Source organism: Aquabacter sp. DMC10, assembly GCF_056314145.1.
On sequence record NZ_JBQUYX010000001.1, the window covers coordinates 972694 to 1028079 of the forward strand.

At 69.6% G+C, this 55386-nt stretch carries 53 protein-coding genes (1 of these 53 only partly in view); 30 read left to right on the forward strand and 23 right to left on the reverse strand.

Going from position 1 to position 55386, the window contains the following annotated elements; all coding sequences use genetic code 11:
* On the reverse strand, positions 1–396 hold the 5' portion of the coding sequence (locus ACT54L_RS04445) for an invasion associated locus B family protein (protein ID WP_476084319.1). Its footprint begins 285 nt before the window's first position; 396 of the gene's 681 nt are visible here — the first part of the coding sequence; it begins with the start codon at positions 394–396; the stop codon falls past the left edge of the window.
* A gap of 150 nt (positions 397–546) precedes the next feature.
* On the opposite strand from ACT54L_RS04445, the gene ACT54L_RS04450 reads away from it, so the two are divergent.
* Positions 547–1500 carry an NUDIX hydrolase gene (locus ACT54L_RS04450; RefSeq protein ID WP_476084320.1) on the forward strand — a complete coding sequence of 318 codons (954 nt, stop codon included), beginning with the start codon at positions 547–549 and terminating at the stop codon, positions 1498–1500.
* Positions 1501–1592: 92 nt separating this feature from the next.
* Here the strand turns inward: ACT54L_RS04450 and ACT54L_RS04455 are convergent, their stop codons facing one another.
* From ACT54L_RS04455 to ACT54L_RS04490, 8 genes are all read right to left on the reverse strand, one after another.
* The gene (locus tag ACT54L_RS04455) at positions 1593–2996 is read right to left on the reverse strand and encodes a thioesterase domain-containing protein (RefSeq protein WP_476084321.1); all 1404 of its coding nucleotides are present in this window, start codon (positions 2994–2996) and stop codon (positions 1593–1595) included.
* Positions 2997–3229: 233 nt separating this feature from the next.
* The gene (locus ACT54L_RS04460; protein ID WP_476084322.1) at positions 3230–3928 is read right to left on the reverse strand and encodes an alpha/beta hydrolase family protein; all 699 of its coding nucleotides are present in this window, start codon (positions 3926–3928) and stop codon (positions 3230–3232) included.
* Positions 3929–4140: 212 nt separating this feature from the next.
* Positions 4141–4818, reverse strand: a complete 678-nt coding sequence (locus tag ACT54L_RS04465; RefSeq protein WP_476084323.1) for a LutC/YkgG family protein — start codon at positions 4816–4818, stop codon at positions 4141–4143.
* Positions 4815–6248 (reverse strand): lactate utilization protein B, encoded by a 1434-nt coding sequence (locus ACT54L_RS04470; protein ID WP_476084324.1) that lies wholly within the window; start codon positions 6246–6248, stop codon positions 4815–4817. Before ACT54L_RS04470 ends, ACT54L_RS04465 begins: the two co-directional genes overlap by 4 nt.
* A 10-nt stretch (positions 6249–6258) precedes the next feature.
* Entirely contained in the window at positions 6259–7053 is a 795-nt protein-coding gene (locus tag ACT54L_RS04475; RefSeq protein ID WP_476084325.1) for a (Fe-S)-binding protein, read from the reverse strand.
* 157 nt (positions 7054–7210) lie between these two features.
* A complete protein-coding gene (locus tag ACT54L_RS04480) occupies positions 7211–7819 on the reverse strand; it encodes a hypothetical protein (RefSeq protein ID WP_476084326.1) in 609 nt (202 codons plus the stop codon).
* Positions 7816–7995: a hypothetical protein gene (locus ACT54L_RS04485; protein WP_476084327.1), complete on the reverse strand. Its 180-nt coding sequence runs from the start codon at positions 7993–7995 to the stop codon at positions 7816–7818. Before ACT54L_RS04485 ends, ACT54L_RS04480 begins: the two co-directional genes overlap by 4 nt.
* Before the next feature lie 127 nt (positions 7996–8122).
* Positions 8123–8659 carry a L,D-transpeptidase family protein gene (locus ACT54L_RS04490; protein ID WP_476084328.1) on the reverse strand — a complete coding sequence of 179 codons (537 nt, stop codon included), beginning with the start codon at positions 8657–8659 and terminating at the stop codon, positions 8123–8125.
* Positions 8660–8773: 114 nt separating this feature from the next.
* Between ACT54L_RS04490 and ACT54L_RS04495 the strand changes: the two genes are divergently transcribed.
* Together ACT54L_RS04495 and ACT54L_RS04500 are read left to right on the forward strand one after the other, a co-directional pair.
* Positions 8774–9460, forward strand: coding sequence for a response regulator transcription factor (locus ACT54L_RS04495; protein WP_476084329.1), 687 nt, complete (start codon positions 8774–8776; stop codon positions 9458–9460).
* Positions 9461–9486: 26 nt separating this feature from the next.
* Positions 9487–9972 carry a Crp/Fnr family transcriptional regulator gene (locus tag ACT54L_RS04500; protein ID WP_476084330.1) on the forward strand — a complete coding sequence of 162 codons (486 nt, stop codon included), beginning with the start codon at positions 9487–9489 and terminating at the stop codon, positions 9970–9972.
* Between the two features lie 15 nt (positions 9973–9987).
* Here the strand turns inward: ACT54L_RS04500 and ACT54L_RS04505 are convergent, their stop codons facing one another.
* From ACT54L_RS04505 to ACT54L_RS04515, 3 genes are all read right to left on the reverse strand, one after another.
* Positions 9988–10299, reverse strand: a complete 312-nt coding sequence (locus ACT54L_RS04505) for an AzlD family protein (RefSeq protein ID WP_476084331.1) — start codon at positions 10297–10299, stop codon at positions 9988–9990.
* Positions 10292–10996, reverse strand: coding sequence for an AzlC family ABC transporter permease (locus tag ACT54L_RS04510; protein ID WP_476084332.1), 705 nt, complete (start codon positions 10994–10996; stop codon positions 10292–10294). Before ACT54L_RS04510 ends, ACT54L_RS04505 begins: the two co-directional genes overlap by 8 nt.
* Positions 10997–11155: 159 nt before the next feature.
* On the reverse strand, positions 11156–12154 hold the full coding sequence (locus ACT54L_RS04515) for a LysR family transcriptional regulator (protein ID WP_476084333.1): 999 nt from the start codon (positions 12152–12154) through the stop codon (positions 11156–11158).
* Between the two features lie 109 nt (positions 12155–12263).
* On the opposite strand from ACT54L_RS04515, the gene ACT54L_RS04520 reads away from it, so the two are divergent.
* From ACT54L_RS04520 to ACT54L_RS04540, 5 genes are all read left to right on the forward strand, one after another.
* Positions 12264–13757, forward strand: a complete 1494-nt coding sequence (locus tag ACT54L_RS04520) for an FAD-linked oxidase C-terminal domain-containing protein (RefSeq protein WP_476084334.1) — start codon at positions 12264–12266, stop codon at positions 13755–13757.
* Between the two features lie 28 nt (positions 13758–13785).
* Positions 13786–15006 carry a glycolate oxidase subunit GlcE gene (gene glcE / locus ACT54L_RS04525; protein ID WP_476084335.1) on the forward strand — a complete coding sequence of 407 codons (1221 nt, stop codon included), beginning with the start codon at positions 13786–13788 and terminating at the stop codon, positions 15004–15006.
* Positions 15007–15084: 78 nt separating this feature from the next.
* Positions 15085–16401 (forward strand): glycolate oxidase subunit GlcF, encoded by a 1317-nt coding sequence (glcF, locus tag ACT54L_RS04530; RefSeq protein WP_476084336.1) that lies wholly within the window; start codon positions 15085–15087, stop codon positions 16399–16401.
* A gap of 56 nt (positions 16402–16457) precedes the next feature.
* Positions 16458–17096 carry a thiamine phosphate synthase gene (gene thiE / locus ACT54L_RS04535; RefSeq protein ID WP_476084337.1) on the forward strand — a complete coding sequence of 213 codons (639 nt, stop codon included), beginning with the start codon at positions 16458–16460 and terminating at the stop codon, positions 17094–17096.
* A gap of 199 nt (positions 17097–17295) precedes the next feature.
* Complete coding sequence (locus ACT54L_RS04540) at positions 17296–18075, forward strand: DUF2076 domain-containing protein (RefSeq protein WP_476084338.1); 780 nt, start codon at positions 17296–17298, stop codon at positions 18073–18075.
* Between the two features lie 115 nt (positions 18076–18190).
* Here the strand turns inward: ACT54L_RS04540 and pdeM are convergent, their stop codons facing one another.
* Positions 18191–18892, reverse strand: a complete 702-nt coding sequence (gene pdeM / locus ACT54L_RS04545; protein ID WP_476084339.1) for a ligase-associated DNA damage response endonuclease PdeM — start codon at positions 18890–18892, stop codon at positions 18191–18193.
* A 70-nt stretch (positions 18893–18962) separates the two neighbouring features.
* Positions 18963–20054: an NADH:flavin oxidoreductase/NADH oxidase gene (locus tag ACT54L_RS04550; RefSeq protein WP_476084340.1), complete on the reverse strand. Its 1092-nt coding sequence runs from the start codon at positions 20052–20054 to the stop codon at positions 18963–18965.
* A 220-nt stretch (positions 20055–20274) separates the two neighbouring features.
* On the opposite strand from ACT54L_RS04550, the gene ACT54L_RS04555 reads away from it, so the two are divergent.
* The 3 genes from ACT54L_RS04555 to ACT54L_RS04565 are packed head-to-tail and all read left to right on the forward strand — an operon-like array spanning position 20275 to position 23464.
* On the forward strand, positions 20275–22359 hold the full coding sequence (locus ACT54L_RS04555) for an FUSC family protein (protein ID WP_476084341.1): 2085 nt from the start codon (positions 20275–20277) through the stop codon (positions 22357–22359).
* Positions 22359–22571 carry a DUF1656 domain-containing protein gene (locus tag ACT54L_RS04560; RefSeq protein ID WP_476084342.1) on the forward strand — a complete coding sequence of 71 codons (213 nt, stop codon included), beginning with the start codon at positions 22359–22361 and terminating at the stop codon, positions 22569–22571. The genes ACT54L_RS04555 and ACT54L_RS04560 overlap by 1 nt, the downstream gene beginning before the upstream one ends.
* A complete protein-coding gene (locus ACT54L_RS04565; protein ID WP_476084343.1) occupies positions 22568–23464 on the forward strand; it encodes an efflux RND transporter periplasmic adaptor subunit in 897 nt (298 codons plus the stop codon). Before ACT54L_RS04560 ends, ACT54L_RS04565 begins: the two co-directional genes overlap by 4 nt.
* 3 nt (positions 23465–23467) lie before the next feature.
* On the opposite strand, the gene ACT54L_RS04570 is transcribed toward ACT54L_RS04565, so the two are convergent.
* From ACT54L_RS04570 to ACT54L_RS04585, 4 genes are all read right to left on the reverse strand, one after another.
* Positions 23468–24400 carry a diguanylate cyclase gene (locus ACT54L_RS04570; protein ID WP_476084344.1) on the reverse strand — a complete coding sequence of 311 codons (933 nt, stop codon included), beginning with the start codon at positions 24398–24400 and terminating at the stop codon, positions 23468–23470.
* A 165-nt stretch (positions 24401–24565) separates the two neighbouring features.
* Positions 24566–27121, reverse strand: coding sequence for a ligase-associated DNA damage response DEXH box helicase (locus tag ACT54L_RS04575; protein WP_476084345.1), 2556 nt, complete (start codon positions 27119–27121; stop codon positions 24566–24568).
* A 49-nt stretch (positions 27122–27170) separates the two neighbouring features.
* A complete protein-coding gene (locus tag ACT54L_RS04580; protein ID WP_476084346.1) occupies positions 27171–28160 on the reverse strand; it encodes an SRPBCC domain-containing protein in 990 nt (329 codons plus the stop codon).
* A complete protein-coding gene (locus ACT54L_RS04585) occupies positions 28157–28549 on the reverse strand; it encodes an ArsR/SmtB family transcription factor (RefSeq protein WP_476084347.1) in 393 nt (130 codons plus the stop codon). Before ACT54L_RS04585 ends, ACT54L_RS04580 begins: the two co-directional genes overlap by 4 nt.
* 118 nt (positions 28550–28667) lie before the next feature.
* Here ACT54L_RS04585 and ftsW point away from each other — a divergent pair, with 118 nt between their 5' ends.
* The 3 genes from ftsW (at position 28668) to murC (ending at position 32455) form a co-directional block, all read left to right on the forward strand.
* Positions 28668–29852 carry a putative lipid II flippase FtsW gene (ftsW, locus tag ACT54L_RS04590; RefSeq protein ID WP_476084348.1) on the forward strand — a complete coding sequence of 395 codons (1185 nt, stop codon included), beginning with the start codon at positions 28668–28670 and terminating at the stop codon, positions 29850–29852.
* Complete coding sequence (gene murG / locus ACT54L_RS04595; protein ID WP_476084349.1) at positions 29849–30967, forward strand: undecaprenyldiphospho-muramoylpentapeptide beta-N-acetylglucosaminyltransferase; 1119 nt, start codon at positions 29849–29851, stop codon at positions 30965–30967. The genes ftsW and murG overlap by 4 nt, the downstream gene beginning before the upstream one ends.
* Before the next feature lie 78 nt (positions 30968–31045).
* Positions 31046–32455 (forward strand): UDP-N-acetylmuramate--L-alanine ligase, encoded by a 1410-nt coding sequence (gene murC, locus ACT54L_RS04600; protein ID WP_476084350.1) that lies wholly within the window; start codon positions 31046–31048, stop codon positions 32453–32455.
* Here the strand turns inward: murC and ACT54L_RS04605 are convergent.
* Complete coding sequence (locus tag ACT54L_RS04605) at positions 32413–32874, reverse strand: DUF2267 domain-containing protein (RefSeq protein WP_476084351.1); 462 nt, start codon at positions 32872–32874, stop codon at positions 32413–32415. The two genes, murC and ACT54L_RS04605, sit on opposite strands and share 43 nt — an antisense overlap.
* A 266-nt stretch (positions 32875–33140) precedes the next feature.
* Between ACT54L_RS04605 and ACT54L_RS04610 the strand changes: the two genes are divergently transcribed.
* The 10 genes from ACT54L_RS04610 (at position 33141) to recN (ending at position 44936) form a co-directional block, all read left to right on the forward strand.
* The gene (locus ACT54L_RS04610) at positions 33141–34028 is read left to right on the forward strand and encodes a cation diffusion facilitator family transporter (protein ID WP_476084352.1); all 888 of its coding nucleotides are present in this window, start codon (positions 33141–33143) and stop codon (positions 34026–34028) included.
* Positions 34029–34135: 107 nt separating this feature from the next.
* On the forward strand, positions 34136–34450 hold the full coding sequence (locus tag ACT54L_RS04615; protein WP_476084353.1) for a hypothetical protein: 315 nt from the start codon (positions 34136–34138) through the stop codon (positions 34448–34450).
* Positions 34451–34593: 143 nt separating this feature from the next.
* Complete coding sequence (murB, locus tag ACT54L_RS04620; protein ID WP_476084354.1) at positions 34594–35538, forward strand: UDP-N-acetylmuramate dehydrogenase; 945 nt, start codon at positions 34594–34596, stop codon at positions 35536–35538.
* 157 nt (positions 35539–35695) lie between these two features.
* A complete protein-coding gene (locus tag ACT54L_RS04625; RefSeq protein WP_476084355.1) occupies positions 35696–36616 on the forward strand; it encodes a D-alanine--D-alanine ligase in 921 nt (306 codons plus the stop codon).
* Positions 36613–37548: a cell division protein FtsQ/DivIB gene (locus tag ACT54L_RS04630; RefSeq protein WP_476084356.1), complete on the forward strand. Its 936-nt coding sequence runs from the start codon at positions 36613–36615 to the stop codon at positions 37546–37548. Before ACT54L_RS04625 ends, ACT54L_RS04630 begins: the two co-directional genes overlap by 4 nt.
* A gap of 32 nt (positions 37549–37580) precedes the next feature.
* Positions 37581–38870, forward strand: coding sequence for a cell division protein FtsA (gene ftsA, locus ACT54L_RS04635; RefSeq protein WP_476084415.1), 1290 nt, complete (start codon positions 37581–37583; stop codon positions 38868–38870).
* An 87-nt stretch (positions 38871–38957) separates the two neighbouring features.
* Positions 38958–40679, forward strand: a complete 1722-nt coding sequence (gene ftsZ, locus ACT54L_RS04640; RefSeq protein ID WP_476084357.1) for a cell division protein FtsZ — start codon at positions 38958–38960, stop codon at positions 40677–40679.
* Between the two features lie 300 nt (positions 40680–40979).
* Complete coding sequence (lpxC, locus tag ACT54L_RS04645; protein WP_476084358.1) at positions 40980–41921, forward strand: UDP-3-O-acyl-N-acetylglucosamine deacetylase; 942 nt, start codon at positions 40980–40982, stop codon at positions 41919–41921.
* A 441-nt stretch (positions 41922–42362) separates the two neighbouring features.
* Entirely contained in the window at positions 42363–43235 is an 873-nt protein-coding gene (locus ACT54L_RS04650; RefSeq protein ID WP_476084416.1) for an outer membrane protein assembly factor BamD, read from the forward strand.
* Positions 43236–43241: 6 nt separating this feature from the next.
* Positions 43242–44936 carry a DNA repair protein RecN gene (gene recN, locus ACT54L_RS04655; protein WP_476084359.1) on the forward strand — a complete coding sequence of 565 codons (1695 nt, stop codon included), beginning with the start codon at positions 43242–43244 and terminating at the stop codon, positions 44934–44936.
* A 74-nt stretch (positions 44937–45010) separates the two neighbouring features.
* On the opposite strand, the gene ACT54L_RS04660 is transcribed toward recN, so the two are convergent.
* Positions 45011–45913, reverse strand: coding sequence for an MBL fold metallo-hydrolase (locus tag ACT54L_RS04660; RefSeq protein ID WP_476084360.1), 903 nt, complete (start codon positions 45911–45913; stop codon positions 45011–45013).
* A gap of 223 nt (positions 45914–46136) precedes the next feature.
* Between ACT54L_RS04660 and ACT54L_RS04665 the strand changes: the two genes are divergently transcribed.
* Both ACT54L_RS04665 and ACT54L_RS04670 read left to right on the forward strand, forming a co-directional pair.
* Positions 46137–46913, forward strand: a complete 777-nt coding sequence (locus ACT54L_RS04665; protein ID WP_476084361.1) for a sulfite exporter TauE/SafE family protein — start codon at positions 46137–46139, stop codon at positions 46911–46913.
* Between the two features lie 98 nt (positions 46914–47011).
* A complete protein-coding gene (locus ACT54L_RS04670; RefSeq protein WP_476084362.1) occupies positions 47012–48256 on the forward strand; it encodes a penicillin-binding protein activator in 1245 nt (414 codons plus the stop codon).
* A 5-nt stretch (positions 48257–48261) separates the two neighbouring features.
* Here ACT54L_RS04670 and hemW read toward each other — a convergent pair whose 3' ends face one another.
* From hemW to rph, 3 genes are read right to left on the reverse strand one after another with little or no spacing between them, the layout of a single operon-like run.
* Positions 48262–49437 carry a radical SAM family heme chaperone HemW gene (gene hemW, locus ACT54L_RS04675; protein WP_476084363.1) on the reverse strand — a complete coding sequence of 392 codons (1176 nt, stop codon included), beginning with the start codon at positions 49435–49437 and terminating at the stop codon, positions 48262–48264.
* Positions 49434–50069, reverse strand: a complete 636-nt coding sequence (rdgB, locus tag ACT54L_RS04680; protein ID WP_476084364.1) for an RdgB/HAM1 family non-canonical purine NTP pyrophosphatase — start codon at positions 50067–50069, stop codon at positions 49434–49436. The genes hemW and rdgB overlap by 4 nt, the downstream gene beginning before the upstream one ends.
* Complete coding sequence (gene rph, locus ACT54L_RS04685) at positions 50069–50782, reverse strand: ribonuclease PH (protein ID WP_476084365.1); 714 nt, start codon at positions 50780–50782, stop codon at positions 50069–50071. The genes rdgB and rph overlap by 1 nt, the downstream gene beginning before the upstream one ends.
* A gap of 302 nt (positions 50783–51084) precedes the next feature.
* Here rph and hrcA point away from each other — a divergent pair, with 302 nt between their 5' ends.
* From hrcA to ACT54L_RS04705, 4 genes are all read left to right on the forward strand, one after another.
* Positions 51085–52194: a heat-inducible transcriptional repressor HrcA gene (gene hrcA / locus ACT54L_RS04690; protein ID WP_476084366.1), complete on the forward strand. Its 1110-nt coding sequence runs from the start codon at positions 51085–51087 to the stop codon at positions 52192–52194.
* 83 nt (positions 52195–52277) lie between these two features.
* Positions 52278–52919 carry a nucleotide exchange factor GrpE gene (grpE, locus tag ACT54L_RS04695; RefSeq protein ID WP_476084367.1) on the forward strand — a complete coding sequence of 214 codons (642 nt, stop codon included), beginning with the start codon at positions 52278–52280 and terminating at the stop codon, positions 52917–52919.
* 1045 nt (positions 52920–53964) lie between these two features.
* Positions 53965–54885, forward strand: a complete 921-nt coding sequence (gene rsmI, locus ACT54L_RS04700) for a 16S rRNA (cytidine(1402)-2'-O)-methyltransferase (RefSeq protein ID WP_476084368.1) — start codon at positions 53965–53967, stop codon at positions 54883–54885.
* Positions 54878–55309: a YraN family protein gene (locus ACT54L_RS04705; RefSeq protein ID WP_476084369.1), complete on the forward strand. Its 432-nt coding sequence runs from the start codon at positions 54878–54880 to the stop codon at positions 55307–55309. The genes rsmI and ACT54L_RS04705 overlap by 8 nt, the downstream gene beginning before the upstream one ends.
* The last annotated feature ends 77 nt before the right edge of the window (positions 55310–55386 follow it).

Consider the following 55386-nt stretch of genomic DNA (forward strand, 5'->3'; position numbering starts at 1 on the left):
GGACTTGATCTTGCCGAACACCACCTGGGCCACGAGCCCCTGCTGCTGGTTGCCGATCTGCAGCGTCTGCGCCGCCTCGCACACCTTGCTGCCACCAGCCAGTTCCGTGCGCTCGCACCGCACCACCCAGTCGTCATAGGTGGCGGTGGTGCGGGAGGGGCCGTCATCCTGGGCGCCAAGCGCGGGCTTGGGCGCCGCGGGCTGCGCGGGCTTGGCGTCCGGCTTCTTGGGCGCGGTGGACTGCGCGGGGGCCTGGGCGGGGGCTTGCGCCTGGGCCAGAGCCGGGCCGGCGGCGAGCATCAGCCCGGCGGCGAGAAGGCCGGCGCGGGCCGCAGCCCGAACGAAGCGCGCACGCGACGGGGTGGCCGGCGTGGAGAGGGTCAGAGTGTCCAACATGAATTTCCCCCACATGAGTCCCATCTCCATAGCGAGCCTCCACCGGTAAGCCAACTGGCGACCACTGGCCGCGTCGCCCCCATCGCCCCATTGCCGCCCGGTCCGCTTCGGGCCATAGCTTGCGGTCAGGTCCCCTCCCGCCCGGCAGCCATGGACGAACCCTTCTCCCACGCCCCGCAGACCGCCCCCTCCGGCGTCAGCATCGACCTGTCGGCGGTGGTGCTGGCGGTGACGGCGGAGGAGCCGCGCGTGCTGGCCCTGCAATCGGGCGAGCGGCCCGCCTTGCCCTCCGGTCCCCTGGAGGCGGCCCATCGCACGCTGGAGGCGGGCCTGCGCTCCTGGGTGGAGCGCCAGACCGACCAGCGGCTCAATTATGTGGAGCAGCTCTACACCTTCGGCGATCTCGACCGGCATGATGCCGGCGCCCGCGCCTTGTCGGTGGCCTATCTGGCCCTGGTGCGCGAGGCCCGTACCGCCGGCGAGGCGGAAGCCGCCTGGCTCGACTGGTACGGCTTCTTCCCCTGGGAGGACTGGCGGAGCGGGCGCCCGCCCGTGCTGGACCACATCGCGACGGCGCTGGAAGCCTGGGCGGAAAGCGCGCCCGACGGACGCACCGCAGATGTGCGCCGCATGCGCCGCCGCCTCGCCTTTCCCGACGGCGGCGGCAGTTGGAACGACGAGCGCGTGCTGGAACGCTACGAACTGCTCTATGAGGCGGGCCTTGTTACGGAATCGCGGCTGGAAGAGACGGAGCGCCCCCTCCCCCTGGCGCTCGGCCGGCCCATGGCCTTCGACCATCGCCGCATCCTCGCCACCGCCATCGGCCGGCTGCGGGGCAAGATCAAGTATCGCCCCGTGGTGTTCGAGCTGATGCCGCCGGCCTTCACCTTGCTGCAATTGCAGCGGGCGGTGGAGGCGCTGTCGGGCATGCTCCTGCACAAGCAGAATTTCCGCCGCCTGGTGGAAAGCCAGGGGCTGGTGGAGGAGACCGGCGAGACGGTCTCGGCCACCGGCGGCCGGCCGGCGCGGCTGGTGCGGTTCCGGCGGGAGGTGCTGGTGGAGCGCCCGGCGCCCGGCGTGCGCACCCAGGCGGCACGGCGGTAGGGCGCCCGCCGGCCCCGGGGCGCGTTAGGGAATGCGCCAAACGACGAGACAGAGAGCGATCGGCAGAATGCCGTCGCACCCCGGCGGGAGGCTTACCGTGCGGACGAGGCCGGGTCGGCCAGCGGCTCCATGATGGCGGTGCCGGAGCCGGCGCCCGGCGCGGTGACCACCATGGGCTCCTGCCGTGCCGCAACCGAGCCGGTGGCGGCGGGCACCACCACGGTCGCGGTGATCTCGTCGGCCTGTGTCGCCTCCCGCACCAGGGCTTCGAGCGCCAGTTCATCGAAAGACGGCTCGGCCGCCGGCTGCGGCAGGTCGGGAAGGGCGGCGGCTGTGACGGCGGGTTCGCCGCGCAGCGGCTGAATCTCCAGCGGCGCGTTGGCGGCCGGCGCGGCATCGACCCGCGCATGGCTGGGAATGAGCACCGGCGCGGAGGGCGGCGCCGCGGTCTGGATGGGCGCAAGCGGCGCCCGCTCCAGGGGCGCGGTCGTCACCGGCGCGGGCGCCGGGGCGGAGGGAAGGACGGCGACCTCGGCGGCGGCAGGCGGCGCGGCCGAAACCGCCGCCGGCGTGTCGGCGGCGGGGGCGCTCTGCGGCGGGGCCGGCTCGGGTGCGGGCTGGACCGCCGCCGACACCGGCGGGGGCAGAGGCTCCGGCGCCGACACCAAGTCCCTGGAGATCACCGGCTTCAACGCGGCATCCTTCAACGCGGCATCCTTGGACCCCACATCCTTGGACCCCACATCCTTGGCCGCCAGATCCTTACCCGCCGTCTCCTTCCGCTCCGGCTGGGTGGCCGGCGCGGGGCCGGCCGTGGGCTGGGACCCGGCGGGGGCGCGCACCATGGGGGCATCGTCCGGCACGTCCCGGGGAGCGGGCGTCTTGGGACGGGGCGCCACATAGGTCAGGGCGGCCACCGCTTTCACCACCTCCGCATGGAGCGCGTCGGACTTGTCGATGTTGAAGTGATCAAGCCCGGGCACTCCGGCCAGATTGCGGTTGTCCAGCTTGCCCTTGAACCCCGCGGTGGGCGTCAGCGCCTTTCCGAAGCCATTGTTTTCCTGGTAGAAATTGATGAAGCGCCCGCGCGCGGCGCCGATGGTGGTGACCCCCACCGGATCGAAGGTGAAGACCAGGCGCGGCGGCACTCCCTCGGCGGTCATGCGCTCGGCCATGTTGATGGCGGCGTCCGCCCCAAGCGAATGGCCGGCGATCACCACCGGCGCGCGGCGATTGGCCTTGGACCAGGCCACCGCATCATCGGCCAGGGATTGCCAGGCGCCATATTCATAGACCTGGGCCTCGATGCCCTTCTCGTTCAGCTTCTTCGCCAGGTCGTCCATGCCGTAGGAGAAGACATTGGCGAGGCCCCGCATCAGATAGACGCGCCCCACATAATCGGCCCGTGCGGGCGCGGCGGCCGCGCACAGGACCAGGACCAGCGCCGCGCAGAGGGCGAAGAGGCGGGAGCGGACGAGAAAGGGGAGAGGAAGCATGCGAGGCACCGGGCGGATCAGGCTAAGCTGTGGTTCACCCGTGACAACGACCGGAAGCGCAACAGGTTTCATCCCGTCATCGCCTGCGATCGCGCCCCCCGCGCCGCATGGTTAACCTCACGGGGAGTCTAGCCGAAAACACGCGCCCGTCAGCCCTATTCGGGTAGGACGGTAAAAATCACCAGCCGCAGGGCAGGACCTCACGCGGTCCAAGGCCCAAGGCGGTGCAAAAGTCAGCTGGGGCGCGCGCTGGTCTGGGGCGCGCGGGCCGGCGCATCGGCCGGCGGCTTGGGCGCGCCCGAGGTGCGCGCCGGCTCGGGGGTCGGCGCCTTCACCTTGCGGGTCATCACCGATTTCAGCAGCTGGACCACCTGCTCGTGCAGGACCGGCGACTTTTCCAGGTTGAAATGATTAATGCCGGGCATGTTCTTCATGTCCCGGTTGTCGATGGAGCCGGTGAAGCCCGGCCCGTCCACCAGTTCCTGCCCGAAGCCGTTGTTGGACTGGTAGTAATTGATGAACCGCCCGCCCGTCTCCTGGACCATGTTGAGGCCCACCGGATCGAAGGTGATGACCAAAGTGGGGGACAGGCCGAGACTGGTCATGCGCTGCGCCATATGCACCGCGGCGTCGGCGCCCAGCGAATGGCCGATGATGACGATGGGCTCGCGATTATGGGAGAGCGACCAGCTCACCGCCTTCTGCGCCAGGTCCTGCCATTCGTCGAACTGATAGACGGTGGCATCGATGCCCTGCGCCCGCAGCTTGGTGGCCAGGTCATCCAGGCCATAGGAGAACATGTTGGCGATGCCGCGCATCAGATAGACCTGCCCCATGGTGCGCGCCTGCGCATGGGCCGGTTGTGGGGCGGCGACAATCAGGACCATCAGGCTCGCCAGGACGGCGAAAAGCGCGCGAACTGCGGACGTCATTGGATCCCCGCTGGCAGGATCTCGTTACTGCACCACATGGTGCGACGCGGCAACCTCGCCCCCCGGACCGCGCCGCCAAATTCGGTATCCGGCAACGTTTTTGCCCTCAAGCGTGACCGTGGCGCCGCACTGACCCGAAGGGAGCCCGTGGGCGCGCCGCCCTGCGGGGCCCATGGTGGCGCCCATGGCGGCGAAGTCCGGCTGCGGAACGCTCAGGCTTCCCCCACCAGGAGAATGTGCAGGGAGCGCGGCCCATGGGCCCCCAGCAGCAGGGTCTGCTCGATGTCGGCGGAACGGGAGGGGCCGGTGATCCAGTTCACCGTGCGGGGCATGATGCCGGCGCCGAACTTGGCCCGCAGCTGCGACCACACGGTCTCATAATCGCCGGCCACATCCTCCGCCCGCACCACCACCAGATGATGATCCGGCAGGAGGTTCACGGTGCTGGGATTGTCGGGGCCGGAGAGCATCACGACCGTGCCGGATTCCGCCACCCCGGCAAAGGCATGGGAGAGGCCCGCCAACTGCCGGCCATCGGAGGGGCCGATCCACACGTCGAGGGAGGGGGCAGTCTCCCACGGCAGGTTCGCGAGGCGCGCATCGGCGCCGCGCAATATGGTGGGCGGCAGACTGCGGGCGCGCAGATAATCCGCGATGGCGGCGGGCACCGCCGCTGCGCTCGGCAGGTGATCCAGAGTGGCGGCCGCCGCCAGCACCATGGACTTGAACAGCGCCAGCCGCTCGGCCGGGGGAAGCTGGCCGCGCGCGGGGATCACGCCGACCGGATGACCGGCAATGCGATCATCCACCGCCTGCCGGCGGGGCGCCTCGGTGCCGGTGACGCCCAGCGAGCGGCGGATGGAGGCGAGCACGGTGTCGCGGGAGCTCATCGGGCCGATCCCTTGCGGCGGGCGGCCCACTGGGCCTGGAAGGTGTCGCCCTGCGGGGCGGGAAAGTCGCGCACCTTGGTCCATCCCCCCGCCAGCGGCAGGCTGGAAAAGCGCCCCTTGTCCCGGCCGAGGCGGGCGAGCAGCCCCATGGCAAGGCGCGTCGCCGGCCGGTAGAGCCAGCCGCGCCGGGCAAAGAAGGACCAGACTGCCAGCCCTGTGCGCTGGGGCGCGGGGGTCAAGTGCCGCTCGAATTCCTTCTCGCGCCAATGCCGCATGAGCTTGGGCAAGGGAATGCGCACCGGGCACACCTCCTCGCACCGGCCGCAGAAGGTGGAGGCATTGGGCAGGTTGGCGCCCTTCTCGATGCCGATGAGCGAGGGGGTCAGCACCGCCCCCATGGGGCCGGGATAGACCCAGCCATACGCATGCCCGCCAATGGCATGATAGACCGGGCAATGGTTCATGCAGGCGCCGCAGCGGATGCAGCGCAGCATCTCCTTCAACTGCCCGGCCAGCATGCCCGAGCGGCCGTTGTCGAGAATGACCACGTGATATTCGCCCGGCCCGTCCGGGTCCTCCGGCCGGCGCGGGCCAGTGGAGAAGGTGGTGTAGACCGACATGTCCTGCCCCGTCGCCGAACGGGCGAGCACGCGCAGGATCTGGCTCACATCCTCCAGCGTCGGCACCAGCTTTTCCAGCGAGGCCAGCACGATGTGGGCCTTGGGCAAGGTCTGGGTGAGGTCGCCATTGCCCTCATTGGTGACGATGATGGAGGTGCCGGTCTCGGCCACCAGGAAATTGGCGCCGGTAATGCCCACATCCGCCATCAAAAAGCGCTGGCGCAGTTCGCCCCGCGCCTCGGCGAGCAAGGTGGTGGGCTCGGACAGGTCGCGCTCGGGCGGCAAATGGGCGTGGACGCGGCGGAAATCCGCCTCCACCTGCTCCTTGTTGAGGTGGATGGCGGGGGCGATGATGTGGGAGGGCGCCTCGCCGCGGATCTGGATGAGATATTCGCCGAGATCCGTCTCCACCGGCTCGATGCCGTTGGCGGCGAGATGATCATTCAGGGCGATCTCCTCGGAGATCATGGACTTGCCCTTGGTGACCGTCTTGGCGTCCAGCGTCTTGCAGATGGCGGTGACGATGTCCCGCGCCTCGGCGGCATCCACCGCATAATGCACATGGCCGCCGGCCGCGCGCACCTTGGCCTCGAAGCGCTCCAGATAGAGGTCGAGATGGGCCAGCGTGTGGTTCTTGATGTCCCGCGCGCTGTCGCGCAGGGCCTCGAATTCCGGCAGGGCGGCAGCCGCCACCGCGCGGCGGCCGATGAAGCCGGGGCCGACCTTGGCCAAAGCCTTCTGCAAGGGCGCGTCCTGGAGCGCCTCGCGCACATTGCCCTTGAAGGCGGGGGTTGTGATGTGAACGCTCATGCCCGCCCCCTCACCCTTGCCGCGCCGGCGCGCCGATGGCGGCGTCCGTGCCCTGCCCGGCCAGCACCTCGGCCACATGGCGCACCTGCACCTCGTAACCGAGCCGCTGCAGCTTGCCGGCCATGTTCATGAGGCAGCCGAGGTCGCCAGCCAGCAGCGTGTCGGCGCCGCTCGCCACGATGTTCGCCACCTTCTTCTCCACGATGGCGTTGGAGACGTCGGGATATTTCACGCAGAAGGTGCCGCCGAAGCCGCAGCAGGTGTCGGCATCGGCCATTTCCTTCACTTCAAGGCCCGCCACCGTGCCCAGCAAGCGGCGCGGCTGGTCGTGGACGCCCAGTTCCCGCAGGCCCGAGCAGCTGTCGTGATAGGTGACAGTGCCTGCATAGGCGGCGTCCACACCGGTCACGCCGCACACATCCACCAGGAAGGAGGTCAGCTCATGGACGCGGGCGCAGAAGCGCTCCACGCGGGGCATCCAGTCCGGCTCGCCGGCGAACAATTCGGGATAATGGGTGCGGATCATGCCGGCGCAGGAGCCGGAGGGCACCACCACATAGTCGAAGGTCTCGAAGGCGCGGATGAGCGCCTCGGCCAGCGCCCGGGCGGTCACCCGGTCGCCGGAATTGAAGGCCGGCTGGCCGCAGCAGGTCTGGGCGGGCACATCCACCTCGCAGCCCGCGCGCTCCACCAGATGGGCGGCGGCAAAGCCCACCGAGGGGCGCAGCGTGTCGACGAGGCAGGTGACGAACAGGCCGACCCGCGGGGGACGCCCATTGGAGGGCGTGGCGGTGGACAAAGGCATGAGGCGCGCTTTCAAAAGCTCGATCCCGTCCCCGATGGACCGGCACCGGCCGAGACCGGATCACCTCCGGCGGCACCGGCCGGCCATGGGCGCCCTCTATAACATTGGATCGGTTCCAGGGAAACGCGCGGGGCTGACGCGGCCGGCCGACGGCGCCTCAAGGAGCTGCGGGATAGGGGCGCGGCCTGAAAATGCCCTTGATGCACTGCGGGTTGCGAACCGCGATCTGGACGTGGCTTTTCTCGCGAAACCCGCTGCCAGGATAGACTTCGCCCCCCTCCGTGAACATGCCGCGCACCGTGTCGAACGGCTCGGGCCTTGGCTCCGGCGCGTCCTCGATGATGCTGTGCAAATGACGCAGGACCGCGCAGTCCAGAAAGCGCAAAACCCGATCGGCGTTGGGGTCCCCGGGAACACTCCTGTTCTCCAGCATGGGAAGGCCGGAGGCCTGGCGGATGCGCACGAAGCTGTCATAGGCCGCCCGCAGCAAGGCGAGATCCTCCCTGCAAACCAGATCCAGGCAGTTTCTCAGATCGATGACCGCCCCTACCACTGCGGGTGCGCCATACTCACCGCGCGAGGCCTTCCACTGCGCCCATTCAAGGGCGCGCTGGGGGTCGGATTCCCAGAAATAGGCGCCAGGGCCGAGCCAATCGAAGTCCCGATTGCTCTGCAGCAGGTCCGCGTCGCCCCCAATGGCCCGCTCCGCCACGGACTGGTCGCAGCCGTGATAGCCGAGCACAAAGGCGGTGGCCTGACGGCTCACGCGGCGTCTTTGTTTTTCTTAACCGGACCACCGAACTCTTCGGAGATTTGACCGTCCTCGGTGTAAATCCCCTCCTTGATGAGGGTCTTGCGGGCGATGGCCTTGCTCTTTGTCGCCTTGCGCGTGTGCTTCTCGATCAGCTTGGCGATCGCATCCAGTCGCTGCGTATCCGACATGTCTTGTCCCCTCGGGGAGCCCCCAAAGCCGCAAACGCCCCAGCTCGGCGCCCGTTTCAGGCGCCGTCAAGAAAAGGACCCTGAAGCGCACGTGTCAATGTGACAGGCGGCCCTTGCGCGAGGCCCCTCACCGCACCACCACCCGCGCCCCCCGTTTCAGGCGGGCGGCGAGGCGGCGGAGTTCCGCGCGGGGGAGCGCGACGCAGCCCTCGGTGGGGGTGAGGCCGGGGCGGGCGGCGTGGATGAAGACGGCGGAGCCCCGCCCCTTCACGCGCGGGCGCTGGTTGTGGTCGAGCACCAGGACGAGGTCATAGAGGGTGTCGTCGCGTCGCATCACCTCGTGGGAGGCGGCGATGGGCAGGTGCACGGGGCGGTTATAGCGCCGGTCGGCGGGATCGTCGCACCAGCCGTCCCCGGCGCGGATGGGCCGGGCCGGCAAGGCGGTCACCGGGCGCGGCCCCCGGTCGGGCCGATAGAGCAGGCGCTCCACCCGCCAGGTGCCGGCCGGGGTGCGCCCATCACCCTCGCGCTTGTCCGGGAAGATGCCGCCGCGCCCCAGCGCCACCGGAAAGGCCCGTCCGGCGATGCGCAAAAGACCCCGATGGGGGGCGCCCGGGAGACGGCGGACGTGGATTTGCGAGATCCCCACAGAAGATTGCGTCATCAGACAATACCCAAATACCAGAAAGGTGTGAAAAGTCTTGAGGAAAATTGCACAATTGCTGCCAGTTGCTGTAGGTGGGCGATTCGCGTTCCCGCAAGGGTAACGGAGGATTCGATGGGCAATGCGTGGAAAATCCTCGTGGTCGAGGACGACCCGGAGCTGCGCGAGGCTCTGGTGGAGCAGCTCGCCCTCCAGGATGAGTTCGAGCCCATGCCGGTGGGCACCGGCGCCGAGGCCGTGGAAAGCGCCCGCAATGGCGCGGTGGACCTCGTCATCATGGACGTGGGACTGCCCGACATCGACGGGCGAGACGCCGTGCGCCAGATCCGCGCCAATGGCTTCAAGGCGCCCATCCTGATGCTCACCGGGCACGACACGGACAGCGACACCATTCTCGGCCTGGAAGCCGGCGCCAACGACTATGTGGCCAAGCCCTTCCGCTTCGCCGTGCTGCTGGCGCGCCTGAAGGCGCAGATGCGCAGCCACGAGGCGAGCGAGGACGCGGTATTCGCCATCGGCCCCTACAGCTTCCGCCCCGGCGCCAAGCTGCTGGTCACCGACCGCGGCGCCAAGATCCGCCTCACGGAAAAAGAGACCGCGATCCTGCGCTACCTCTACCGGGCCGGCAAGACGCCGGTGCCGCGGGAAACCCTTTTGCAGGAAGTGTGGGGCTACAATTCCGGCGTCACCACCCACACGCTGGAAACCCACATCTACCGCCTGCGCCAGAAGATAGAGCCCGACCCCTCCGCCCCAACCCTCCTTGCCACCCAGGCCGGCGGTTACAAGCTGGTCCCGTAACACAAAAACAAAGGGAGCCCGCCGCCTTGACCCTCGAACAGGACGTCGCACTGCTACAGGGCGTCCCGGCCTTTGAGGTGCTCACACCCGAGGCGGTGCGCATCCTTGCCATCAGCGCCGACCAGCAGCGGCTGGCGCGCGGCGACACGCTCTTCAAGGTGGGCGACCCCGCCGAGTGCGGCTATGTGCTCCTGTCCGGCCGGCTGGAACTGAGCACGGACGGTCCCGGCCGGCGGCGGCGTCTGTCCGAAGTGCTGCCCGGCGCGCTGGTGGGGGAGACGGCGCTTATCGTCGAGGTGCCCCGGCCGGTGAATGCCCGCGCGTTGGAGCCCAGCGTGCTCATGCGCATTCCCCGCGCCACCTTCCTGCGCATGCTGGAGGGATTTCCAGAGGCTGCCGCCCAGCTGCGCGAGCGCATCGCCCATCGCCTGGAAGCCACCATCGCGGACCTGGAAGCGCTGCGCCGCGCGCGGCTCGAAGCCCCCGTGCGGCCCCCGCTCCACCGGCGCTGAGGACGGGTGCGGCGGTCAGACGCCGATCCAGCGCAGGCCTGCCGCCACCGCCACCGCCGCCAGCACCGCCACGAAATCATTCTTGGTGAGCTTGGCGGCCACCAAGGCGGTGAGAAGGCCCGCGGCCATGGCCTTGTCGCCATGCACCGCGGTGGGCGCGACAATGGCCACCAGCACGGCGCCCGGCAGGCAATCCAGGATCTTGCGCACGCGCGGGGTGAGCGGCACCAGCCGCATCACCAGGAAGCCCATGGTGCGGTTGAAGATGGTGGTAATGGCCATCACCAGGATGGCGATGAGGGGCCCGGCCTCGAAACCGCTAGTCATCGGCAAACCCCCCGGCCATGGCGCCGGAGAGCGCGCCGATGACGATGAACCACCAGCCCGGCAGCACATAGGACACGGCGACCGACACCGCCGCCGCCACGCCCCAGCCCACGACTTCCCGCCGGCCGCGCCAATTGGGCACCAGCATGGCGATGAAGAAGGCCGGCACCACCAGGTCGAGCGCGACAGCCTTGGGGTCCGGCAGGCCGCCGCCGATGATCTGCCCGGCGGCGGTGGCGACGAGCCAGAGGATCCAGGTGATGACGCCCGAACCGATGAAATAGCCGGCGTCATTGCCCCCCTGCGCGTGATAGCGCATGGAGGCCGCCCAATTGTTGTCCGCCATCAGCAGGAGGGACGGGTAGGACTGCCAGGCCGGCAGCGCACCGAGCCAGGGCCGCATGGCGGCCGCCATCAGCAGATGGCGCATGTTCACCGTGAAGGTCAGGAGCCCGAGCGCCAGCAGGCCCGCCGGCGTCCAGGTCTGCGTCCAGCCCTCCAAGGCCACCATCTGGGCGAGGCCGGCAAACACCAGCGCGGAGGACAGGGACGCCTCGAACAGGGAGAAGCCCTTCTGCGCGGCGGCAGCGCCGAAGGCCATGCCGAAGACCGTGAGGCCCGGCAGCAAGGGCAACATCTCCCGCATCCCCTGGAGGAAGCCGGCGCGGGTGATCGTGACGGAACGGCTCTTGGACATGGCAGACGGGAGGCCGGCAAGGAGGGGGCCCGCCGCTTATGCAACAGGCGCCCACACCCACCAACCCGATTTGCGCATGACGTTGCGGACAGGTATGCGCCCCGACCCGGGCCCGGCTGGAGCTTGGCGGAAGCGCGGCGCAAGCGGGCGAAAAGCCCGTCACGCCGCCGGCACGCGCACTCGTCGCAAGATATCCTGGAGGCCGGCATCCCAGGGCGGCACGGAGCCATAGAGGGCGGCGAGGTGGTCGATGAACACCCGCACCTTGGCCGGCAGGAAGCGCCGGCTGGGATAGACGGCGAACACGCCGACGCGGCTCGAAGCGTGGAAATCCGGCAGCACCACCTTCAGCGCGCCGCTGCGCAATTCCGGCCCCACGTCCCAGGTGGAGCGCAGCGCGATGCCCACGCCCGCCAGCACCGCCTCGCGCACCACCTCGTTGGAATTGGTGCGCAGCGCGCTGGCGACCCGCTGGGTGACCGGCCCCTCCGGCCCTTCCAGGCGCCAGGGGTCCTGGCTGTGGGTGGCCAGCAGCACATGGCCGGCAAGGTCCGCGAAGCGCGCCGGCTCCCCCGCCTGCGCCAGATAGGAGGGGGCGGCGCACAGCACCCGGTGGACGGGGGCGAGGCGGCGCGCGACCAGGCTGGAATCATTGAGATCGGCGATGCGGATGGCAAGATCGAAGCCGTCGCCCACAATGTCCACGAAGGCATCCGACAATTCGAGATCCACGGACAGTTCCGGGTTCGCCGCCAGCAGCGGGCCGATGTGGGGGGCGATGTGCAGCCGGCCGAAGGAGGTGGGGGCGGACACCCGCAAGAGCCCGCGCGCCTCGGTGAGCCGGCGCGAAAGCTGGCCCTCCGCCTCCTCGATGGAGGCCAGGATCGCCACCACCTTGTCATAGAAGCCTTGCCCGGCCTCGGTAAGCGTGACCTTGCGGGTGGTGCGCTGGAACAGGCGCGTGCCGAGCCGCTCCTCCAGCCGCTGGATGCGCTTGGAGACCACCGGCGGGGAGAGGCCCAGTTCCCGTCCCGCCGCCGAGAGGCTGCCGGCGGTAACGATGCGGGCGAAGATTTCCAGGTCCCCCAGATTGCCCAGGAGCGGGCGCCCCTCGGCCACCGAGCGGCGGGGCGGGGTGCGGGGAGGGTCGGCGCGCATTCTTTCCATGACCCGCAGGATTTTGTCAGAAACGGAAATAATCAACGGGATTTTTCCGCTCTGGAACGATTATAGTCGGTTCCGAAGAGGAAACGGTCAAGGACGCGCCATGAGCCTCAGGCTTCCGGAAGCGGACGAAAAAACACTCGCCAACCGCGCCCAGATCATCGCTGATTTGCGGACCTTCGTCCCCGGAGAAGGGGTGATCTCGCACGAGCGGGAGATGCGCCCCTATGAGTCCGACGGCGTCACCGCCTACAAGCAACTGCCCCTCGTGGTGGTGCTGCCGGAGACCACCGAGCAGGTCCGCCAAGTCCTGAAATACTGCCACGACAATGGGATACGGGTGGTTCCCCGGGGTGGGGGAACCTCGCTTTCGGGCGGCGCGCTGCCGCTGGGCGATGCCGTCCTGCTCGCCATGGGCAAGTTCAACCGGATACTTGAGGTCGACTTGCCCAACCGCTGCGCCGTGGTCCAGCCGGGCGTGACGAACCTTGGAATTACCAAGGCTGTGGAGCATGAGGGCTTCTATTATGCTCCCGACCCGTCCTCGCAGATTGCCTGCACCATCGGCGGCAATGTGGGCGAGAATTCGGGCGGGGTGCACTGCCTGAAATATGGCCTGACCACCAATAATGTCCTTGGCGTTCAACTGGTTCTGATGACCGGCGAGGTGGTGCGCCTGGGCGGCAAGCACCTGGACGCCGGTGGGCTCGACCTGCTCAGCCTCGTCATTGGCTCGGAGGGACTGCTGGGGGTGGTGACCGAAGTCACGGTCCGCCTTCTGAAGAAGCCCGACGTGGCCCGCGCCGTGCTGGTCGGCTTCCCCACCTCCGAGGATGCGGGGGATTGCGTCGCCCGCATCATCGCCGCCGGCATCATTCCCGCCGGCATCGAGATGATGGACAGGGACGCCATCGCCGCCGCCGAGGCCTTTGTGAAGGTGGGCTATCCCCTTGATGTGGAAGCCCTTCTCATCATCGAGCTGGACGGGCCGGAGGCCGAGTGCGCGCACCTTCTGGAGGAGGTCACCGCCATCGCCTCAGCCTGCCGGGCCGCCACCTTGCGGGTGTCCAAGACCGAGGAGGAGCGGCTCGGCTTCTGGGCCGGCCGCAAGGCCGCCTTCCCGGCGGTGGGGCGGCTCTCGCCCGATTATCTGTGCATGGACGGCACCATTCCGCGCAAGCAATTGCCGCTGGTCCTCACCCGCATGCGGGAGATGTCGGCGAGCTACGGCCTGCGCGTGGCCAATGTCTTTCACGCGGGCGACGGCAATCTGCACCCCCTCATCCTGTATGACGCCAATAAACCGGGCGAGATGGACAAGGCGGAGGCCTTCGGCTCCGACATTTTGCGCCTGTGCGTGGAAGTGGGCGGGGTGCTCACCGGCGAGCACGGGGTGGGCGTGGAAAAGCGCGACCTCATGCCGGTCATGTTCGACGAGGTGGACCTGGCGCAGCAGCTGCGCCTGAAATGCGCCTTCGACGACCAGAATTTGCTCAATCCCGGCAAGGTCTTCCCCACGCTCCACCGCTGCGCCGAGCTCGGCCGCATGCATGTGAGCCAGGGTCAGGTGCCGTTCCCGGACATTCCGCGCTTCTGACCGGCGCGCCCTTTTTCCAGGTGTTTCCATGACCGAAGTGGTGCGCATTGCGGACGAGGCCACGCTGGCGGCGGCGGTGGCCGAGGCGGCCGCGCAGAAGACCGCGCTCGATGTGGTGGGCCATGGCTCCAAGCGGGGCCTGGGGCGGCCTGGCGCGGCCGCGCGGCGGCTCGATGTGTCCGGGCTTGCCGGCGTGACCCTTTATGAGCCGGAGGAACTGGTGCTCTCCGCCGCCGCGGGCACCGCGCTCGCGGAGATCAAGGCTTTGCTGGCGCAGAACAACCAGATGCTCGCCTTCGAGCCGCCGGACCTCGGACCCCTCCTGGGCGAGGCGCCGGAGACGGGCAGCATCGGCGGCGTGTTCGCCTGCAATCTCGCCGGCCCCCGCCGCCTCAGCCACGGCGCGGTGCGCGACCATGCGCTCGGCGCCCGCGCTGTGTCCGGGCGGGGGGAAATGTTCAAGAGCGGCGGGCGGGTGGTGAAGAATGTCACCGGCTATGACCTGCCCCGCTTCCTGTGCGGCTCCTTCGGCACGCTGGCCGTCCTCACCGAGGTGACGCTGAAGGTGCTGCCCCGGCCCTCCATGGAGGAGACCCTGCTCCTCATCCTGCCCGAGGACGGGAAGACGGCGGGCCTCATGAGCCGGGCGCTCAGCGCCGCCATGGGCTCTTCCTGCGAGGTCTCCGGCGCCGCCGCGCTGCCGGGGCCGATCATGAAGCGCCTCGCCATCAACGGCTTCGACCAGCCGGTTGCGGCCTTCCGGCTGGAGGGCTTCCCCCCCTCGGTGCGGGCGCGGCGGGGCATGCTGATCTCGGTGCTGGCGCCGTTTGGCGGCGTGGAAGTGCTGGAAGGAAACGATTCCGAGCGGTTCTGGGCGGGGGTGCGGGATGTGACGCCCTTCGCGGGCACCGGCACCCGCGCGGTGTGGCGCCTCTCCACCGCCCCCACCGATGGCCCGCTTCTGGCCGAAGCCCTCACCCGCAGGCTGGGCGCCGAAGCCTATTGCGACTGGGGCGGTGGCCTTGTCTGGGTGCTCATGCCGGGCGAAGAAGCGCAGGCGGAGGCGGTGCGCGCGGCGCTTGCCCGCCATGGCGGCCACGCCACCCTCATCCGTGCCAGCGAGGCAGAGCGGGCGGGCGCCGTGTTCCAGCCGCTGGAGGGCGCCCACGCCGCCTTGAGCCGCCGGGTGAAGGAGAGCTTCGATCCCGCCGGCATCCTCAATCCCGGCCGCATGTATGCGGGGGTGTGAGCGCGCCATGGCCTCTCCTTTTCCCCGCCCTCTCGCCTGCCCTCTCCCCTGCCCCTTCGCCGCAGGAGCGATCCGCGCATGAAGACCGAATTCTCCCTGGCCCAATTGGCCGATCCCCGCATCGCGGAAGCGGACAAGATCCTGCGCACCTGCGTCCATTGCGGCTTCTGCACCGCCACTTGCCCCACCTTCGCCCTTCTGGGGGACGAGTTGGATTCGCCGCGCGGGCGCATCTATCTCATCAAGGACATGCTGGAGCATGAGCGGCCCGCCACGCCAGAGGTGGTCAAGCATGTGGACCGCTGCCTCTCTTGCCTGTCCTGCATGACCACTTGCCCCTCCGGCGTGCACTACATGCACCTGGTGGACCATGCCCGGGACCATATCGAGCAGACCTATCGCCGCCCCTTCTTCGACCGGCTGAACCGGGCGGTGCTGGCGGCCATCCTGCCTTATCGCCAACGCTTCCGGCTGGCCCTGCTGGCCGGCGTGGTGGCCAAGCCCCTGGCGCCGCTGTTCGCCGCCATCCCGCCCTTGAAGCCCGTCGCCGCCATGCTGCGCCTCGCCCAGTCGCCCCATGGCCGCAGCGCCTCCGAGGAGCCGGGCACCCATCCGGCCCAGGGCGCGCGGACGGGACGTGTCGCGCTGCTGGCCGGCTGCGCCCAGCCGGCGCTCCGCCCGGAGATCGACGAGGCGGCCATCCGCCTCCTGACCCGCAACGGCGTGGAAGTGGTGCGCGTGAAGGGCGAGGGCTGCTGCGGCTCGCTGGTGCACCATCTGGGCCGCGAGGAGCAGGCCAGCGCCCTGGCCAAGGCCAATATCGACGCCTGGATCGCGGAGATGGACGGCCCCGGCCTCGACGCCATCGTGGTGACGGTGTCGGGCTGCGGCACCTCCATCAAGGATTACGGCCACGTCTTCCGCCTCGACCCCGCTTATGCGGAGAAGGCAGCGCGGGTCTCGGCCATTGCCATGGACATCACCGAATATGTGGCGGGCCTCGGCCTGCCCGCCGCGCCCGCGCCCATGGGCCTGAAGGTGGCCTATCACGCCGCCTGCTCGCTCCAGCACGGGCAGAAGATCAAGGGGCCGCCGGTGGCGCTCCTGAAGGCGGCGGGATTTACCGTGGTGGAGCCGTTCGAGAGCCATCTGTGCTGCGGCTCGGCGGGCACCTACAACATGCTGCAATCGGATCTGGCCGGCCGGCTGCGGGACCGCAAGGTGGGCCATCTGGAGCGCCTCGCGCCCGACCTCATCGCCGCCGGCAATATCGGCTGCATGACGCAGATCGGATCGGGGACCCAGGTGCCGGTGGTCCATACGGTCGAACTTCTGGACTGGGCCCATGGCGGCCCCCGCCCCGCCGCCCTCGCCCATGTGCCGGCGGCCGCCTGACACGCGCCCCGCCCTGTCGCCCGCCCCGTCGCCCCTGCCTCCTACGGATGTCACCCATGGCCCGCCCCTTCGACCTCTCCCTCTATCTCGTCACCGATCCCAAGCTCACGGCGCGACGCGGGCTGGTGGAGACGGTTGCCCAGGCGGTGGCGGGCGGGGTGACGCTGGTCCAGCTGCGCGATCCCGACGCCAAGGGCCGCGCCCTGGTGGAGGCGGCGCGAGCGCTTCTGGCGCTGCTGCGGCCGCTGGGCATTCCCCTCATCATCAACGACCGGGTGGACGTGGCCCTGGCGGCGGATGCGGACGGGGTGCATCTGGGCCAGGACGACCTGGAGCCCGGCCCCGCCCGCGCCCAATTGGGGCCGGACCGGATTCTCGGCCTTTCCGTGGGCACGCCGGAGGAATTGGCCGCCTCCGACCTTGCAAGCGTGGATTATGTGGGCGTCGGCCCGGTCCGGGCCACCGGCACCAAGGCGGATGCGGGCGGCGCCATCGGCATCGAAGGCCTCGCCCACATGAGGGCGCGCATCGCCTTGCCCCTGGTGGGCATTGGCGGGCTGGATGCCAGCCTCGCCGCGGACGTGATCCGCGCCGGCGCGGACGGCGTGGCCGTGGTCTCGGCCCTCTGCGCCGCGCCGGACATCACCGCCGCCGCCGTCCGCCTCAAGGCGGAGGTGGACGGCGCCCGTCGCTGACGCTCTGCTCACCTGACGTAACGTTAAGAAAATTTCATGTGGCCCGCCCTTCCGCTGCCTCATGGGCGTTCTCATATGCAGACCGGCGCCAGAGCCCCCTTCGCCGAACGGCGGGAGCCTGCACGCCACGGAACGTCGACCGGCGGATGACCCGTCGGTCCTATCGGCGAGCCGGTGTGGTGACCAACCGGAGGCAAGGATGACCCCCGAAGAACGCGCCCTCATCGACGGCCTGTTTGACCGCATGCGCGAGGTGTCCAACCAGCCGCGCGACGCGGAGGCCGAGGCCCTGATCGCGCGCTATGTGTCCCAGATGCCCTATGCGCCCTATGCCCTGGCGCAGACCGTGCTCGTGCAGGAGCACGCGCTGAAGCAGGCGAGCGCACGGATCGAGGAATTGGAGGCGCAGGCGCGCCAGCCCCAGCCCGCGCAGAGCTCCAGCAGCTTCCTGGGCGGCCTGCTCGGCGGGCGCGGCACGTCGGTTCCCACCGCCGGGGGCCGCGCGTCCTCGGTGACGGGCGGGATGGGCGGCAGCGCCATGACCTTGCCGCCGCAGACCCAGCCTTATGCCCAGCCCGGGGCTTTCGCCCAGCAGCCCAGCGGTCCCTGGGGCGGCCAGCCCGCCCAGCCCGCGCGCGGCTTCGGCGGTGGCTTCGGCGGCGGCGGCTTCCTCCAGGGCGCCATGGCCACGGCGGCGGGTGTCGCCGGTGGCATGCTGCTGGCGGACGGCATTCGCAACCTGATGTCCGGCGGCACCGGCCCCATTGCCGAGCATGCGGCAGCGCTTGAATCGGCCACGCCGGCCTCGGCCGAGGACCTGGGCAACCAGGCGCAGGACGCCCTCGGCGGCGCGCCGGCGGCCGACCCCTGGGCACCCGAGCCACAGAATGCCAGCTTCGATATCGGCGGCGACGGCTGGGACGGCGATGCTGGCTGGGACCCCGGCGGCGGCGACGACGGCGGCGGCGACTGGACCTGAATTGGCGGCTGGAGCGCGCTGCGCTTCAGCCGCCCCTTATGTTCCTCCCCCGGAACCCCTGGCGGGCGCAGCCTTCGGGCTTGCGCCCCTTTTTTTGCCGGCGGGCAGGCGCGCTTCAGTCGGCGAGGCAGGCAGTGCCGGCGATGCGATAGGTGCGCTCGGCCCCCAGCAGATGGGCCTCGAACGCGGCACCGAACAGGCCGTGGAAGGCGCGATCCCGCACATTGAGCCCGCCCGTATAGGCACCGAGCGCCGGCAGGATCATGCGCGTGCCGTCGCCGGCAAAACAGCGGCGGCGCAGGGAGCGGCCGCGCACCACCAGGCGCGCCACCGGATGGAGATGGCCCGCCACCTCCCCCGCATGCCCCGACCGCGTCGGCTCGTGCCGGAACGTGAGGGGGCCGAGGCGCCAGTCGCGCGCCCAGTCCCCGGCAAGGTCCTGCGCCGGCTCGGGATCATGATTGCCGGCGATCCAGAGGAAGGTCCGGCCGGCCTGGAGGGCGCGCAGACGGGCGCGGGCGTGGGCATCCAGGCGCTCGCTTGCCCAGCGGTCATGCAGGCTGTCGCCCAGGGAGACGAGGATGCGGGGGCGCCAGCGCTCCACCACGCGCTCCAGATGGGACAAGGTTTCCGCCGTGTCGTAGGGCGGCAGCATCTGGCCGCGCCGGGCGAAGGCCGAGCCCTTTTCCAGGTGAAGGTCCGCCACCGCCAGCAGGCGTTCCTGCGGCCAATAGAGCGCGCCCGCCGGGTCGAGCACGACTTCGGCGCCGTTCAGGTCCACGGCGGAGAGCGGAACAGAATCAGAACGCGCGAGCATGAGCCCATATGACCCATCCCGCCCGTGCCATCAAGCGCCCGGCCGGAGAGGGCTCCGGCCGGGCAGGTCCTCACTTGAAGAGCTGGCGCAGGCCCGAGGGCTGGCAGCGCAGATATTGGGGGGCCGCATGGACGGACGCGCCCAGCGCGGCCGCCGCATGCCAGGGCCAGCGGGGATCATAGAGCGCGCCGCGGGCGATGCCGATGGCGTCCGCCTTGCCCGCCACCAGAAGCTCCTCGGCAAAGGCCGGCTCCGTGATGAGGCCGACGGCGATGGTGGGCACGCCCGTCTCCGCCTTGATGCGCTCGGCGAACGGCACCTGATAGCCGGCGGAGAGCGGGATCTTCTGGTCGATATGCAGGCCGCCGCTGGACACATGGATGGCATCGAGGCCCCGCGCCTTCAGGGCGTTCACGAATGCCACCGACTGCTCCACGTCCCAGCCGCCCTCGACCCAGTCGGAGGCGGAGATGCGCACCACCACCGGCTTGTCATCTGGGAAGGCCGCACGCACCACGTCGAACACTTCCAGCGGGAAGCGCATGCGGTTTTCCAGGCTGCCGCCATAATCGTCGGTGCGCTGGTTGGAGAGCGGGGAGAGGAACTGGTGCAGCAGGTAGCCGTGGGCGGCATGCACCTCCACCATGTCGAAGCCCGCCCGCGCGGCCCGCGCGGCGGCGGCGCCGAAGGCGGCACGCACCCGATCGAGGCCGGAGGCGTCCAGCGCCAGAGGGGCGCGGTCCTTGGGGTTGAAGGGCACGCCCGAGGCCGAGACCGTGGTCCAGCCGCCATCTTCCACCGCGAGCTGCGAACCGCCCTTCCACGGCACCGCCGTAGAGGCCTTGCGGCCGGCGTGGGCCAGTTGCACGCCGAGCGGCGTGGGCGACCAGGCCCGCACGCGGGAGATCACGTCGGCGAGCACGCCTTCGGTCTCCTCGTCCCAGATGCCGAGATCGCCGGGCGAGATGCGGCCGGCCGGCTCAACGGCGGTGGCTTCCAGGATCAGCAGGCCGGCGCCGGACAGAGAGAGATTGCCCAGATGGATGAGGTGCCAGTCGCTCGCCCGCCCGTCGGTGGCGGAATACTGGCACATGGGGGCGATGATGATGCGGTTGTCGAGGGTCAGCGAACGCAGCGCAAGCGGCGTGAAGAGTGCGGACATGGTTTCATCCGGTGAAGGGATAATATGGCTCCCTTCATATCTCAGACGCCACGCGACGGCGAGCGGCCGGCGGCGAAAGACAAGGTAACGTTTCCGCCAGGGATACCGCCGCAAGCGGCTGAAGGCGTGGATCATTTTCCCCTTCCGTCGGTTTGGGCGTGACATCCCGCGTCGACTTCGCACAGATTGCGCCCGTCGCCCTCTCCAAGCGGAAGCCCGCGTGCCGACGAGCAGCCAGACCCTGCGCCTGCCCCCGACCGGGTTCAGCTTCAGCCGGCTCGCGCCCCTCCCGGCCTCCGTGCTGTTTGCGGTGCGCACCTCGCTCACCGCGCTGCTGGCCTTGCACATCGCTTTCGCCGCCGGGCTGGAGCGCCCCGCCTGGGCCATGGTGACGGTCTTCATCCTCTCCCAGCCCATAGCGGGCGGGGTGATCGCCAAGAGTCTGTACCGGGCCTGCGGCACCCTGGTGGGCGCCCTCTTCACGGTGCTGATGGTGCCGGCGCTGGTGGACACGCCGGCCTTGCTCATCCTGGCCTTCTCGCTCTGGATGGGCCTGTGCCTCTATCTGGCGGTGCGCGACCGCTCGCCCCGCGCCTATGCCTTCACGCTGGCCGGCTACACCTCGGCCATCATTGGCTTCGGCGATCTCGATGCGCCCTATGAGGTGTTCTACACGGCCCTGTCGCGCATCGAGGAGATCGGCGTCGGGCTGATCTGCGCCACCCTTGCCTCGGCGCTTCTGCTGCCGCAGACCGCCGAGGCCGCCGCCTTGGCCCGCCTCGGCGCCTGGCTGCGCACGGCGGACGCACATCTGGCCCGCCTGCTCGCGCAGCAGGGCGACCGCCAGGATCTGGACCGGAAGGCCATCGCCCGCGACGAGCGAAAGCTGGCGGCCGAGATCGCGGCCCTCCATGGCCTCATGATCTTCGTGTCCTACGAGCCGTCCGCCCCTCGGGCGGTGCGCGAGAGCCTGCGGCAGGTCTTCGACCGCATGCTGATCCTGCTGGAAGCCATGGCCGAGGTGCGGGACCGTCTGGTTTCGCTGCGGGCGGACGGTGGCCTCGACCCCACCCTGTCCGAGCTGGCGGCGCGCATGGCCGAGGGGCTCCAGGGCCTGCCCACCTGCCCTGCCGCCGGAGGGCCGGAGTTGGAGCGGCAGTTGGACACCTATGCGCCCGCCGCCACCGACCCGAACGGCGTCATCGCCCTCAACCTGGCGGCCCGGCTGCGGGAGATCCTGGACCTGAGGGCGGATTTTTCCACCTTGTGGCAGGCGCTCGCCGACCAGAAGGGTGTGGCGGAGGCGGAGCTGCGCGTGAGAGCGCCCCGCAGCAACCGGGCGCTGCCCGCCATCGATTTCTCCTATGCCCTGCGCACCGCCGCCGCGCTGGTGCTCGGGCTCTGGCTCATCGGCGCGTTCTGGATCTTCTCCGCCTGGCCGGCGGGGGCGCAGGCCATGACCATGGTGTCCATCATCACCTGCGTCACCGCCGCCCAGCAGGACCAGGTGCAGGCCACCCTCGGCTTCGTGCGGGACACGCTGATCGCCATGGCCGGCGTCTTCGTCTACCAGTTCGCGCTGATCCCGCTGGCGAGCGACTTTTTTCAGCTCTCGCTCCTCGTCCTTCCCGCCTTGCTGACCATCGGCATGATGGTCGCAACGCCGGAATGGAACGCCCAGGGCGTGCGCGTCGCCATCACCTTCACCGCCCTGCTGGGCCTGGAGAACATCTTCTCCACGGACCTTGCGGCCTTCCTCAACAACAACCTCGCCGTGGTCATTGGCATGGCCGTGGTGGCGGCCATGTCCAGCCTGCTGCGCCCGCGCGCGCCCGGAGAAGCGGCCGCGCGCCTGCTGCGGGCGGGCTGGCGCGACATCGCCGCCATGGCCATCGCGCCGGATGGGCCGGCCCGCGAGGGCCTCATGCGGCGGATGGTGGACCGGCTCGGCCTGATGGCGCCGGTGAAGGACCCCCACCGCACCGATGCGGCGGAAGCCGCCTTCGCCGCCGCCTTCGCCGCCCGTGCGGTGCTGGACCTGGCCGGCCTCGCGCCGCGCCTGGAGGGCACCGACCGGAGCCGGATCGAGGGGCTGCTCAAGGATGTGGGGGCCTATTACCGGCAGCTGGCAGCCAGGGGCGAGGCGTCCGAGACGGCCCTTCTGTGCGCCCTGGACGGCCTGCGCCCCACCTTCCTGCCGGCGCCGGGCAGCGCGGAGCGGGAGGCTGTGGTGGCGCTGGTGACCTTGCGCGCGGGCCTGAAGCTGGGGGCGGAAACCTTGCGCGCGGCCCGGGGAGACGCCTGATGGGCACGCTCGACATTCTCGGGATCTACATCCCCACCCTGCTCGCGGAGGCGCTCGCCGCGTTGGTGGCGACGCTCATCCTGACGCGGCTCCTGGCGCGGCTGGGCTTTTATCGCCTCGCCTGGCACCCCGCGCTGGTCAATCTTTCGCTGTTCGTGATCGTGCTGGCGGCGATCGCCCTTTCCGGTGGCTTCAGGGGGTGGATGCCATGACGTCCCAGTCTCAGTCGGCCCAGTCAAAGACCTCGGTGTTCGCGCATCTGGGGCGCGTGCTGCTGACCCTGGTGATCGTCGCGGTCGCGGGCGGGCTGGGGCTTGCCCTGTGGCGCTATTACATGGACGCCCCCTGGACGCGGGACGGCCTCGTCCATGCGGACGTGGTGACGCTCGCCCCCGACGTGTCGGGCCTCGTCACCGAGGTGCTGGTGCGCGAGAACCAGGCGGTGAAGACGGGCGACGTCCTGTTCCACATCGACCCCGCCCGCTTCGAGATCGCGCTGCGCCTGGCGCAGGCGCAAGTGGAGAGCCGGCAGGCGGCGAGCGAAGAGGCCGCCTCCATCCTCGCCCGCTTCGTGGGCGCCGGCGAGCTGGCGGTCACGCAGGAGGCGGTCGCCAACCAGCGCTATGCCGCCGCCATCGCCAAGGCCGCCTATGACCAGGCCGTGGCCGATCGGGACCTGGCCAAGCTCAATCTCGACCGCACCAAGGTGCGCGCCTCGGTGAACGGTGTGGTCACCAATTTCGACCTGAAGCCGGGGGATTACGTGGCCGCCGGCCACGGCGTGTTCCCGCTGGTGGACACGGACAGCCTGGCCGTGGACGGCTTTTTCGAGGAGACCAAGCTCTCCCGCATCAAGGTGGGCGACAAGGCACGGGTGACGCTCATGGGCGGCGGCACCTATGCCGGCACCGTGGAGGGCATCGCCGCCGCCATCTCCGGCAATATTTCCCAGGACGGGCGCCTGCTTCAGAACGTCAACCCGGTGTTCAACTGGGTCCGCCTCGCCCGCCGCATCCCCGTGCGCATCACGCTGGATCCGCCGGTGGACCGCAGCCAGCTCATTGCCGGCCGCTCCGCCACGGTGGAGATCCTCGGCGAGAAATGACCTCTACCCGACCTGCGTCAGCAGCACCGGGTCGTCGTCCCGGAACACCCGGCCGCGCCCGTGCAGCTTGGCGGCGTAGAGGGCACGGTCGGCGCGGGCATAAAGGGAGATGACCGTGTCGTCGGGGGCCGCCGCCGTGATGCCGGCGGAAAAGGCGTAGGAAAAGTCCGGCCGGTCCGGCAAGGGGCGGGAGTGGCGCACGGTTGCCAGGATGCGCTCGGCCACCAGCGCGGCTTCCTGCGGCCCGGTGCCGGGCAGGACGAGGACGAATTCCTCGCCGCCCACCCGGCCGAAACTGTCGCTCCGCCGCAGCAAGGGCAGAACGCGCACGGCAAAGTCCTTGAGCACCGTGTCCCCCGCCATGTGGCCGAAGCGGTCGTTGACCACCTTGAAATGGTCGAGGTCCATCACGCAGATGCAGCCCCCTGAATGGCCGGCGGCAGCGGAGGCCTGGATCAGGTCCTCCATGCGCGCGGTGACGAAACGCCGGTTGGCGATGCCGGTCAGCGTGTCCGTCTGGGCGGCGCGGATGGCAAAGTCGCGATCCTGGCGCACGGCGCGCTCGTCCGCCCGCAGCGCGGTGATGTCGCTGGCGATGCACAGCATCCAGCCGTCCGCCTCCACGGTTTCGGTCATCCAGAGCCACCGGCCGTCATGAAGGTCCGTCTCGAAGGCGCGGAAGGCCGTCTTGCCCCGCCGGGCCTGGGTGGAGACGAGCCAGGCGTCGAAATCATCGGTTCGGATCACGGTGCCGCGCCGCCCCTCATGGTTGCGGCGCATGATCTCGGCCCAGGTGGGCTCTTCGGCGGGGGTCAGGAAGAAGGCGGCGCGGAACGCCCGGTTGGCATAGCGCAGCCGGTCATGACCGTCATAGGCGGCCATGAGGACGGGGGCTTCCTCATGGAGGGCGGCAAGCCGCTGCCCGACATGATCCATACGGCCTGCTCTCCAGGCGATCGGGTCTGCGCTAATGCGCCACCCTCCCTCTCCAGCGCGCACCCCCGCAGGCCGCGCCGGACCGCACCAGACTAGGGCATCAGCCGCGCGCGCGGAAGCCGGGCCACGCAAGATTGAGAAACCGGCCAGGCGGGCCGCGCCGGCCTATTCCATGGCCTCGCGCACCAGTTCCTCCTCCGCCTCCGCCAGGAGGGCCTCGTTGGTCTCGGCGGTGCCCACATTCTCCCGCCCGATCTCCAGCAGAACGGGCACCGAGAGGGGCGAGACGCGCTCCAGCGGCTGGTGCACGATCCGCCCCCGGATGCGCGTCAGCAGGTCGGAGAGCCGGCGCACGTCCAGCAGGCCGGTGGCGGCGTCCGCGCGGGCGGCGCGCAGCAGCAGATGGTCCGGCTGGTGGCGGCGCAGCACGTCATAGATGAGGTCGGTGGAGACGGTGACCTGCCGCGAGGTCTTCTCCTTGCCGGGAAAGCGGCGCTCGATCAGCCCGGCCACCACGGCGCAATAGCGGAAGGTGCGCTTCATCAGCGCGCTTTCCGCCAGCCACGCCTCCAGATCGTCGCCCAGCATGTCCGCATCGAACAAGGCCTCCAGCGACAGCCGCCCGCCCGAGACCGCCGCCCCCATGTCGCCGGCGGCGAAGACGGCGATGGCATAGTCATTGGCGACGAAGCCCAGGGGCTTCAGCCGCGCCCGCTCCAGCCGGCGGGTGAGCAGCATCCCCAAGGTCTGGTGGGCAAGACGCCCCTCGAAGGGATAGGCCACCAGATAATGCCGTCCCGCGCGGGCGAAGGTTTCCACCAGGAGGTCGGAGCGCCCCGGCAAGCGGGAGCGGGCCTGCTGCAATTCCAGCCAGTGCCGCACCTGCCCCGGCAGATGCGCCCAGCGGGCGGGGTCGGCGAGCAGCGCCCGCACGCCCGCCGCCAGGAAGGTGGAGAGGGGAAACTTGCCGCCCTCATAGGAGGGCACCTTGGGCTCGGTGGCGGTGGAGCGGGAGACATAGATCTCGTCCTCCACCATGGCCTCGTAACGCAGGATTTCGCCGGCAAAGACGAAGGTGTCGCCGGGCACCATGGTCTCGACGAAATATTCCTCCACCTCGCCGAGCACCCGCCCGCCGAAGCGCACCCGCCCCGCCGGCCCGCTTTTGGCCCCGCCGCGGGAGGTGACGAGGCGCACCTTAATCATGGTGGCTTCCACGATGGTGCCCACATTCAGCCGATAGGCCTGGGCGATGGCGGGATTGGCCACCCGCCACAGCCCGTCCTTGGTGCGGCGGATCTTGGCGTAGCGCTCATAGGCGCGCAGCGCGTAGCCGCCGGTGGCGACGAAATCCACCACCGCGTCGAAATCCTCCCGGCTCAAGTCCCGATAGGGCGCGGCCGAACACACCTCCGCATGGAGGGCGTCCGCCGAAAAGGGATCGGCGCAGGCCATGCCCAGCACGTGCTGGGCGAGCACGTCGAGGGCGCCGGTGCGCTCGGGCGGGGTGTCCTGCGCCCCCGCCCGCACCGCCTCCAGGGCCGCCCGGCATTCCAGCACCTCGAAGCGGTTGGCGGGCACCAGGACCGCGTGGGAACTCTCATCCAGGCGATGATTGGCCCGGCCGATGCGCTGCATGAGGCGCGAGGACCCCTTTGGGGCGCCCACATTGATGACCTGGTCCACATCGCCCCAGTCGATGCCGAGATCGAGCGAGGAGGTGCACACCACCGCCTTCAGCCGCCCCGCCGCCATGGCCGCTTCCACCTTGCGGCGCTGCTCCACGTCCAGCGAGCCGTGATGGAGGGCGATGGGGAGGTTGTCGTCATTGATGCCCCAGAGTTCCTGGAACAGGAATTCCGCCTGCCAGCGCGTATTGACGAAAACGAGGCTCATGCGCCGCGCCTTGATGAGGGCATAGACCTCGGGGAGCGCATGAAGCGCCGTATGGGTGGCCCAGGGCATGGCCACCTGCGTCTCCAGCATGGACAAATCGGGCGCCGCGCCCCCCTCCGCCACCACCAGGTCCGCCAGCGGGCCGGTGCCGTCCTGCGCCACCAGATAGCGGCGCAAATCATCGGGCTCGGCGACGGTGGCGGAGAGGCCGACGCATTGCAGGCCCGGCGCCAGGGTGCGCAGCCGCGCCAGGGCCAGCGCCAGCAGGTCGCCGCGCTTGGAGGTGACGAGGGCGTGCAATTCGTCGAGCACCACCCGCTTCAGCCCCGAGAACAGATGTGCCCCGTCCTTGGAGGCGAGCAGCAGCGAGAGCTGCTCGGGCGTGGTGAGGAGAATGTCCGGCGGATCGCGCCGCTGGCGCTGACGGCGGGAGGACGGCGTGTCGCCGGTGCGCGTCTCCACCCGGATGGGCAGGCCCATCTCGCTGATGGGGGTTTCGAGATTCCGGGCGATGTCCACCGCCAGCGCCTTCAACGGCGAGATATAGAGCGTGTGGAGCGGCGAGAGCTTGTCCGGCGGCGCGCGGTCCGCCGCTTCCGCCTTGCGCTTGACGTTTCGGCGGGCGCTCAATTCAACGAGGCTCGGCAGGAAGCCTGCCAGCGTCTTGCCGGCGCCGGTGGGGGCGATGAGCAGAGTGGAGCGGCCGAGCCGGGCGCGCTCCAGGAGCGCCAATTGGTGGGCGCGCGCCTGCCAGCCGCGCGCGGCGAACCAGTGTTGGAAAGCCTCCGGGAGGGCCTCGGCGATAAGGGCGGTGCGATCGGACACCGCCCTTTATACCATGGCCCGGCGGGTTTTGAGGGGGCGGGCGAGGGCCTCAATCGGCCGCATCCGGCGCCACGCGACCGGCATAGACACCTTCCATGTCCTCGAACAGCGGCCAGAAATCCACAGTGCGCCGCTCCGCCAGCACATCGGTGAGAACCGCGAGATGGGTGTGCCAGCCAGACGACACCATGACGGTCTCGCGCGCATCGGGCAGCCGCTCATGGATGACGGTGAGCTTCGTTCCCGCCCCCGCGGCTTCCAGCTCGAAGGTCACGCGGGAATTGGGCTCCCGCCGCCCGCCCCAGGAAAAGGCGAGCCGGCGGGGCGGGTCCATCTCCAGCAGGACGTGGGAGGAGGAGAGCGCGCCATCGAACGCCTTCAGGCGATCCTGGCGGGGCGGCGTGCCCCGCGTCAGCGTGCCGTTGGCGTAATGCAGATGGAAGGGCGCCCCCGGTTCCGTGGGCATGTCCCCGGCCGCAAGCCACAAAGCGCGCTTGTCGGACTGCGTCAGAAACGCCCAGACTCGGTCGGGCGGGGCGGGCAGGAGGCGCTCGAACCGCACGGCGCGAGGGCCCGCGAAATGCCCGGGCTCCCGCTCCAGGCCGTGGCCGAGGCCCTCCAGCATGCGCGTCCAGCCGCCTTCGGTGCGCTCCACATAGGCCTCGAATCCGGCGCCGAGGGCGTGGGTCACGCACACCAGCGTGCCGCCCTTGTGGGGCACGAAGTCGAGGCTCACCTGGCTGATGCCGCCGGACCCCTCCACCTCCCAGGTAAAGACGAGCTGGCGCGGTCGGTCGATGACCTCATAGGTGCCGGAATGAGCGACCACGCCACTTTGACGGCGCTGGTCGAAATGGAACCGACCGCCCGGCCGGGCGTCCACCTCCACGCGTGTCATGGGACCCAGGCCCGGGGCGAACCACAGCGGAACGAGCGCGGGATCGAGGAAGGCATCGAACACGCGCTCCAGCGGGGCGAGGATCAGGCGCTCCACGCGGGCGCAGACGTCGTCGGCGTCGATCGGGGTGGCAAGGCTCATGGCGTTTCTCCCTTGTGATGGGTGTTCGATGGGTCGGGCGGTGCTCCCTCCACTGCCCCCTCCCCCGCCGCCTCGGCGCGCAGCGCGGCGTCGAGGGCCTCCAGGCTCTGGTCCCAGAAGTGCTGGTAGAAGCGCAGCCAGGCGCCGATCTCCGCCAGCGGCGCCGGATCGAGCCGGCACAAATGGGTGCGGCCGGAAATCCGCCGCCGCACGAGGCCAGCCCCCTCCAGCACCTTCACATGCTTGGACGCCGCCGCCAGCGACATCTGCAACGGGGCGGCCAGGGCGCCGACGCTGTGCTCCCCGGCCGAGAGCCGGTGGAGCATGTCCCGCCGGGTGGGGTCGGAGAGGGCGTGGAAGACGCGATCGAGGGCTTGATATTCAACCATGTGGTTAAATTATCCGAACGCGAGCGACAGTCAACCATTTGGTTGAATATTTCCCCTTAATGGCCCGTCAACCAAGCTGGGCGAAGCTGCGTGCCTGATTTGGCCGGAGTTTGCCCCGATGATGTCGCGCGCCGATCGCACCGTGCTCAGCGAGTGGTGGTGGACGGTGGACCGCCTGCTGCTGGGCGCCCTGTTCACCCTCATGGTGATCGGCGTGGTGCTGTGCCTTGCCGCCAGCCCGCCGGTGGCCGCACGCCTCGGCATCAACGACCCCTTCCACTTCGTGAACCGGCAGGTCTTCTTCCTGATCCCCGCCGCCATCGTGATGGTGCTGACCTCCTTCATGACGCCCCGCAGCATCCGCAGGGTGTGCGTCGTCATCTTCGCCATCTTTCTGGCCTTGCTGTTCGCGACGCTCCTCTTCGGCCCGGAGGTGAAGGGCGCGCGGCGCTGGCTGGTGCTGGCGGGCATCACCGTGCAGCCCTCCGAATTCCTTAAGCCGGCCTTCGTGGTTTTGGCCGCCTGGTTGTTCTCCGAAAGCGGCAAGCGGCCGGAAATGCCCGCGCAGGCGCTGGCGGTGGGCCTTCTGGGCATCGTGTTGGTGCCCTTGATCCTACAGCCGGACTTCGGCCAGACCATGCTGGTCTGCCTGGTCTGGGGCGCGCTGTTCTTCCTGGCGGGGCTGCGCTGGATCTGGATGGTGGGCCTTGTCGGCCTGAGCGTCGGCGGGATTTTTCTGGCCTACCACGTGGTCCCGCACGTGCGCAAACGCATCGACCGCTTCCTCGACCCCGCCTCCGGCGACACCTACCAGATCGACACGGCGCTGGAGAGCTTCCGCCATGGCGGCTGGTTCGGCCAGGGGCCGGGCGAAGGCACGGTGAAGCGCATCCTGCCCGACGGCCACACCGACTTCGTCTTCGCCGTGGCGGCGGAGGAATTCGGCATCATCCTGTGCCTCATCCTCCTTTCGCTGTTCGCCTTCATCATCCTGCGCAGCCTCACCCGCGCGCTGGACGAGCAGGACCCCTTCGCCCGCTTCGCCGCCACCGGCCTGGCGCTGCTGTTCGGCCTCCAGGCCTGCATCAACATGGCGGTGAACGTGCACCTCATGCCCGCCAAGGGCATGACGCTGCCCTTCATCTCCTATGGCGGCTCCTCGCTCATCTCCATCGCCTTCGGCATGGGCATGCTGCTGGCCTTGTCCCGCCGCCGTCCCGGCGCCGCCGCGCTGGCGGCGTTGAGCGAAGGCTCGCATGAGCCGGCCTCGTCCCGCGGCGCCAGCCCGGCGGGCGCGGCATGAGCGCAGGTCCCATTCTGCTGGCCGCCGGGGGCACCGGCGGCCATCTTTTCCCCGCCGAGGCGCTGGCCGCCGCGCTCGCTGCGCGCGGCCTGACGGTGGATCTGGTCACCGATACCCGCGCGGCCAAATATGCCGGCCATTTCCCGGCGCGCGCGCTCCATGTGCTGCCCGCAGACACCGTGCGCGGGCGCTCGCCCATCGCGCTCGCCCGCACCGCCTTCACCCTGGCGTCCGGCTTCGTGGCGGGCCTCGCCTTGCTGCGGAAGGTGCGCCCCACCGTGGTGGTGGGCTTTGGCGGCTATCCGACCTTGCCGCCGGTGATGGCCGCCACCGTCCTGCGCATCCCCACCCTCATCCATGAGGCGAACGGCGTCATGGGCCGCGCCAACCGGCTGCTGGCCGGCCGGGTCACCGCCATCGCCACCGGCTTCGACGGCGTCACCGACGCCGACCCGGCGCTGGCCGCGAAGACCGTGCGCACCGGCAATCCGCTGCGCCCCGCCGCCATTGCCGCCGCGTCCGTTCCCTATGTAGCGCCGGAAGCGGGCGGTCCGATCCATCTCCTCGTCTTCGGCGGCAGCCAGGGTGCGCGCGTCATGTCCGACGTGGTGCCGCCGGCGCTGGAAAAGCTCGACCCGACCTTGCGGGCGCGCCTCTACGTGGTGCAGCAGGCCCGCGAGGAAGACCTCCCCCGCGTGCGCGACACCTATGCCCGCATCGGCGTTGCCGCCGAGGTGGCGCCCTTCTTCCAGGATCTGCCCGCCCGCATGGCGGCGGCACAGCTTGTCATTTCGCGCTCGGGCGCCTCGACGGTGGCGGAACTGGCGGCGCTGGGCCGCCCCGCCCTTCTGGTGCCCCTGCCCAATGCCCTCGACCAGGACCAGGCGGCCAATGCCCGCTCCCTGGAGCGCATCGGCGGCGCCCGTGTGATGCCGCAGGCCAATTTCACCCCGGACACGCTGGCGCAGGCCCTTGCGGAACTGGCAGGCAACCCCGCCGCATTGACAGCCATGGCGGAGGCGGCCAGAAGCGCCGGCGCGCTCGATGCCGCCGAACGGCTCGCCGACCTCGTGGCGCGCCTGGCGGCCGGCCAGCCGGCCCGCGCCTCTCTTTAAGCCGGGGCAACCGACCCCGGCACCCGATTTCAGGCGACAGCGGCGCACCCGCTGGCGCCGGCACCAAGGACACGCAGGATGAAGCTCCCCCAAGCCCTCGGCTCGATCCACTTCGTCGGCATCGGCGGCATCGGCATGAGCGGCATTGCCGAGGTGCTGCACAATCTGGGCTACCAGGTGCAGGGCTCGGACGTGTCCGAGAGCGCCAATGTGAAGCGCCTGCGCGATAAGGGCATCACCGTCCAGATCGGCCATGCGGCTGAAAACGTGGCCGATGCCGGCGTCGTGGTGGTGTCCTCCGCCATCAAGCGCGACAATCCCGAGCTGATGGCCGCCCGCGCCCGCCGCCTGCCGGTGGTGCGCCGGGCGGAGATGCTGGCCGAGCTGATGCGGCTGAAAAGCTGCGTCGCCATTGCCGGCACCCACGGCAAGACCACCACCACCTCCCTGGTGGCCACCTTGCTCGATGCCGGCGCCATGGACCCCACCGTCATCAATGGCGGCATCATCAATGCCTATGGCACCAATGCGCGCCTGGGCGATGGCGAATGGATGGTGGTGGAGGCGGACGAGAGCGACGGCACCTTCCTGAAGCTGCCGGCCGAGGTGGCCATCGTCACCAATATCGACCCCGAGCATCTCGATCACTTCAAGACCTTCGACAAGGTGCAGGACGCCTTCAAGGCCTTCGTGGAGAACGTGCCCTTCTATGGCTTCGCCGTCATGTGCATCGACCATCCGGTGGTCCAGGCCATGGTGGGGCGCATCGAGGACCGGCGCATCATCACCTATGGCGAGAACCCGCAGGCGGACGTGCGGCTCGTGGATGTGGACCTGAAGGGCGGCATCACCAAGTTCGGCGTGGTGTTCCGCGACCGGGCCGGAAACGTGGTCCACCGCATTGACGGCCTGCGCCTGCCCATGCCCGGCCGCCACAATGCGCTCAACGCCACCGCCGCCATCGCGGTCGCCCATGAGCTGGGCGTGTCGGACGCGCGCATCGTGGAGGCCCTGTCCCAGTTCGGCGGCGTGAAGCGACGCTTCACCCGCACGGGCGAATGGAACGGCGTCACCATCTTCGACGATTACGGCCACCATCCGGTGGAGATCGCCGCCGTGCTGCGCGCCGCCCGCGCCGCCACCGACGGACAGGTGATCGCGGTGGTGCAGCCGCACCGCTATTCCCGCCTCGCCTCCTTGTTCGACGACTTCTCCACCTGCTTCAACGACGCCGACCATGTGATCGTCGCCCCCGTCTATGCGGCGGGCGAGGCGCCCATCGAGGGGGCGGACCGGGATCACCTGGTGCAGGGCCTGCGGGCCCGCGGCCATCGCTCGGTGATGGCGCTGGAAGGCCCGGAGGCGCTGGCCGGCATGTTGGGCAAGCTGGCCCGGCCGGGCGACTATGTGATCTGCCTCGGCGCCGGCACCATCACCCAATGGGCCTATGCGCTGCCCGAGGAACTGGCCAAGCTGCCGCCGGCCTGATCCACCGACCAGAAGTCCCGCGCCTCCACCGGCAAGCGATCCAGCACCGCATCGAAGGCGGCCGCGTCCACATGGCGGCGCAAGGCGCGGGCGGTGTCGGCGATGCAGGTCTCCGGTGCGAAATTATGGTGGCGCCGCAGCGCCTGCGCCTCCCGTGTCCAGTCCGCGCGGTCGCCGAACGGCGCGCGCGGGGCGTCGGGGTCCCAATCGGCCACGAAAATGGCCCGCAGCACCGGGGGCAGCACCCCGGCGAAGCGGAGCGCATCGGCCAGCGACAGCCGCCGCCGGAAGGTGAGCAGCACCGCCTGCACCATGGTGTAGACTTGGTTGCGGGTGGCAAGGCCGGAGGTCTCCCGCGCATCGGCGAGGAAGCGCTCGAAGTCTTCCGTCGTGTGCTGGTACTCCAGGGGCATGGGCATGAGCGGCTCCCCGATGGCTGCGTCCGCGCGTCCCCGGCTGGCGCGGCGAATGGGCCAAGGCTCCGCCTACAGAAAGGACGGGGCGCCCGGCCGGTCAACCCGCCCCGCTTCCCGGTGTTGCCGAATGCAGATGCAACCCCTGGGATTCCAGCCCCCGTCCTCCCCGCTGTCCACCGCCAGCGGGAGCTTTGCCCTTGCAACAGTTGCGCTGCCCCCCCGGAGGGGATAGGTCAAAGGCCGTTTCAACGACCCTGGGCGCGATTTCGATGAACCGTACCGTTGTGGTGGCGGCGGCGAGCGTCGTCATCGGCATTCTCGTTCTCGCGCTGAAGGGGGCGGCCTGGTGGGTCACGGGCTCCGTGGCGCTTCTGTCCGACGCGCTGGAGAGCATCATCAATGTGGCGGCCTCGCTGGCCGCTCTGGTGGCGCTGAACATCAGCCAGCGGCCCGCCGACGACAACCACCAGTATGGCCACCACAAGGCGGAGTACATCTCCGCCGTGTTGGAAGGCGTGCTCATCGTAGTGGCCGCGGGCTCCATCCTGCGGGAATCCTATTACGGCCTGTTGGACCCTCACCTGCCCGAGCAGCCCTTCCAGGGCATGCTGCTGAACGGCATCGCCACCATCATCAATGCCGTCTGGTGCGTGGTGCTGCTGCGCACCGGCCGCAAGTGGCGCTCGCCGGCCCTGGTGGCGGATGGCAAGCACCTGATGACCGACGTGGTCACCTCCGGCGGCGTGCTGGCGGGCTTCGTGCTCGTGCCGCTCACGGGATGGCCCATCCTCGATCCGCTGCTGGCCGGCATCGTCGCCCTCAACATCCTGTGGACCGGCTGGGCGCTGATGCGCGACTCGGTGGGCGGCCTGATGGATGCCGCGCCGCCGGCGGACGTGGTGGCGCGCATCCGCGAGCTGGTCTCGCTCCATGCGGACGGCGCGCTGGAGGCCCACGACCTACGCACCCGCCATGCGGGCCGCATGACCTTCGTGGAATTCCACCTGGTGGTGCCCGGCGAGATGACGGTGGCCGCCGCCCACGAGATCTGCGACCGCATCGAGAGCGCGTTCGAGGCGGACATGGAGGACATGGTCATCACCATCCATGTGGAGCCGGAAGGCGAGGCCAAGCACAAGGGCGTGGTGGTGCTCTGACCGCAGAGCAATTTTCTCGGTAAAATTACACAACGCACACGCAAGGATTGCACAAAGGCAAAAGCCGGCCTATCTTGCCCCTTATACAACCTATGGGGGTATATCACATGACTGCACCAGCCATCTCTTGGGGAACCATCGCCGCCGACGGGTCCATCACCTCCGGCAGCGCAGATTTCAAGGTCACGAAAACCGCGGTAGGCGTGTATAATATCAACTTCAACCACAACTTCAGCGCCATTCCCGCCATCTCTGGATCCCAGACCCGGCTCGGGTCGCAGGCCGAATGGCCGACGGACAATGTCGTGTTTCCCTTCCTGACCGAGAATTCGGCCACTGCCGTCACAGGCGATGGCTCCGCTGGCGGCAATCATTCGGACCGGTCCTTCTCCTTCATCGTCGTCGGCGTCAGAACCGTGTGAGGTCCGCCACCCTCTGCATGCGGGCCCGTTGGCCCTTGGTCGGGCACGTGGGGGTCACGCCCTTCGCGCCCGGCCACAATCTGCGGTTGCCTGCACCGATGTCCGCATTGGCTTTGCCGGCGAGACCGGCTAAAGCCTGAGCCATGGCTCATCGCTCCGCCCCCGCTCCGGCCACAGCTTTCGCCGATCTCACGCCCGCCTTGAACGCCGCCCTGCCCTCACTGCGCGGGCGGCTGACGGCCAATGAGCCGCTGGCGAACCTCACCTGGTTCCGCGTGGGCGGGCCGGCGCAGGTGCTGTTCGCCCCGGCGGACGAGGATGACCTCGCTTATGCGCTCGCCGGCTTTCCCGCCGACCTGCCGGTGACCGTGATCGGGCTCGGCTCCAACCTCATCGTGCGCGACGGCGGGGTGCCCGGCATCGTCATCCGCCTGGGGCGCGGCTTTTCCGACATTGCGGTTGAGGGCACCCGGGTGCGGGCCGGGGCGGGCGTTCCAGACGTGAAGGTGGCGCGGGCGGCAGCGGATGCGGGGCTGAAGGGCCTCGCCTTCCTGCGCGGCATTCCCGGCGCCATTGGCGGGGTGCTGCGCATGAATGGCGGCGCCTATGGCGGGGAGACCAGGGACGCCCTCGTCTCCTGCCGCGCGGTCTCCCGCGACGGGCGGGTCCGCACGCTGACCAACGCCGAAATGGGATTCACCTATCGCCATTGCGCCGTGCCAGACGACTATATCTTCACCGAGGCCCTGTTCCGCTGCGAGCCCGGCGACCCGGCGGAGATCGCGGCGGAGATGGAGCGCATCACCTCGGCGCGCGAGGCCACCCAACCCATCAAGAGCCGCACCGGCGGCTCCACCTTCAAGAACCCTCCGGGCCAGAAGGCCTGGCAATTGGTGGATGCGGCCGGCTGCCGGGGGCTGACCCTCGGCCGGGCGCAGGTGTCGGAGCTGCACACCAATTTCCTCATCAATCTGGGCGGCGCCACCGCCGCCGAGATCGAGGGCCTGGGCGAGGAGGTGCGCCGGCGCGTGCGCGAGGCCTCCGGCATTTCCCTTGAGTGGGAAATCAAGCGAATCGGTCTCGCCTGACGCGCGCCGGGAAAAAGACACCGGCAAATCCCCGCGATCCCGTCCTGCTCTTAGGGAATTGGAAGCAAGCGCTGCGCTCTAATGGCGCCGCCCGCTGCGGCCCGTGGACGCGATTCCGCGCGGAGAGCGGCGGCGCGGGGCAAGGCGAAGGGCGATCATGGCGAAGCATGTGGCGGTTCTGATGGGCGGATGGTCCGCCGAGCGCGAGGTCTCCCTGCGCTCCGGCGCGGCCTGCGCCAAGGCGCTGGAGAGCGCCGGCTACACGGTCACCCGCGTGGACGTGAAGCGCGATGTCGCCGAGGAACTGGCCCGCCTGAAGCCCGATGTCGCCCTTAACGTGCTGCATGGCCGGCCCGGCGAGGACGGCACCATTCAGGGCATCCTGGAAATCCTGCGCATTCCCTATTCCCATTCCGGCGTGCTGGCCTCCGCCCTCGCCATGGACAAGGCCCAGGCCAAGATCGTGATGGCGGCGGCCGGTGTGCCCGTCGCCGCCGGCCGCGTGGTCTCCCGCGCCGAGGCCGCCAAGGCCCATGTGATGGAGCCGCCTTATGTGCTGAAACCCGTGGCGGAAGGCTCCAGCGTCGGCGTCTTCATCGTCCGCGAGGGCCAGGAGCATCCGCCGCAGGAGCTGTTCCGGCCCGACTGGAAGCACGGGGAAATGCTGCTGGCGGAACGCTTCATCCCCGGCATGGAGCTGACCTGCGCGGTGATGGGCGACGAGGCCTTGGGTGTGATCGAGATCGAATCCACCCAGGCCTTCTACGATTATGAATCCAAATATGCGCCCGGCGGCTCGCAGCACATTCTTCCGGCTCGGATTTTACCTGAAATTTACCAACAAGTGCGGATACTTACATTGAAGGCGCACAAGGCGCTGGGATGCCGGGGCGTCTCCCGTGCGGACTTCCGCTTCGATGATCGCACCGGCGATGCGAGCGGGCTGGTCTGCCTGGAGGTCAACACCCAGCCCGGCATGACGGAAACCTCCCTTGTGCCCGATTTGGCGGTCCATGCGGGCCATACGTTCAGCGAGCTTGTGACATGGATGGTCGAGGACGCGTCCCTGGACCGGTGAGCGCCCCCCGCGGCGACGCACCGACCCGCCGGCCGGCACGTCCGCCGGCCCCTCCCCGCGAACCGGCGCCCGCCAGCCGCACCGCTCTCTTCCTGCGGCGCATGACGGTGCGCCTGTCCTCCTCCCGCCTGGGCCGGCGCGGCGCGAGCCTGCTGGCCACCCTCGTCATCGGCGGCTTCACCGCCTATGGCGTGGTGCTCGGCGGCCATGTGGAGGAAGCCCGGGAATTCGTGGTGGATATTGGCGATGCGGCGGCCAACGTCGCCGGCTTCAAGGTCAAGCAGGTCAATCTGTCCGGCCAGAATCACGTCACACCCCAGGAGATCCTGGCCACCGCCGGCATCAAGCCCACCACCTCCATCCTGTTCGTGGACGCGGACGCCACCCGCGCCGAACTGGAATCCCTGCCCTGGATTGCCAGCGCCTCGGTGCGCAAGATCTACCCTGACCGCATCGATATCGTGATCGTGGAACGCGAGGCCTATGCGCTCTGGCAGATCAACGGCCAGATCAAGGTCATTGCCCGCGACGGCATGCCCATCGCGCCCTATTCGGATGATCCGCGCTACGTGAACCTGCCCATCGTCGTGGGCGAAGGGGCGGAAAAGCGCGTCGTCGAGATCGTCGAGGCCCTCGCCCGGGTGCCGGCGCTGCGCGATCAGGTGCGCGCCGCCATTCTGGTGGCCGACCGGCGCTGGACGCTGAAACTGCGCAACGGCATCGACGTGCGTCTGCCCGAGGACGGGCTCGACAAGGCGCTCCTGCAACTGGCGGACCTGGACCGGGACAAGCGGCTTTTGACCCGCGACATCACCATCGTCGACCTGCGCCTGCCCGACCGGGTGGTGGTGCGCCTGTCCGACGCGGCGGCGGACGCCCGCATGCAGATGCTGAAAGCCAAGGCCAAGGCGAAGAAGGGAGGACCGGCGTGAGACATCGTCTGGCTCAGGGTTTCGCGCCGAAGATGCGCCCGATCGCCCCCAAGAAGAGCGGCATCATCGCGGTCCTCGACATCGGCACCAGCAAGATCGTCTGCGCCATCGCGCGGCTGAAGCCCCGTGGCGCCTCCGACGTGCTGCGCCGGCGCACCCATTCCATCGACGTGCTCGGCATCGGCCACACCCGCGCCCATGGGGTGAAGGGCGGCGCCATCGTCGACATGGCCCGCGCCGAGTTGGCCATCCGCCAGGCCGTGGACATGGCCGAGCGGGCTTCCGGCGTGCAGATCGCCTCGGTGATTCTCGCCGTCTCCGGCGCCCGTCTCGCCTCCCAGCATTACGAGGCGGCGGTGCGCCTGACCTCGCCGGCGGTGGAGGAATTCGACATCCGCCGCGTGCTGGAAGCCGCCTCCACCTATGCGGTGGGCGACGGCCGGGCGGTGATGCACGCGCTGCCCGTCGGCTATTCGCTGGACGGACGCTCGGGCATCGGCGAGCCCTGCGGCATGCTGGGCCGGGAGCTCGGCGTCGACATGCACGTGGTCACGGGCGACCTGACCTCCTTGAAGAATCTGGTGCTGTGCGTGGAGCGCTGCCATCTGGGCATCGAGGCCATGGTGGCCGCGCCTTATGCCGCAGCCCTGTCCTCGCTCACCGACGACGAGATGGAACTGGGCGTCACCCTCATCGACATGGGGGCGGGCACAACAACCTTCTCCATCGTCTCGGGCGGCCACTGCATTTATGTGGACGGCATCGCGGTGGGCGGCCAGCACATCACCAATGACGTGGCCCGCGGCCTGCCCGCCCGCCTTGCCGATGCCGAACGGCTGAAATGCCTGCACGGCGCCGTGGTGGCGGTGTCCTCCGACGACCACGACATGCTCACCATTCCCCCGCTTTCGGGCGACGAGCGCGACCAGCCCAACATGGTGCCCAAGGCCCGCCTCGTGACCATCGTGAAGCCACGGGCGGAAGAGATCGTGGAACTGATTCGCGATCGCCTGAAGGCCTCCGGGCATGCGGGCGATGCGGGACGGCGGCTCGTCCTCACCGGCGGCGCCGCGCAATTGCAAGGACTTGCAGATCTGATGGGACGAATCATCGGTCCTCAGGTCAGAATCGGACGTCCCCTCGGCGTCTCCCGTCTGCCGGAAGCGGCGCGTGGCGCGGCCTTCGCGGTGGCGGCGGGCCTGATGGTCTATCCCCAGGTGGCGGGGCTCGAACATTTCGAGCCGCGCCGTCGCCAGGCGGTGGGCGCGGACGGGGGCACCTATTTCGGCCGCGTTGGACGCTGGCTGAGGGACAGCTTTTAGAGATGGTTAACGAGATTCGCCTTAACTGTTCGGCGAGCCTCGGATTCGGACGGCGGCACGGCGCTTCGGGCGCGACGGAGTGAGAAAATGTCGATCAACCTTCAGATGCCCGACATTCGGGAGTTGCGGCCCAGGATCACCGTGTTCGGCTGCGGTGGCGCCGGCGGCAACGCGGTGAACAACATGATCACCGCCGGTCTTACCGGCGTCGAGTTCGTGGTGGCCAACACCGATGCGCAGGCCCTGTCCCTCTCCAAGGCCGAGCGCCTGGTGCAGATGGGCGTCGCCGTGACCGAGGGTCTGGGCGCGGGCTCGCAGCCGGAAGTCGGCCGCGCGGCGGCTGAAGAAGTGATCGACGAGATTCGCGACCACCTGTCCGGCTCCCACATGGTCTTCATCACCGCCGGCATGGGCGGTGGCACCGGCACCGGCGCTGCTCCCGTCGTCGCCCGCGCCGCCCGCGAGCTCGGCATCCTGACGGTGGGCGTGGTCACCAAGCCCTTCCACTTCGAGGGCCAGCGCCGCATGCGCGTCGCCGAGCACGGCATCAACGAGCTGCAGAAGACCGTCGACACGCTGATCGTCATCCCGAATCAGAACCTGTTCCGGGTCGCCAACGAGAAGACCACCTTCGCCGACGCCTTCGCCATGGCCGACCAGGTGCTCTATTCGGGCGTCGCCTGCATCACCGACCTGATGGTGAAGGAAGGCCTCATCAACCTCGACTTCGCCGACGTGCGCGCCGTCATGCGCGACATGGGCAAGGCGATGATGGGGACGGGCGAAGCCTCCGGCGACAAGCGCGCCATCCAGGCGGCCGAGGCGGCCATCGCCAACCCGCTGCTGGACGAGACCTCCATGCGCGGCGCCGGCGGCCTGCTCATCTCCATCACCGGCGGCAATGACATGACGCTGTTCGAGGTGGACGAGGCGGCGACCCGCATCCGCGAGGAAGTGGACCCCGACGCCAACATCATCCTGGGCGCCACCTTCGACCAGTCGCTGGACGGCATCATCCGCGTGTCCGTGGTGGCCACCGGCATCGATCCGGCTGTCATCCCCGAGCAGATCCAGTATCGCGGCGAGAGCGCCCCGGACCTGCAGGGCCGCAAGATGTCCAACGCCGGCCGCGCCGCCGTGGAAGCCGCCCGCGAATCGCAGATCCGCAATGCCGTGGCGTCCATCTCGGCCGAGGACCTGATGGCCCTCGACAGCCTCGCCGCCTCTGCGCCCGCCCCCACCACCCAGCGGCCGATGGCTCCCGAGCCCGCGCCCCAGCAGGCCGTCGCCATTGACGACGTGACCATCCGCGCGGCGGCGCCGAAGCCCTCTTTTTTCGCCGAACCTGAGCCGCAGGCTCCGCCTCCACCGGCCCCGGTGGAAGACGAGTTTGCGCCCTACATCCCCCCGCAGGCCCAGCGGCCGCGCGCGCCCCGCATGCCCCGCGTGGACGAGCTGCCCATGCCCGCGCAGAACCAGATCCGCGCCCAGCGCGGTGAGCCGCCGGTGGAGCAGAAGCGCATGACGCTGCTGCAGCGCCTTGCCCATGTGGGCATCGGCCGCCGCGACGAGGAGCCAGAGCCCGCCCCGCAGCAGCAGGCGCCCCGCCGCGACCAGCCCAGCATGCGCGGCCCCGATCCCCGCACCGCCCCCCGGCCGGCTGGCCGTCCCGGCGATCCGGTGTCGGAATTTGCCAAGCGCCCGGCCACCCGCCCGGCGGCAGAGGTACCCACGCGCCACGCCCCCCAGGCCGGCCATGACGACGACCAGCTGGAGATTCCCGCCTTCCTGCGTCGCCAGGCCAACTGAGCACCGCGCTCCGATTCGCTCACAGCGCGTGTAACACTGCCCTTGCGCCCGGACGAACATCCGGGCGCAAGTGTTTGATAACTAAAAATAAACGAAGTTCCTGCGTCGGTAACAGCCGGTAAGCAAGCGTGATTTGGCGCGGCGCAGCAAGGCGACTAGGTTCACCCTCGAACCGATCAGTTCGCCGGCGGGAACACCCTTTGGGATGACACCCATCAAGCACGGCGGATTTGGGATGGTGCGGTGAAACTTTAGGGGCGGAAGTGCGACGGCGAGAGCCGCGGCGGCTTCCGAGGCGGAATGGCTCGCGAGATGCAGACGACCCTGGCCGGAGAGGCCACGCTCAAGGGCGTGGGCGTTCACGGCGGCATCGAAGCCACCCTCACCCTCAAGCCCGCCGCCCACGACACCGGCATCGTCTTCATCCGCACCTTCGCCGACCAGGCGCCCCGCAAGGTGTCCGTCTCCCGCCAGTCGGTGCAGGCCACGGAGCTGGCCACCGTGCTCGGCGACAAGTCCGGCATCCTGGTCTCCACCGTCGAGCATGCCCTGGCCGCCTTCACCGGCCTCGGCGTCGACAATGCGGTGATCGAGATCGACGGCCCGGAAGTTCCGATCCTGGACGGCAGCGCCGCCCGCTTCGTGGACGCCATCGAGCAGGCCGGCGTGGTGGAGCTGTCCGCCCGCCGCAAGTATCTCAAGGTGCTGAAGCCCATCCGGGTGGAAGCCGGCGCCTCCTTCGGCGAGCTGCTCCCCTATGATGCGGGCTTCCGCCTCGAGGTGGAGATCGAGTTCGCCAACGCCCTCATCGGCCGCCAGCGCTTCGCCGCCAACCTCACCCCCGCCGTGTTCCGCAAGGACCTGGCCGCCGCCCGCACCTTCGGCTTCCTGAAGGACGTGGAGCGCCTGCGCGCCGCCGGCTATGCCCGCGGCGCTTCGCTGGACAACACGGTCTGCGTGGGCGACGACGGCATCCTCAACGAGGACGGCCTGCGCTTCCAGGACGAGTTCGTGCGCCACAAGGCCATGGACGCGGTGGGTGACCTCACCCTCGCCGGCCTGCCCCTGCTGGCGCGCTACCGCTCCTTCCGCGGTGGCCACAAGCTGAACTTCCAGGTGGTGGACGCCCTTTTGGCTGATCGCTCCGCCTTCGCCATCGTCGAGGCCCCCGCCCGCAGCCGCCGCGAGGGCGCGGAATTGGCCATCGGCAGCCCGGTCCTGGCCTTCGCGCCCGAGCTTTGAGCGCCCGGCGCTTCGCCAGCGCCCGCGCCGACGCCCGTGGCTGGACCATCGTGTTTTGCAAAAAAGCCGGCCGAACCTCTTCAGGTTTCGGCCGGTTTTGCGTTCCGCCCCCAACAGCGGACTTTCACTGCGCCGGATTCCCGCGTATTTGCCTTCTCTTCATGGATGGGCGCCACAATGCCGTCCGAAAGCCCCGTTAGCGGGCTAGATGCGCGAGGGGTGTGGGACAGCCCGGCTGGACCGCCGCGTGCATCTGGATCGTGGGCTGGTCGGCCCCCTGGCGGGGCCGCCCGGATCGCGGGGTCTGGATGGGGTGAGGGACGACCCGGACGCCAAGCAGAGGGCGACGGAGCGGCTCGATTTTGAGGCAGACGGCCCGGCGGCCCCGACAGGGCGTCCGCGCCGGACGGCAGCCAGCGATTGGAATTGGATCTTCACGTGATGCGCCTGTTCTTCGACGCCGCCTCCCTGCGCACCCTGCATGTTCGCACCCTCGGCCAGCGCACCTTCGGCCTCCTCGGCGCGGTCCTGGTGGCCGCCAGCCTTTCGGGCTGCGCCAGCAACAAGGACGAGATCATCCCGCCCGATGAGCCGGCGGAGAAGATCTACAATGAGGGCCTGACCCTCATGAACAAGGGCGACCTGGCCGGCGCGGCCAAGCGCTTCGAGGACCTCGACAAGACCCACCCCTATTCCGAATGGGCCCGCAAGGCGCTCCTGATGGACACCTATGTCTATTACGAGGCGGGCAAATACGACGAGGCCATCGGCGCCGGAAAGCGCTATCTGACGCTGCATCCCGGCTCGGCGGATGCCGCCTATGCCTCCTATCTGGTGGCCTCGGCCTATTTCGACAACATTCCCGACGTCACCCGCGACCAGCGCGCCACACGGCAGGCGCTGGACGCCCTGGACGACGTGATTCGCAAATATCCCAACACCGAATATGCCGCCGCCGCCCGCAAGAAGGTGGAGGTCGCCCGCGACCAGCTGGCCGGCAAGGAAATGGTGGTTGGCCGCTATTATCTGGAGCAGCGCAATTATGTTGGCGCCATCAACCGCTTCAAGGTGGTGGTGACGCAGTACCAGACCACCCGCCAGGTGGAAGAAGCCCTGTTCCGCTTGACCGAGGCCTATATGGCCATGGGCATCGTCAACGAGGCGCAGACGGCGGCGGCGGTTCTGGGCTACAATTTCCCGGACAGTCCGTGGTACAAGGACGCCTATAAGCTGGTCCAGGCCGGCGGCGTGCAGCCGCAGGAGAACAAGGCTTCCTGGATCAGCCAGGCATTCAAGAAAATGGGCCTCGGCTGACCTGCCATGCTGTCCTCTCTCTCGATCCGGGACATCGTTCTGATCGAGAAGCTTGATCTCGCGCTGTCGGACGGCCTCACCGTCCTGACCGGCGAGACCGGCGCCGGAAAATCCATCCTGCTGGATTCGCTTTCCCTGGCCCTGGGCGGCCGGGGAGATGGCGGCCTCGTGCGCCATGGCGAGAGCAAGGGGCAGGTGACCGCCGTCTTCGACCTGCCGCTCGATCATCCCGCCCGCGCCTTGCTGGCGGAGGCGGAGATCCCCTCCGACGAGGGTGAGATCGTCATCCGCCGGGTGCAGATGGCCGACGGGCGCACCCGCGCCAGCATCAACGAGCAGCCGGTGAGCGTGCAGACCTTGCGGGTGCTGGGCACGCTGCTGGTGGAGCTGCACGGCCAGCATGCGGATCGCGCCCTGGTGGAGCCGGCCAGCCACCGCGCCTTGCTGGACGCGTTCGGTGGCCTGGTGCCCGCCGCCGCCGAGGTCGCCCAGCTCTGGCGCGCCTGGCGGGAGACCCGCGAGGCGGCGGAGGCCGAGCGGGCGCGGCTGGAGGCGGCCGCGCGCGATGCCGATTATATCCGCCATGCGGTGGAGGAATTGACCACGCTCGGCCCCGAGGCGGGCGAGGAGGCGGCCCTCTCGGCGCGGCGCACCCATATGATGCGCTCGGAAAAGATGGCGGCGGACCTTTCCGATGCGCTGGAGGCCGTGGGCGGGCCCGGCTCGCCCATTTCCGGGCTTTCGGCCGCCGTGCGGCGGCTGGAGCGGCGGGCGGGCGAGGCGCAGGAACTGGTGCGCCCGGCGGTGGAGGCCATCGACCAGGCCCTCGACCATCTGGAAAACGCCCGCGCCCATCTGGAAGCCGCCCTTGCCGATGCGGATTTCGACCCGCGCGAGCTGGAGCGGATCGAGGAGCGCCTGTTCGCGCTGCGCGCCGCCGCCCGCAAATATGGCAGCACCATCGAGGAGCTGCCCGCCGTCGCCGAGCGCTTCACGGCGCAGCTCGCCGCGCTCGACCGGGGCGCCGCGCGGCTCGGTGCGCTGGAAAAGGCCGTGGCCGCCGCCGAGGCCGCCTTCCGCGCCGCCGCCGCCCGCCTGTCCAAGGCCCGCCAGGCCACCGCCAAGCAACTGGCCGAGGCGGTGAATGCGGAATTGCCGCCCTTGAAGCTGGAACGCGCCACCTTCTCGGTGGAAGTGGGCGCGGATGCGCAGACCCCCGGGCCGGACGGCTATGACCGGGTGGAATTCTGGGTGCGCACCAATCCCGGCACCCGCCCCGGCCCGATGATGAAGGTGGCCTCCGGCGGCGAGCTCGCCCGCTTCCTGCTGGCGCTCAAGGTGGTGCTGGCCGATCGCGGCTCGGCCCCCACCCTCATTTTCGACGAGATCGACACCGGAGTGGGCGGCGCGGTGGCCGACGCCATCGGCCAGCGCCTCGCGCGCCTTGCGGGCAAGGTGCAGGTGCTGGCGGTGACCCATGCCCCGCAAGTGGCCGCCCGGGCCGGCCATCATCTGCTGATCGCCAAGGGCCACGACCAGACCAAGGGCAGCAAGGCGAACCGGGATCTGCCGGTGGCCACGCGCGTCACCCGCCTCGACAGTCCCAGCCGCCGGGAAGAGATCGCCCGCATGCTGGCCGGCGCCGACATCACCGACGAAGCCCGCGCCGCCGCCCAGCGCCTCCTGGGGGCGCAGGGCTAGAGCCGCATCTCCCCCGCCAACCGGGTCCCGCTTCGCGCGGAAAGGATCGAAGGCCCCCTCCCGCGCGCCCCGGGTCAGGAGGCGATCTTCTCCACCGGCACGCCGCTCCGGGTCTTCACCGGAATGGTCAGATAGTGCACCCCGTTGGCGGAGGCCGGCGGAAACTTGCCGGCGCGGATGTTCACCTGGATGGACGGCAGCAGCAGAACGGGGGCGGCCAGGGTGGCATCGCGGGTGGTGCGCATGGCCACGAAGGCGTCCTCGCTCACCCCCGCGCCCACATGCACATTGGCGGCGCGCTGCTCGGCCACGCTGGTTTCCCAGGCATAGGTGTCGCGGCCCGGCGCCTTATAGTCGTGGCACATGAAGAGGCGCGTCTGCGGCGGCAGGGCCAGCAAGGTGTGAATGGAGCGGTAGAGCTGGCGCGCATCGCCGCCGGGGAAATCGGCGCGGGCGGTGCCGTAGTCGGGCATGAACAGGGTGTCGCCCACGAACACCGCATCGGCGATCTTATAGGACACGTCGGCCGGCGTGTGGCCGGGCGTATAGAGCACCTCGGCGGTGAGCGCGCCGATGGCAAAGCGCTCCCCGTCCTTGAACAGATGGTCGAAGTCGCTGCCGTCCGTCTTCAGGTCGGTGGCGTTGAAGACCGGACGGAAGATGCGCTGCACGTCGACGATATGTTCGCCGATGCCGATGCGCGCCCCGGTCTTGCCCTTGATATAGGGCGAGCCGGACAGATGGTCCGCATGGGCATGGGTCTCCAGCGTCCAGACAATGCGATAGCCGGCGGCGGCGGCGGCGGCCAGCACCGCATCCACCGAGCGCGTGTCGACGGTGCCGGCCTTGTGGTCATAGTCCAGCACCGGGTCGATCACCGCCGCGTCCCCGGTGGCGGGGTCCGCCACCAGATAGCTGATGGTGTGGGTGGGCTCGTCGAAGAAGGCCCGGATCACGGGCTTCGCCTCAGCGGACATGGCGCATCTCCTGCAGGTGTTCGTCCGGGGCTGATGGGCCAACACGGCCCCGGCACCGGCCCCGATTGCATTTGACAAGGCTAGCTTGTTTTTTTAATTTAGCAATATATGAAATACTAAAATATGTGACGCCGATGATCCCCTCCGTCCCCAAGCCCGCGTCCGCCTTCGCCTCTCGCGCCACTCTGTTGCGCACCATCCTGCTCGCCCGCGCAGGTCGGCCATGATTTCCCTGGCGCAGCTCCTGCTCGGCCTTGTGGCCGGCACCCTGGTGGGCTTCTCCCTCGGCCTCGTGGGCGGGGGCGGATCGGTGCTCGCGGTGCCGCTGCTGGTCTATTTCGTCGGCCTGCACGACCCGCACCTGGCCATCGGCACCAGTGCCGTGGCGGTGACGGTCAATGCGGCGCTGAGCCTTGCCGCCTATGCCCGCGCGGGCCAGGTGAAATGGCCATGCTCCCTCACCTTCGCCACCGCGGGCATGCTCGGGGCGGCGGGCGGGTCCACCGTGGGAAAGGCCATCAACGGCGCCCATCTTCTGGCCCTGTTCGCGGCGGTGATGATGGTCATCGCCCTGGTGATGCTGAAGCGCCGGGGCACGGAGGGGGACCCGGCGGTCCGCCTGTCGCGGGCGACCTTTCCCGGCGTGGTGGGCATGGGCATGGGCAGCGGCGCGCTTTCCGGCTTCTTCGGCATTGGCGGCGGCTTTCTCATCGTGCCCGGGCTCGTGATCTCCACCGGCATGCCCATGCTGAATGCGGTGGGGTCGTCTTTGGTGGCGGTCACCGCCTTCGGGCTGACCACCTCGGCCAATTACGCCCTGTCGGGCCTCGTGTCCTGGCCGCTGGCGGCCATGCTGGTGGGCGGCGGCACGGCCGGGAGCCTCGTCGGCATGCGCCTGTCCAAGCTGCTGGCGGGGCAGAAGGGCCGGCTCAACGTGGCCTTCGCCGTCATTGTCTTCTGCGTCGGGCTTTACGTGCTCGCGCGCAGCCTGATCGGCTGAAGTTGATCGTCCACCCGCGCCGCGCCCTCGCCAAAACACCGCCGGGGCGATATGCGTGGAACCACGCACAAGCGCCCCAGTCAGAGGGAGAAGAACGGGTGGACGATCTCGCGCACGGTTCGGTTCGCGTCACGCGCGAGGGGCTGGATCAAGGAGACACGGCTCCGTCCCGCCGCCGCTTCCTCATCCGCGCGGCGCAATGGACGGGCTCGGCGGCAAGCGCCTCGCTGCTGGCCGCCTGCGCCGGTGACATGGGCTCCAGGCCCCCGCCGCCGCCCAGCGCCGCCGAACTGGCGGCGACGCCCGCGGCCCAGCCCATTTCCTCCGGCCCGCCGGTGGCCCTCATCCTGCCGCTGGGCGCCCAGGGCAATGCGGCGGCGGTCGGCCTGTCCATGCGCAATGCGGCCGAGCTGGCCTTGTCGGAGACCGGCCAGCCGCCCATCACCTTGCTGGTGAAGGATGACGGCGGCACCGCCCAGGGCGCCCGCGCCGCCGCCGAGGCGGCGGTGGCCGAGGGCGCGCGCATCATTCTGGGTCCGCTCTTCGCCCATTCGGTGGGCGCCGCCGGCCAGGTGGCGCGGGCGCGGGGCATTCCCGTCATCGCCTTTTCCACCGACACCAATGTGGCCACCGCCGGCATCTATCTGTTGAGCTTCCTGCCGCAGAGCGATGTGGACCGCATCATCCGCTATTCCGCCTCCCAGGGACGGCGCTCCTTCATCGGCCTCATTCCCGACAATGCCTATGGCTCGGTGGCGGAGGGCGCCTTCCAGCAGGCGGCCTCGGCGGCGGGCGGGCGCGTGGTGGCGCTGGAGCGCTATTCCATGGACGCCACGCGCCTCGGCAATGCGGTGCGCAAGGTGGCCCTCGCCGCCGGGCAGGCGGACGGCGTCTTCATTCCCGACACGGCGGAAAATGTGCCCCAGGTGGTGCAGCAACTCGCCGCCGCCGGGGTCGACGTGAAGAAGGTGCGCCCGCTGGGCACGGGCCTGTGGGATGATCCCCGCCTGTTCTCCAGCCCGCAGATGGAGGGCGCCCAATATGCCGGCGCCGACACCAATGGCTGGCGCTCCTTCTCCCAGCGCTATCGCGGCCGCTACGGCACCGATCCCGTGCGCACGGCGACGCTGTCCTATGACGCGGTCTCGCTGGTCTCCGCCATCGTGCGCTCCCAGGGGGCGGACGGGCTGACCGACGTGACGCTCACCAGCCCGTCCGGCTTCAACGGCGTGGACGGCATCTTCCGCTTCCGGCCCGACGGCACCAACGAGCGCGGCCTGGCGGTGATGGAAATCAAGGCCGGCAGCGCCACCGTGGTGAGCCCGGCGCCGCGCAGCTTCTGAGGGGGCTACCCCGCCAGCGCCGCGATCACCGCATTGAGCACCGGGAAGCCGGCGGGGGTCACCGCCAGCCGGTCGCCCTCCCGGCGCACCAGCCCTTCGGAGGCGAGCAGCGTGATCTGCCCCTCGTCCAGCGATCGGCCGGAGAGGCGGGCGTAGCGCGTGAGGTCGATGCCCTCGGCGAGGCGCAGGCCCATGAGCAGCATTTCATCCGCCTGCTCGGCCAGGTCCAGGGTCTCCTGCGAGACCATGCCATGGCCATCCCGCTCCACCGCCTCCAGCCAGCGCTCGGGCAGGCGCTCGGTGAAAGTGGCGACGCGCGTCCCGTCCACCGACAGCCGGCCATGGGCGCCGGGGCCGACGCCCGCATAGGTGCCATAGCGCCAATAGACCAGATTGTGCCGCGCCTGCGCCCCCGGCCGGGCATGGTTGGAAATCTCGTAGGCGGGAAGACCCGCGTCCGCCGTGATCTCCTGCGTCACGTCCCACAAAGCGCGGGCATGGTCGTCGTCGGGGATGAGCAGCTTTCCGGCGGAATAGAGCTTCTCATACATGGTGCCCGGCTCGATGGTGAGCTGGTAGAGCGAGAGATGCTCGCAGCCCTCGCCGATGGCGCGCCTCAATTCCAGCGCCCAGTCCTCCGGCGTCTGGCCGGGGCGGGCATAGATGAGGTCGAAGGACACGCGCGGGAAGGCGGCGCGGGCGATGGCGACGGCTTTGAGCGCCTCATCCACCGAATGCATGCGGCCGAGCTTTTTGAGATCCTCAGGCACCAGCGACTGCACGCCCAGCGACACCCGGTTGACCCCAGCGGATCGATAGCCGGCAAAGCGCTCCGCTTCCACGCTGGTGGGATTGGCCTCCAGCGTGATCTCCACGTCATCGGTGAGCGGCCAGGCGGCGTCCACCGCCTCCAGGATGGCCGCCACGGTCGCCGGCGCCATCAAGGACGGCGTGCCGCCGCCGAAGAACACGCTCTGCGCCGCCCGCGGCCCGGACAGCGCCCGCATGTGCGCGATCTCGCGCCGGAAGGCGGCGACGAAGCGCGCCTGATCGGGCGGGGCGTGCCGCACATGGCTGTTGAAGTCGCAATAGGGGCATTTGGCCAGGCAGAAGGGCCAGTGGACATAGACCCCGAAGCCGCCGGCCGTATCCTGCGGGGGGTGAGGGGGGCGTGCGCTCACCCTTCCAGGCACGCCTGCGCCAGCTTGCGGAAGGCCCGCGCGCGGTGGGACAGGCCGAAGCCCAGGGGCGGCATGGAGTGCTTTTCCTCCGCCGTCATCTCCGCGAACGTGCGCTCATGACCCTCCGGCACGAACATGGGGTCGTAGCCGAAGCCCTTGGCGCCCCGCACCGGCCACACCAGCGTGCCCGTGACGATGCCCTCGAACTCCTCCAGATGCCCATCCGGCCAGGCCAGGCACAGCGCCGAGACAAACTTGGCGCCACGCTGCTCGGGCGTGATGGCGCCGCGGGTGATGAGCAGGGCCTGCACATTCTGCATAGCCAGCTCGAAGTCCTTGTCGGGACCGGCCCAGCGGGCGGTATAGATGCCGGGCTGGCCGCCCAGCGCGTCCACGCACAGGCCGCTGTCATCGGCGAAGGCGGGCAGGTCCGCCGCCTTCGCCGCCGCCACGGCTTTGAGCCGCGCATTCTCGGCGAAGGTGACGCCGGTCTCCTCCGGCTCGGGCAGGCCGAGCTCGCCGGCCGAGACCGCTTCCACGCCGTACGGCTCCAGCAGCATGCGCATTTCGATGAGCTTGCCGGGATTGTGGGTGGCGACCACGAGGCGACCGGAGAGACGGCGGTGGGACATCAGGCGATGGCTTCCTTCTGGAGCGCGACCAGGCGGTCGATGCCGGTGCGGGCGAGACCCAGGAGCGACAGGAGCTCGTCCTGGCTGAAGGGGGTCTTCTCGGCCGTGCCCTGGATCTCCACGATGCCGCCGGTTCCTGTCATGACGAAATTGGCGTCGGTCTCGGCCTTGCTGTCCTCGGCATAGTCGAGGTCCAGCACGGGGGTCCCGTTATAGATGCCGCAGGACACCGCCGCCACATGCTCGCGCAGGGGGATTTCCTTGACCATGGAGCGGGCGCGCATCCAGGCGAGGCAATCGTACAGGGCGATCCAGGCGCCGGTGATGGCGGCGGTGCGGGTGCCGCCATCGGCCTGGAGCACGTCGCAATCGAGCGTGATCTGGCGCTCGCCGAGGCCGACGAGGTCGGTGACCGTGCGCAGCGAGCGGCCGATCAGGCGCTGGATTTCCTGGGTGCGGCCGGAGGGCTTGCCCTGGGTGACCTCGCGGCGGGTGCGCTCCAGGGTGGCGCGGGGCAGCATGGAATATTCCGCCGTCACCCAGCCCCGGCCCTGGCCCTTCAGCCACGGCGGCAGGCGCTCTTCCAGGGTCGCAGCCACCAGCACATGGGTGTCGCCGAACTTGACGAGGCAGGACCCTTCCGCATGGCGCATCACGCCCCGCTCGAAGGAAACGGGACGCATCTCGTCGGCGGCGCGTCGGCTGGGGCGCATTCGTCTGTCCAATCCGTGGTGAAACAGGGCGCCGGTTGTAGGGGCCGGGAGGCGCGGGGGCAAGGGGCTGCGCAGGGGGAGGCATTGAGCGGAGCGCAGGGCTGCCATTAGGATGAGGGTTCGCACCCTGCGGGAACGGGAGCCATGTTGGAGCACAAGGGGGGTCGGCGGCAGGTGTTGGCCAAGGCGGCAGCGTCCCTCCTTGGCGGCGGGTGTCCTGCTGCCTATGTGCGGAAAGGCGAGAGGAAACGCCGGACCACGCGGCGCCCCCTGCGTCTTTGCCTCCTGCCCCGAAACCCGGAATGACCGCCGTGCCCCTGAACCCGTTCATTCCCCCGAACTCCGCCGCCCTCGCCCAGCTGGACGAGCGCTCGCGGGAAATTTTCCGCCAGATCGTGGAGAGTTATCTCGCCACCGGCGAACCGGTGGGCTCGCGCAATCTCTCGCGCATCATCCCCATGACCTTGTCGCCCGCCTCGGTGCGCAACGTGATGGCGGACCTGGAGGCGGCGGGGCTCATCTATGCGCCCCACACCAGCGCCGGGCGCCTGCCCACCGACCAGGGCCTGCGCTTCTTCGTGGATGCGCTGCTGGAGATCGGCGACGTCAACGAGCGCGACCGCAAGAGCATCGAGACCCAGGTGGCCGCCGCCGCCAAGGGCTATTCGGTGGAAGGCATCCTCAACGAGGCCTCCGCGCTTTTGTCCGGCCTCTCGCGGGGGGCGGGCGTGGTGACCACCACCAAGAGCGACCCGCGCCTCAAGCATGTGGAATTCGTGCCGCTGGACCCGCGCCGGGCATTGGTGATCCTGGTCTCCGAAGACGGGCAAGTGGAAAACCGCGTCCTGCCCTTGCCCGCCGGCTTGCCCGTGTCGGCGCTGGTGGAGGCCTCCAATTTCCTCAATGCCCGGGTGCGCGGGCGCACGCTCGGCGAGGCGCGCAGCGAAATGGAGGCGCAGACCGCCCAATTGCGCCGGGAACTGGACGAACTGACCGCCCGGGTGGTGGAGGAAGGCTTTGCCTCCTGGTCCGGCGGGGATGCGTCGGAACGTCGCCTCATCGTGCGCGGGCAGGCCAAGCTGCTGGAGGATTTGCGGGCGCTGGACGACCTGGAGCGCATCCGCCTGCTGTTCGACGATCTGGAGGCCAAGAGCGAGGTGGTGGACCTGCTCGGCCGGGCGGAAGAGGCGCAATCCATGCGCATTTTCATCGGCGCGGAGAACAAGTTGTTCTCGCTGTCGGGCTCGTCCACCATCGTCGCCCCCTATCGCGACGGGCAGGGCCGGGTGGTGGGCGTGCTGGGCGTGATCGGGCCGACACGGCTCAATTATGGCCGCATCGTCCCCATGGTGGACTTCACCGCGCGGGTGGTCAGCCGCATTCTGGGAGCGCCCGGGTCCGACTCCGCTTGATTTTTATCCCCGCGATGCCGATATGCGGGGCGAATGGAGGCCGGCCCCGGCGGGTCGGCATGTGACGTGACGAGGACAGCGTGATGAGCGAGCAGGGTGGCGCGAGCGACAACAATCGCACCAATCCGGCTGCGGACCCGGAAATTGCCGACATGCAGGAGCTGGCATCCGCGGCCGCCGACGGTTTCCATGCCGAGCGCGAGCGTCTGGCGGCCGAGGTCGCGGCTTTCAAGGACAAGTATCTGCGCGCCTTCGCCGAGGCGGAGAACATCCGCCGCCGGGCCGAGCGCGAGATTGCCGACGCCAAGACCTATGGCGTGACCTCTTTCGCCCGCGACGTGCTGAACGTGGCTGACGATCTCGCCCGGGCGCTCGGCGCCGTGGAGGCCGAGGTGAAGGAAAAGGCCGAGGGCGGCGTGAAGTCGCTGCTGGACGGCCTCGAACTCACCGAGCGCAGCCTCCTGAAGGCGCTGGAAAAGTACGGCGTGCGGCGGATCGAGCCCAAGGGGCAGCGCTTCGACCCCCATCTCCACCAGGCCATGTTCGAGATCCCCGACGAGACGGTGCCCTCGGGCACGGTGCTCCAGGTGGTGCAGGCCGGCTATGTGATCGGCGACCGCGTCCTGCGCCCCGCCATGGTGGGCGTCTCCCGCGGCGGCCCCAAAGCCCCGCGCGAGGAGCCGGCCGAGGCCAAGGGCGATACGGACGAGGCCGGCAAGGCCTGATCCTTCTGTTTCTGGATGGTGTGCGACGGCCGGGCTCTGCCCGGCCGTTTGCGTTTGGGGGAGCGTTCTGGCCATTGTCTCCCCTCCGGACACCTCCCCTCCATTTCCCCCTCCCTCCATTTCCCCCTCCCCAACCCTCCCCCGCTTAGCGGGAGAGGGGGCCTGTCGCGCTGGGGGAGAGGTTGGGAGGATGCAGGCCGAGGCAGAGCAGAGCGCCGCCCCGACCGGGCGCACGGAAGTCCCCTCTCCCGCAAAGCGGGGGAGGGATAGGGAGGGGGCAGGGCGAGAGCCCCCAATTACCCCGCCTGAGAAAAATATCCTAGACTATATTCCTATATTGCTGCACCTCTGCTATGGTGTGCTCACCTGACACCAAGGAGGGGCGCGTCCGGAGCGGCCTGACGGGTGGTGCCGGGGGCGGGTGTCCGACGGGACGGGGAATAACGCCCCCCGAACCGTTAGCAGAGGAGGCTGAAGGTCCAGGCGCACCGATCCGGCAGTGGTTCGGCCGGTGCTGATGGGAGAACCTGTCGCCCACGCGGCGCGGGACCGAGGCCACAAATCCCCGCGCGGGAGCGGACGGAGCCCGGCTCCGACGTCAAACCCTTACCCATCTGGCGCGCCGCCGCGCGCCGGCCGCTCCCGCATCCCTCCACCTCGCCATCGGCGGGGATGTTGGTGCTGGGCGGCGAAGGGCTCGCATCCTCTTGCCGACCGCCCTTGCCCCCTCCCCCACCCTTCAGCGCTTCGCGGGAGAGGGGGCCGGTTCCGCAGGGGGAGGGTTTGAGATGACCGACGCCAAGGCAGAGCAGAGCCAACGCCCGAAAATCCCCCCTCCAGCGAAGCGCGGGAGAGGCGAGACGGGAGGGGCAAGGCGGGACAGAGCCAGGAGCCGAAGACCATGGCACAGGACAGAGCAGAGGGGGCACGGGTGCCCGCAGGGCCGAAGGGGGAATGCGCCCAGCCCGCTGCGCCGGCCCGCCCGGCCCCGCCGGCCACGGATTGCACAGCCCGGCGCGGCGCGGGATCTGCTATAAGGCGCCCCATGAACGCCTCGCCTTCCGCGCCCGATCGCCCGCGCGCCTATGTCATCGCCGGAACCCGCCTGCCCGCCGCCCGCCTCGCGCCGGGCCTGCATGTGGTGGCGACCCCCATCGGCAATCTCGGCGACATCACGCTGCGCGCCCTGGAGACCTTGGCCGGGGCCGACGTGATCGCCTGCGAGGACACCCGCATGTCCCGCCGCCTCTTGGACCGCTACGGCATCGAGGCGCCGCTCGTGCCCTATCACGACCATAATGGCGCCAGCATGCGCCCGCGCCTGCTGGCCCGCCTTGCGGCCGGCGAGGCGGTGGCGCTGATATCCGACGCCGGCACGCCACTCGTGTCAGACCCCGGCTTCAAGCTGGTGGTGGAGGTGGCGCAGGCGGGCCATCGCATCCATCCCTTGCCCGGCGCCTCCGCGCTCCTGGCGGCCCTGGTGGCGGCGGGCCTGCCCACGGACCGCTTCCTGTTCGACGGCTTCCTGCCGCCCAAGGCCGGCCAGCGGGCCGGGCGCATCGCCGAACTGAAGGCCTTCCCCGCCACCCTCATCCTTTATGAAACCGGCCCCCGCCTGCCCGAAAGCCTCGCCGACCTCGCCGAGGGCCTCGGCGCCCGCCGGGCGGCGGTGTGCCGGGAACTGACCAAGGCCTTCGAGGAAGTGCGCCGGGGCACGCTCCCCGAACTTGCCGCCCATTATGCCGAGGCCGGCCCGCCCAAGGGCGAGATCGTGCTCGTCATTGGCCCGCCCTTGGAAGAGGCCGCCGGCGATACGGACGTGGACAGCGCGCTCCGCACCGCGCTCGCCGACCACTCCCTGAAGGATGCGGTGGCCGCCGTGACCGCCCTCACCGGCCGCCCCAAGCGCGACGTCTATGCCCGCGCCCTCGCCCTGACGCGCGGGCCGGAGGACAGCGATGGCTGACCGCCGCCCGGCAACGCCCAAACCGACCGAACCCAAGCCGCCCCACCCGCCGGCCCGCACCACCGCCCACGCCGCCCGCACCTATGCCCGTGGGCTCCAGGCGGAGGACAAGGCGGCGGAGCGCCTGGTGGCCCTGGGCTTCGAGATTCTCGCCCGGCGGGTGCGCACCAAGGCGGGCGAAGTGGACATCATCGCCCGGCTGGGCGATCTCCTGGTCTTCTGCGAGGTGAAGGTGCGGGCGGACCTCGCCACCGCCGGCGAATCCCTCCTGCCCCGCCAGCGCCGCCGCATCGCCGCCGCCGCCGAAGCCTATCTCGCTGATCATCCCGAGCTTGCCGCCCTCAACATGCGCTTCGACGCGGTGCTGATGACCAATGCCGGCCAGATGGAACATGTGCCCGGGGCGTTCGACGCGAGCTTCTGAAGCGACGAAAAGCCCCCGCTCTGGCGGCGGGCGGTTCGCGGCTATAGATAGGGGGAACCTTCCTCCCTGGCGCTCGC

What these genes read in the sequence shown, in the direction of transcription:
- ACT54L_RS04475 (WP_476084325.1), bottom strand. Translation starts at nt 7,053, where the DNA reads ATGCCTTTGTCCACCGCCACGCCCTCCAATGGGCGTCCCCCGCGGGTC.
- recN (WP_476084359.1), top strand. Translation starts at nt 43,242, where the DNA reads ATGCTGTCCTCTCTCTCGATCCGGGACATCGTTCTGATCGAGAAGCTT.
- ACT54L_RS04490 (WP_476084328.1), bottom strand. Translation starts at nt 8,659, where the DNA reads ATGACGCAATCTTCTGTGGGGATCTCGCAAATCCACGTCCGCCGTCTC.
- rph (WP_476084365.1), bottom strand. Translation starts at nt 50,782, where the DNA reads ATGCGCCCCAGCCGACGCGCCGCCGACGAGATGCGTCCCGTTTCCTTC.
- ACT54L_RS04660 (WP_476084360.1), bottom strand. Translation starts at nt 45,913, where the DNA reads ATGTCCGCTGAGGCGAAGCCCGTGATCCGGGCCTTCTTCGACGAGCCC.
- ACT54L_RS04610 (WP_476084352.1), top strand. Translation starts at nt 33,141, where the DNA reads ATGAACCGTACCGTTGTGGTGGCGGCGGCGAGCGTCGTCATCGGCATT.
- murB (WP_476084354.1), top strand. Translation starts at nt 34,594, where the DNA reads ATGGCTCATCGCTCCGCCCCCGCTCCGGCCACAGCTTTCGCCGATCTC.
- ACT54L_RS04705 (WP_476084369.1), top strand. Translation starts at nt 54,878, where the DNA reads ATGGCTGACCGCCGCCCGGCAACGCCCAAACCGACCGAACCCAAGCCG.
- hrcA (WP_476084366.1), top strand. Translation starts at nt 51,085, where the DNA reads ATGACCGCCGTGCCCCTGAACCCGTTCATTCCCCCGAACTCCGCCGCC.
- glcF (WP_476084336.1), top strand. Translation starts at nt 15,085, where the DNA reads ATGAAGACCGAATTCTCCCTGGCCCAATTGGCCGATCCCCGCATCGCG.
- ACT54L_RS04485 (WP_476084327.1), bottom strand. Translation starts at nt 7,995, where the DNA reads ATGTCGGATACGCAGCGACTGGATGCGATCGCCAAGCTGATCGAGAAG.
- ACT54L_RS04560 (WP_476084342.1), top strand. Translation starts at nt 22,359, where the DNA reads ATGGGCACGCTCGACATTCTCGGGATCTACATCCCCACCCTGCTCGCG.
- murG (WP_476084349.1), top strand. Translation starts at nt 29,849, where the DNA reads ATGAGCGCAGGTCCCATTCTGCTGGCCGCCGGGGGCACCGGCGGCCAT.
- ACT54L_RS04580 (WP_476084346.1), bottom strand. Translation starts at nt 28,160, where the DNA reads ATGAGCCTTGCCACCCCGATCGACGCCGACGACGTCTGCGCCCGCGTG.
- ACT54L_RS04665 (WP_476084361.1), top strand. Translation starts at nt 46,137, where the DNA reads ATGATTTCCCTGGCGCAGCTCCTGCTCGGCCTTGTGGCCGGCACCCTG.
- grpE (WP_476084367.1), top strand. Translation starts at nt 52,278, where the DNA reads ATGAGCGAGCAGGGTGGCGCGAGCGACAACAATCGCACCAATCCGGCT.
- ACT54L_RS04455 (WP_476084321.1), bottom strand. Translation starts at nt 2,996, where the DNA reads ATGCTTCCTCTCCCCTTTCTCGTCCGCTCCCGCCTCTTCGCCCTCTGC.
- ACT54L_RS04510 (WP_476084332.1), bottom strand. Translation starts at nt 10,996, where the DNA reads ATGTCCAAGAGCCGTTCCGTCACGATCACCCGCGCCGGCTTCCTCCAG.
- ACT54L_RS04520 (WP_476084334.1), top strand. Translation starts at nt 12,264, where the DNA reads ATGAGCCTCAGGCTTCCGGAAGCGGACGAAAAAACACTCGCCAACCGC.
- lpxC (WP_476084358.1), top strand. Translation starts at nt 40,980, where the DNA reads ATGGCTCGCGAGATGCAGACGACCCTGGCCGGAGAGGCCACGCTCAAG.
- ACT54L_RS04465 (WP_476084323.1), bottom strand. Translation starts at nt 4,818, where the DNA reads ATGAGCTCCCGCGACACCGTGCTCGCCTCCATCCGCCGCTCGCTGGGC.
- ftsW (WP_476084348.1), top strand. Translation starts at nt 28,668, where the DNA reads ATGATGTCGCGCGCCGATCGCACCGTGCTCAGCGAGTGGTGGTGGACG.
- glcE (WP_476084335.1), top strand. Translation starts at nt 13,786, where the DNA reads ATGACCGAAGTGGTGCGCATTGCGGACGAGGCCACGCTGGCGGCGGCG.
- ACT54L_RS04650 (WP_476084416.1), top strand. Translation starts at nt 42,363, where the DNA reads ATGCGCCTGTTCTTCGACGCCGCCTCCCTGCGCACCCTGCATGTTCGC.
- ACT54L_RS04570 (WP_476084344.1), bottom strand. Translation starts at nt 24,400, where the DNA reads ATGGATCATGTCGGGCAGCGGCTTGCCGCCCTCCATGAGGAAGCCCCC.
- ACT54L_RS04540 (WP_476084338.1), top strand. Translation starts at nt 17,296, where the DNA reads ATGACCCCCGAAGAACGCGCCCTCATCGACGGCCTGTTTGACCGCATG.
- ACT54L_RS04585 (WP_476084347.1), bottom strand. Translation starts at nt 28,549, where the DNA reads ATGGTTGAATATCAAGCCCTCGATCGCGTCTTCCACGCCCTCTCCGAC.
- thiE (WP_476084337.1), top strand. Translation starts at nt 16,458, where the DNA reads ATGGCCCGCCCCTTCGACCTCTCCCTCTATCTCGTCACCGATCCCAAG.
- rsmI (WP_476084368.1), top strand. Translation starts at nt 53,965, where the DNA reads ATGAACGCCTCGCCTTCCGCGCCCGATCGCCCGCGCGCCTATGTCATC.
- murC (WP_476084350.1), top strand. Translation starts at nt 31,046, where the DNA reads ATGAAGCTCCCCCAAGCCCTCGGCTCGATCCACTTCGTCGGCATCGGC.
- ACT54L_RS04450 (WP_476084320.1), top strand. Translation starts at nt 547, where the DNA reads ATGGACGAACCCTTCTCCCACGCCCCGCAGACCGCCCCCTCCGGCGTC.
- ACT54L_RS04615 (WP_476084353.1), top strand. Translation starts at nt 34,136, where the DNA reads ATGACTGCACCAGCCATCTCTTGGGGAACCATCGCCGCCGACGGGTCC.
- ACT54L_RS04505 (WP_476084331.1), bottom strand. Translation starts at nt 10,299, where the DNA reads ATGACTAGCGGTTTCGAGGCCGGGCCCCTCATCGCCATCCTGGTGATG.
- ACT54L_RS04495 (WP_476084329.1), top strand. Translation starts at nt 8,774, where the DNA reads ATGGGCAATGCGTGGAAAATCCTCGTGGTCGAGGACGACCCGGAGCTG.
- ftsZ (WP_476084357.1), top strand. Translation starts at nt 38,958, where the DNA reads ATGTCGATCAACCTTCAGATGCCCGACATTCGGGAGTTGCGGCCCAGG.
- ftsA (WP_476084415.1), top strand. Translation starts at nt 37,581, where the DNA reads ATGCGCCCGATCGCCCCCAAGAAGAGCGGCATCATCGCGGTCCTCGAC.
- rdgB (WP_476084364.1), bottom strand. Translation starts at nt 50,069, where the DNA reads ATGTCCCACCGCCGTCTCTCCGGTCGCCTCGTGGTCGCCACCCACAAT.
- ACT54L_RS04625 (WP_476084355.1), top strand. Translation starts at nt 35,696, where the DNA reads ATGGCGAAGCATGTGGCGGTTCTGATGGGCGGATGGTCCGCCGAGCGC.
- ACT54L_RS04515 (WP_476084333.1), bottom strand. Translation starts at nt 12,154, where the DNA reads ATGCGCGCCGACCCTCCCCGCACCCCGCCCCGCCGCTCGGTGGCCGAG.
- ACT54L_RS04605 (WP_476084351.1), bottom strand. Translation starts at nt 32,874, where the DNA reads ATGCCCATGCCCCTGGAGTACCAGCACACGACGGAAGACTTCGAGCGC.
- ACT54L_RS04565 (WP_476084343.1), top strand. Translation starts at nt 22,568, where the DNA reads ATGACGTCCCAGTCTCAGTCGGCCCAGTCAAAGACCTCGGTGTTCGCG.
- pdeM (WP_476084339.1), bottom strand. Translation starts at nt 18,892, where the DNA reads ATGCTCGCGCGTTCTGATTCTGTTCCGCTCTCCGCCGTGGACCTGAAC.
- ACT54L_RS04460 (WP_476084322.1), bottom strand. Translation starts at nt 3,928, where the DNA reads ATGACGTCCGCAGTTCGCGCGCTTTTCGCCGTCCTGGCGAGCCTGATG.
- ACT54L_RS04470 (WP_476084324.1), bottom strand. Translation starts at nt 6,248, where the DNA reads ATGAGCGTTCACATCACAACCCCCGCCTTCAAGGGCAATGTGCGCGAG.
- ACT54L_RS04550 (WP_476084340.1), bottom strand. Translation starts at nt 20,054, where the DNA reads ATGTCCGCACTCTTCACGCCGCTTGCGCTGCGTTCGCTGACCCTCGAC.